General features: G+C 40.8%; 48 protein-coding genes, 1 tRNA gene and 1 pseudogene (2 of these 50 cut by a window edge). 23 read left to right on the top strand and 27 right to left on the bottom strand.

Annotation, left to right across the window (positions count from 1 at the left end; all coding sequences use genetic code 11):
* On the top strand, positions 1–796 hold the 3' portion of the coding sequence (locus tag H5180_RS02985; RefSeq protein ID WP_145233266.1) for a LysR family transcriptional regulator. 83 nt of this gene lie to the left of the window's left edge; only the last 796 of its 879 coding nucleotides appear in the window; the start codon falls outside the window, past its left edge; the stop codon is at positions 794–796.
* Positions 797–913: 117 nt separating this feature from the next.
* Here the strand turns inward: H5180_RS02985 and msrA are convergent, their stop codons facing one another.
* Complete coding sequence (gene msrA / locus H5180_RS02980; protein ID WP_182757632.1) at positions 914–2,242, bottom strand: peptide-methionine (S)-S-oxide reductase MsrA; 1,329 nt, start codon at positions 2,240–2,242, stop codon at positions 914–916.
* A gap of 167 nt (positions 2,243–2,409) precedes the next feature.
* Between msrA and H5180_RS02975 the strand changes: the two genes are divergently transcribed.
* The 8 genes from H5180_RS02975 (at position 2,410) to H5180_RS02940 (ending at position 10,941) form a co-directional block, all read left to right on the top strand.
* Positions 2,410–3,927: a leucyl aminopeptidase gene (locus tag H5180_RS02975; protein ID WP_182757631.1), complete on the top strand. Its 1,518-nt coding sequence runs from the start codon at positions 2,410–2,412 to the stop codon at positions 3,925–3,927.
* Positions 3,928–4,224: 297 nt separating this feature from the next.
* Complete coding sequence (gene pxpB, locus H5180_RS02970; protein ID WP_145233263.1) at positions 4,225–4,893, top strand: 5-oxoprolinase subunit PxpB; 669 nt, start codon at positions 4,225–4,227, stop codon at positions 4,891–4,893.
* Positions 4,890–5,825: a biotin-dependent carboxyltransferase family protein gene (locus H5180_RS02965; RefSeq protein WP_182757630.1), complete on the top strand. Its 936-nt coding sequence runs from the start codon at positions 4,890–4,892 to the stop codon at positions 5,823–5,825. The genes pxpB and H5180_RS02965 overlap by 4 nt, the downstream gene beginning before the upstream one ends.
* A 65-nt stretch (positions 5,826–5,890) precedes the next feature.
* Positions 5,891–6,595: a DUF969 domain-containing protein gene (locus tag H5180_RS02960; RefSeq protein WP_145233413.1), complete on the top strand. Its 705-nt coding sequence runs from the start codon at positions 5,891–5,893 to the stop codon at positions 6,593–6,595.
* Positions 6,595–7,620 (top strand): DUF979 domain-containing protein, encoded by a 1,026-nt coding sequence (locus tag H5180_RS02955; protein ID WP_145233259.1) that lies wholly within the window; start codon positions 6,595–6,597, stop codon positions 7,618–7,620. The genes H5180_RS02960 and H5180_RS02955 overlap by 1 nt, the downstream gene beginning before the upstream one ends.
* A complete protein-coding gene (gene pcp / locus H5180_RS02950; protein ID WP_220493022.1) occupies positions 7,613–8,281 on the top strand; it encodes a pyroglutamyl-peptidase I in 669 nt (222 codons plus the stop codon). Before H5180_RS02955 ends, pcp begins: the two co-directional genes overlap by 8 nt.
* A 154-nt stretch (positions 8,282–8,435) precedes the next feature.
* Positions 8,436–10,109: an asparagine synthase B gene (gene asnB, locus H5180_RS02945; RefSeq protein ID WP_145233255.1), complete on the top strand. Its 1,674-nt coding sequence runs from the start codon at positions 8,436–8,438 to the stop codon at positions 10,107–10,109.
* Positions 10,093–10,941 (top strand): PhzF family phenazine biosynthesis protein, encoded by an 849-nt coding sequence (locus H5180_RS02940; protein WP_182757629.1) that lies wholly within the window; start codon positions 10,093–10,095, stop codon positions 10,939–10,941. Before asnB ends, H5180_RS02940 begins: the two co-directional genes overlap by 17 nt.
* Here H5180_RS02940 and H5180_RS02935 read toward each other — a convergent pair.
* The 3 genes from H5180_RS02935 to egtB form a co-directional block, all read right to left on the bottom strand.
* Positions 10,912–11,700, bottom strand: coding sequence for a 2-keto-4-pentenoate hydratase (locus H5180_RS02935; protein WP_220493021.1), 789 nt, complete (start codon positions 11,698–11,700; stop codon positions 10,912–10,914). The two genes, H5180_RS02940 and H5180_RS02935, sit on opposite strands and share 30 nt — an antisense overlap.
* 142 nt (positions 11,701–11,842) lie before the next feature.
* Complete coding sequence (gene egtD / locus H5180_RS02930; RefSeq protein ID WP_182757628.1) at positions 11,843–12,814, bottom strand: L-histidine N(alpha)-methyltransferase; 972 nt, start codon at positions 12,812–12,814, stop codon at positions 11,843–11,845.
* A 2-nt stretch (positions 12,815–12,816) separates the two neighbouring features.
* A complete protein-coding gene (egtB, locus tag H5180_RS02925) occupies positions 12,817–14,046 on the bottom strand; it encodes an ergothioneine biosynthesis protein EgtB (protein WP_182757627.1) in 1,230 nt (409 codons plus the stop codon).
* 505 nt (positions 14,047–14,551) lie between these two features.
* On the opposite strand from egtB, the gene H5180_RS02920 reads away from it, so the two are divergent.
* Positions 14,552–16,132, top strand: coding sequence for a BCCT family transporter (locus tag H5180_RS02920; protein ID WP_182757626.1), 1,581 nt, complete (start codon positions 14,552–14,554; stop codon positions 16,130–16,132).
* Positions 16,133–16,214: 82 nt separating this feature from the next.
* On the opposite strand, the gene H5180_RS02915 is transcribed toward H5180_RS02920, so the two are convergent.
* The 4 genes from H5180_RS02915 to H5180_RS02900 all read right to left on the bottom strand — a co-directional run bounded on the left by H5180_RS02915 (position 16,215) and on the right by H5180_RS02900 (position 23,018).
* Positions 16,215–16,925: a 3'-5' exonuclease gene (locus H5180_RS02915; RefSeq protein ID WP_145233243.1), complete on the bottom strand. Its 711-nt coding sequence runs from the start codon at positions 16,923–16,925 to the stop codon at positions 16,215–16,217.
* A gap of 3 nt (positions 16,926–16,928) precedes the next feature.
* A complete protein-coding gene (locus H5180_RS02910) occupies positions 16,929–18,824 on the bottom strand; it encodes a DUF294 nucleotidyltransferase-like domain-containing protein (protein ID WP_182757625.1) in 1,896 nt (631 codons plus the stop codon).
* A gap of 94 nt (positions 18,825–18,918) precedes the next feature.
* Positions 18,919–21,999 (bottom strand): efflux RND transporter permease subunit, encoded by a 3,081-nt coding sequence (locus H5180_RS02905; RefSeq protein ID WP_145233239.1) that lies wholly within the window; start codon positions 21,997–21,999, stop codon positions 18,919–18,921.
* A gap of 2 nt (positions 22,000–22,001) precedes the next feature.
* On the bottom strand, positions 22,002–23,018 hold the full coding sequence (locus tag H5180_RS02900) for an efflux RND transporter periplasmic adaptor subunit (RefSeq protein ID WP_182730593.1): 1,017 nt from the start codon (positions 23,016–23,018) through the stop codon (positions 22,002–22,004).
* Between the two features lie 410 nt (positions 23,019–23,428).
* Between H5180_RS02900 and H5180_RS02895 the strand changes: the two genes are divergently transcribed.
* Positions 23,429–23,770, top strand: a complete 342-nt coding sequence (locus H5180_RS02895) for a hypothetical protein (protein ID WP_149982479.1) — start codon at positions 23,429–23,431, stop codon at positions 23,768–23,770.
* A gap of 95 nt (positions 23,771–23,865) precedes the next feature.
* Here the strand turns inward: H5180_RS02895 and H5180_RS23740 are convergent.
* Positions 23,866–23,969: pseudogene (locus tag H5180_RS23740) on the bottom strand (transposase); the annotation flags it as partial.
* Between the two features lie 296 nt (positions 23,970–24,265).
* Here H5180_RS23740 and H5180_RS02890 point away from each other — a divergent pair.
* Positions 24,266–25,333, top strand: coding sequence for a linear amide C-N hydrolase (locus tag H5180_RS02890; RefSeq protein ID WP_182757624.1), 1,068 nt, complete (start codon positions 24,266–24,268; stop codon positions 25,331–25,333).
* Positions 25,334–25,901: 568 nt separating this feature from the next.
* Here H5180_RS02890 and H5180_RS02885 read toward each other — a convergent pair.
* On the bottom strand, positions 25,902–26,909 hold the full coding sequence (locus tag H5180_RS02885) for a rhodanese-related sulfurtransferase (protein ID WP_145233236.1): 1,008 nt from the start codon (positions 26,907–26,909) through the stop codon (positions 25,902–25,904).
* Between the two features lie 215 nt (positions 26,910–27,124).
* On the opposite strand from H5180_RS02885, the gene H5180_RS02880 reads away from it, so the two are divergent.
* The 4 genes from H5180_RS02880 to tyrS all read left to right on the top strand — a co-directional run bounded on the left by H5180_RS02880 (position 27,125) and on the right by tyrS (position 31,784).
* Complete coding sequence (locus tag H5180_RS02880; RefSeq protein WP_145233234.1) at positions 27,125–28,453, top strand: DEAD/DEAH box helicase; 1,329 nt, start codon at positions 27,125–27,127, stop codon at positions 28,451–28,453.
* 2 nt (positions 28,454–28,455) lie between these two features.
* Positions 28,456–29,286 carry a S1 RNA-binding domain-containing protein gene (locus H5180_RS02875; RefSeq protein ID WP_182719011.1) on the top strand — a complete coding sequence of 277 codons (831 nt, stop codon included), beginning with the start codon at positions 28,456–28,458 and terminating at the stop codon, positions 29,284–29,286.
* A gap of 338 nt (positions 29,287–29,624) precedes the next feature.
* The gene (locus H5180_RS02870) at positions 29,625–30,446 is read left to right on the top strand and encodes a LuxR C-terminal-related transcriptional regulator (RefSeq protein WP_182757623.1); all 822 of its coding nucleotides are present in this window, start codon (positions 29,625–29,627) and stop codon (positions 30,444–30,446) included.
* Positions 30,447–30,527: 81 nt separating this feature from the next.
* On the top strand, positions 30,528–31,784 hold the full coding sequence (gene tyrS / locus H5180_RS02865) for a tyrosine--tRNA ligase (protein ID WP_182757622.1): 1,257 nt from the start codon (positions 30,528–30,530) through the stop codon (positions 31,782–31,784).
* A 382-nt stretch (positions 31,785–32,166) separates the two neighbouring features.
* On the opposite strand, the gene pyrF is transcribed toward tyrS, so the two are convergent.
* The 9 genes from pyrF to gyrA all read right to left on the bottom strand — a co-directional run bounded on the left by pyrF (position 32,167) and on the right by gyrA (position 42,465).
* A complete protein-coding gene (gene pyrF, locus H5180_RS02860) occupies positions 32,167–32,871 on the bottom strand; it encodes an orotidine-5'-phosphate decarboxylase (RefSeq protein ID WP_182757621.1) in 705 nt (234 codons plus the stop codon).
* A gap of 49 nt (positions 32,872–32,920) precedes the next feature.
* Entirely contained in the window at positions 32,921–34,057 is a 1,137-nt protein-coding gene (lapB, locus tag H5180_RS02855) for a lipopolysaccharide assembly protein LapB (RefSeq protein WP_145233226.1), read from the bottom strand.
* A 2-nt stretch (positions 34,058–34,059) separates the two neighbouring features.
* A complete protein-coding gene (locus H5180_RS02850) occupies positions 34,060–34,341 on the bottom strand; it encodes a lipopolysaccharide assembly protein LapA domain-containing protein (protein WP_016707217.1) in 282 nt (93 codons plus the stop codon).
* 21 nt (positions 34,342–34,362) lie between these two features.
* Positions 34,363–34,650, bottom strand: a complete 288-nt coding sequence (ihfB, locus tag H5180_RS02845; protein ID WP_016707218.1) for an integration host factor subunit beta — start codon at positions 34,648–34,650, stop codon at positions 34,363–34,365.
* A 62-nt stretch (positions 34,651–34,712) separates the two neighbouring features.
* Complete coding sequence (rpsA, locus tag H5180_RS02840) at positions 34,713–36,380, bottom strand: 30S ribosomal protein S1 (RefSeq protein WP_029216020.1); 1,668 nt, start codon at positions 36,378–36,380, stop codon at positions 34,713–34,715.
* A 93-nt stretch (positions 36,381–36,473) separates the two neighbouring features.
* Positions 36,474–37,184, bottom strand: coding sequence for a (d)CMP kinase (gene cmk / locus H5180_RS02835; protein WP_145233224.1), 711 nt, complete (start codon positions 37,182–37,184; stop codon positions 36,474–36,476).
* A 107-nt stretch (positions 37,185–37,291) separates the two neighbouring features.
* The gene (aroA, locus tag H5180_RS02830) at positions 37,292–38,569 is read right to left on the bottom strand and encodes a 3-phosphoshikimate 1-carboxyvinyltransferase (RefSeq protein ID WP_182757620.1); all 1,278 of its coding nucleotides are present in this window, start codon (positions 38,567–38,569) and stop codon (positions 37,292–37,294) included.
* Positions 38,569–39,651: a 3-phosphoserine/phosphohydroxythreonine transaminase gene (gene serC / locus H5180_RS02825; RefSeq protein ID WP_182757619.1), complete on the bottom strand. Its 1,083-nt coding sequence runs from the start codon at positions 39,649–39,651 to the stop codon at positions 38,569–38,571. Before serC ends, aroA begins: the two co-directional genes overlap by 1 nt.
* Before the next feature lie 114 nt (positions 39,652–39,765).
* Positions 39,766–42,465 (bottom strand): DNA topoisomerase (ATP-hydrolyzing) subunit A, encoded by a 2,700-nt coding sequence (gyrA, locus tag H5180_RS02820; protein ID WP_145233217.1) that lies wholly within the window; start codon positions 42,463–42,465, stop codon positions 39,766–39,768.
* 179 nt (positions 42,466–42,644) lie between these two features.
* Here gyrA and ubiG point away from each other — a divergent pair, with 179 nt between their 5' ends.
* The 5 genes from ubiG to yfaE all read left to right on the top strand — a co-directional run bounded on the left by ubiG (position 42,645) and on the right by yfaE (position 48,194).
* Positions 42,645–43,355, top strand: coding sequence for a bifunctional 2-polyprenyl-6-hydroxyphenol methylase/3-demethylubiquinol 3-O-methyltransferase UbiG (gene ubiG / locus H5180_RS02815; protein WP_145233215.1), 711 nt, complete (start codon positions 42,645–42,647; stop codon positions 43,353–43,355).
* Positions 43,355–44,038, top strand: a complete 684-nt coding sequence (locus tag H5180_RS02810) for an HAD family hydrolase (protein ID WP_145233213.1) — start codon at positions 43,355–43,357, stop codon at positions 44,036–44,038. The genes ubiG and H5180_RS02810 overlap by 1 nt, the downstream gene beginning before the upstream one ends.
* 401 nt (positions 44,039–44,439) lie before the next feature.
* Positions 44,440–46,722 (top strand): class 1a ribonucleoside-diphosphate reductase subunit alpha, encoded by a 2,283-nt coding sequence (gene nrdA / locus H5180_RS02805; RefSeq protein WP_145233211.1) that lies wholly within the window; start codon positions 44,440–44,442, stop codon positions 46,720–46,722.
* A 69-nt stretch (positions 46,723–46,791) separates the two neighbouring features.
* Positions 46,792–47,922 (top strand): class Ia ribonucleoside-diphosphate reductase subunit beta, encoded by a 1,131-nt coding sequence (gene nrdB / locus H5180_RS02800; RefSeq protein ID WP_145233209.1) that lies wholly within the window; start codon positions 46,792–46,794, stop codon positions 47,920–47,922.
* A complete protein-coding gene (gene yfaE, locus H5180_RS02795; protein WP_145233207.1) occupies positions 47,922–48,194 on the top strand; it encodes a class I ribonucleotide reductase maintenance protein YfaE in 273 nt (90 codons plus the stop codon). The genes nrdB and yfaE overlap by 1 nt, the downstream gene beginning before the upstream one ends.
* A gap of 4 nt (positions 48,195–48,198) precedes the next feature.
* Here yfaE and H5180_RS02790 read toward each other — a convergent pair whose 3' ends face one another.
* Positions 48,199–48,726, bottom strand: a complete 528-nt coding sequence (locus H5180_RS02790) for a YaeQ family protein (RefSeq protein WP_182717449.1) — start codon at positions 48,724–48,726, stop codon at positions 48,199–48,201.
* Between the two features lie 150 nt (positions 48,727–48,876).
* Between H5180_RS02790 and H5180_RS02785 the strand changes: the two genes are divergently transcribed.
* Complete coding sequence (locus H5180_RS02785; RefSeq protein WP_182757618.1) at positions 48,877–51,291, top strand: TonB-dependent receptor domain-containing protein; 2,415 nt, start codon at positions 48,877–48,879, stop codon at positions 51,289–51,291.
* Between the two features lie 70 nt (positions 51,292–51,361).
* Here the strand turns inward: H5180_RS02785 and H5180_RS02780 are convergent, their stop codons facing one another.
* The 7 genes from H5180_RS02780 to H5180_RS02750 form a co-directional block, all read right to left on the bottom strand.
* Positions 51,362–51,979 (bottom strand): FKBP-type peptidyl-prolyl cis-trans isomerase, encoded by a 618-nt coding sequence (locus H5180_RS02780; RefSeq protein ID WP_182717447.1) that lies wholly within the window; start codon positions 51,977–51,979, stop codon positions 51,362–51,364.
* Positions 51,980–52,083: 104 nt separating this feature from the next.
* Positions 52,084–52,470, bottom strand: coding sequence for a hypothetical protein (locus H5180_RS02775; RefSeq protein WP_179959208.1), 387 nt, complete (start codon positions 52,468–52,470; stop codon positions 52,084–52,086).
* A gap of 49 nt (positions 52,471–52,519) precedes the next feature.
* Positions 52,520–52,610, bottom strand: a tRNA-Ser gene (locus H5180_RS02770).
* 101 nt (positions 52,611–52,711) lie between these two features.
* Positions 52,712–53,089, bottom strand: coding sequence for a hypothetical protein (locus H5180_RS02765; RefSeq protein WP_145233198.1), 378 nt, complete (start codon positions 53,087–53,089; stop codon positions 52,712–52,714).
* Positions 53,090–53,291: 202 nt separating this feature from the next.
* Positions 53,292–53,840, bottom strand: coding sequence for an NAD(P)H nitroreductase (locus tag H5180_RS02760; RefSeq protein ID WP_145233196.1), 549 nt, complete (start codon positions 53,838–53,840; stop codon positions 53,292–53,294).
* A 118-nt stretch (positions 53,841–53,958) separates the two neighbouring features.
* Positions 53,959–54,636 carry a DoxX family protein gene (locus H5180_RS02755; RefSeq protein WP_149982495.1) on the bottom strand — a complete coding sequence of 226 codons (678 nt, stop codon included), beginning with the start codon at positions 54,634–54,636 and terminating at the stop codon, positions 53,959–53,961.
* A gap of 64 nt (positions 54,637–54,700) precedes the next feature.
* Positions 54,701–56,662: an FAD-dependent oxidoreductase gene (locus H5180_RS02750; protein WP_182757617.1), complete on the bottom strand. Its 1,962-nt coding sequence runs from the start codon at positions 56,660–56,662 to the stop codon at positions 54,701–54,703.
* Positions 56,663–56,880: 218 nt separating this feature from the next.
* Between H5180_RS02750 and sppA the strand changes: the two genes are divergently transcribed.
* Positions 56,881–57,671, top strand: the 5' end (the start) of a protein-coding gene (gene sppA, locus H5180_RS02745; RefSeq protein ID WP_145233189.1) for a signal peptide peptidase SppA. Its footprint extends 1,075 nt past the window's final position; 791 of the gene's 1,866 nt are visible here — the first part of the coding sequence; the start codon lies at positions 56,881–56,883; its stop codon lies beyond the right edge, outside the window.

The raw sequence follows: 57,671 nt of genomic DNA, 5'->3' as shown, positions 1-57,671 counted from the left end.
TTTGACTCCATCTGCTGTTAGTCATCAAATAAAGCAACTAGAAGAACAGTTAGGGATTGAGCTGTTTGAACGCCAAACACGCTCAATTAGACTCACAGCTGCGGGGAAAAACTTTTATGACTCGGTATCACCACTTATAAAAGCGCTCGAAAAAACCATTAATGAATTCAGTCAGCTGCAAGAAAATATAACCATCAGCATTACGTTGCCAGAGTTTTTTGCCAGTGAGTTATTAATGCCGAAACTGAGTGAGTGGACTGTTGAGCACCCTAAAACCAATTTACAGCTAAACACCATGAAAACGCGTAAAGAGTTAACAAAACAAAGTGATCTATCTATTGTGCTGTCGTCTTCGAAGCCAATTGAAGGTGTTGTTCACGAGCTGTTTTCATTACAATACACACCGGCTTGTAATAAAGAAAATTGGCAACAGTGGCACAAAAAGCCACTCGAAGCATTACAACAAGTGCCGTTAATTTTGCATAAAGCGCGTCCTTGGGCTTGGCATCAATGGGCTGAACATGCAGGCCTTGATGACTTTTCACCCAAGCAAATTATACAAGTAGATAGTATGTTTGGTGTTGCCCGCGCAGCGCAACAAGGTATGGGTATAGCGCTAATTCCTTTGCCTATTAGTCAAACATGGTTTGACGAAGGCTGGTTGTGCAACTTTACTGATGAACCATTAGTAACCAAGGATAAATACTATTTAGTACAGCACTACCCTGGCGAGGCAAATGCACAGCTTGAGCTATTTATAAAATGGCTGCTAGACACATTTAAACACTTAAAATAAAGCCAATAACAGTGATGATCCGACATTAATTGTACTCTTATAATTTGATATACAACTCATTAAATACGATAAACCCAGCTCAATGGGTTTATCGTAAAAATAGTTTATTTTGAAGCCTTACTCTGCACTTTCCTCAGCCATTATTCTAAACTGTTTGGTGTCTTTGCGAGCAACAAAATCTAACACAGTTGCATTGATACAATAACGATCTTCACCTTTTGGGCCTTCACCAGGAAATAAATGCCCTAAATGAATACCCGTAGATTTAGATTTAATTTCAATACGCTGCATACCGTAACTATTGTCATCATGCAAGGTCACGCTGTCTTTGATGGGGTGAGTAAATGACAACCACCCGGTGCCCGATTTAAACCGATCCCGAGTATCAAACAGTGGTACACCACTGAGTTTGTCTATAAAAATACCGTCTGGGGTATTTTTAAAAATATCGTACTGTTTACAAAACGGACTATCTGTACGGGCCTTAAATGCCACTGTATATGCTTCACTATCCCCTAATTTAAATGCGCCAAGTGCTTTATAAAACTCTTCGCTAGACACATAACCTTGGCGACCATAAACCTCTTTACCATCTTCTAAAAATAAGATTGTTGGGGTGGCCCACGTCGCTGATTTAATCGTTAAACCATCAAGTTGATCGGCTTTACGATAAGTGACGGCAATGGTTCCTTGATAATCATTTAACACATCTTTTTTGAGTTTTTCACAATAAGGGCAGTAATCTCGTGAATCAATGATCACTATCTGCTTTCCTGCGAGTAAAGCCGTATTATCAACTTTATCATCACTGCGTTTTTCAAAAACAACGCCTGTTGAATGATCAGGGCAATAGCCATTAGGATTTTTAACTAAGTAGTCTTGGTGATATTCCTCAGCCGGAAAAAATACCGTTAATGGTTTTATAATGGTTTTTATAGAGCCATAACCAGCTTGGGTTAGTTTATCTTGATACTGCTGTTTTAATTCTTCAGCCAGTGCAGCTTGTTGCTCAGTAGTAGTTAAAATAATTGAACGGTACTGCGTGCCAATATCATTTCCTTGGCGATTTTTTTGCGTTGGATCATGACTTTCAAAGTAACTTTTTAATAACGTTGCAGCACTGATTATATTGCTATTGTAAGTAACCTGAACAACTTCAGCGTAATTATTTTCATCGAACTTGCGCGATGATTGGGTAATATTACGATAAGTTGCTTTAAAACCCTTACCATCTGCATAGCCTGACTTTGCATCAATTACACCAGGAAGCGCTTCATAACGTTTTTCTGCCCCCCAAAAGCAACCAGAACCAAGTACCATGGTTTCTAAATGCATTGTTGCTTGAATATCATTATCTTTTTCATTGTTAAGGGAAACACCATAACTTGCCGCACTGAACAAAATTGTTAAAGTGGTTAATTTAAGCCAATTCTTTGCTGCCAACATACTCTACCTCTTTCTATTTGTTGCTTCATTTTAGTAGACCTTGAAGCAGAACATATTATTTCAGGAATGTGGGTTATTTTATCGCTCATTATTGCGGCTTTACCGAATCCGACTTAACCTATGCGAATAAATGAGGTAAAACGTGTTTATTTAATAAAGGTACAAACATGAAAAACCTTATTGCTTTTTCTGCATTATCAATTGCCCTTGCACTTAGTACGCAAAGCCATGCTGCAGAGTTTAATTTTTCTTCCAAGCTTGATAGTAATGCACAAGCATTAGTATTGTTTTACAGTGAGGATGGGAGCAATACCGCATTTAACTCAATCAATAAAAAGTTCAATGCTCAATTACAGCACGCTATTGAAAATGAAAGTTTTAGTGGCAAATACGCCAGTACTGTTGAATTAATTGCACCTTATAATAGTGACTATAAACGCGTGCTAATTGTTGGTACCGGTAAGCAAGATAAGCTTGATAGAGCGTTAATGACCAAACTAGGTGGTAATATTCATGCGCGATTAATGAGCAGTAAAACAACAACTGCTGCGGTTGCATTCGATGACGTTGAAGGCGTAAACAATAACAGTGTACTTAGTGCTCACTTTGCACACGGTGCAAATTTACGCGACCATCGTTTTGAAAAATATAAACAAACTCCGAACACTCACACTGTCAGTTATCATTTTGACGTTAGTAATTCCAAGCAAACAAAACGTAACTATTCTGAACTTGAAAGCATTCAAGCAGGAGTGTTTTTAGCACGTGATTTAACCTCAGAAGTGGCCAGCGAAATGACTCCTGTTGACTTTGCTAGTGCGGCAAAAGAGCTTGAGTCTCTAGGTGTAGAAATCACTATTTTAGAGCCTAAGCAATTAATAGAACTAGGTATGGGGGCACTTGAAGCTGTCGGGCGTGGCAGCGAACAAGGCGCTCGCTTAGTCGTTGCACATTACAAAGGCTCAAACGCGACCCCTATTGCTCTGGTTGGTAAAGGGATCACCTTTGACTCTGGTGGTTATAGTATCAAAACAGGCGCATCAATTGCGCGTATGAAATCTGATATGGCTGGCGCCGCCGCTGTACTTGGGACTATCAAAGCAATGGCGCTTGCAAAAGCTGACAAAAACATTGTTTCCGTTATGGGTATGGCTGCCAATATGGTGTCGCAATACGCTGTTGCCCCTGGTGATGTGGTTCGCACCGCAGAAGGTTTAAGCGTTGAGATTGTTAATACTGATGCAGAAGGACGCTTAGTATTAAGTGATGCAATGTGGTATGCACGTGAATATTTCAAGCCGGAGATCATGATAGACGTTGCCACCCTTACCGGCTCTAAAATCAAAGCCGTAGGTAACGATTATGCGGCGGTGTTTTCTGATGACGATACGCTTGTTACGCAACTCACTTTAGCTGGAATGCAAGTAAACGAAAACCTATGGCGCTTACCGCTGGGATATAAAGAAACCTTAAGTTCAGACATTGCCGATCTTAAAAACCTAGGCTCAAGTGGCCCCGGAGCAACAACGGCCGCCAGCTTTTTGCAACATTTTGCTGGTGAAACTCGTTGGGTACACATAGATATTGCAGGTAATGCACTAGCAACTAAAGGAAAAGATGAAATTTCACCAGGCGGCACAGGTTATGGTGTGCGCTTGCTCAGTGAGTGGCTGTTAAGTAATTAGCAGTAAGCTATTATAACTTAATGCATTCTACTAACATCATTAGTTGTTATAACAACTGTGGCATTATCAAACACCTACTCTAAGCAATAGTGAGTGATATTCCACAGTTTTTTATAGTCTGACTCACATATCTAGTTTACGTGTATTAGTCCAGAACATTCCATAACCAAACTAATGTGTTTGCGCTACACTGGGTAATGTTAATATTGCAAGGTTGTTAACTAGTCGCATCGCTATAAACATTTCATACGTTATATGCTAGTTTGAGGTATTCATGAATAATAAATACATTTGGCTATGGATCAACAAACTATCTCTCCAACTATTAGTGTCCTCAGTAATAACAGCATATTGCTTGATGCCACTGCCCTAAACGATGACAGTCTGAGCATTCAAAAAAAAATCTGGGCACTAGTGCAACAATGCAACACCAGCGACGCCTTTATAGATGTAGTACCCGCAATGAACTCGCTGACAGTTTATTTAATAGACCCTACTTCGCTTGCTCACTGGCAAGCTCAGTTAGCACTTTGGTGGGCAAATATAAATCCGCACGACTATCAGGGTAAGCATCATAAAATTATTACCCAATACGGTGGTGACTATGGCCCAGATCTAGACTATGTAGCTGAGTATCACAATTTATCGCCACAACAAGTAATTGATATACATAGCCAAGGGCATTATCAAGTATTGTTTTTAGGCTTTCAGCCAGGCTTTGCATATTTGCACGGTCTGAATAGTCAATTACATACTCCGCGCAGAGCACAGCCGCGAACTCGAGTGCCCAAAGGTTCGGTTGCCATTGGCGCTAATCAAACCGCGATTTACCCAGCTGATTCGCCCGGTGGTTGGCATATTATCGGCCACAGTGATTTTGCATTATTTGACAGTGAAAATACTCCACCATGCGCAATACAACCGGGCGATACGCTGCAATTTATTACTAAGGAGTCGGTATTATGATCACCGTAATAAAGCCCGGAATGCAAATGACGATTCAAGATCTCGGCCGTCATGGCTATCGTCATTTAGGAATTGCCCAATCTGGTGCGCTTGACCCTTATGCAATGATCATTGCCAATCGTTTAGTGGGCAATGATGATAATCAAAGTGTTATTGAGATCACTTTAGGCTTAGCGCAATTACAGTTTCAATGTGCCACTGTTATTGCGCTGCATGGCGCTGATATGCAAGCAAAGCTTGATGGAGTAAGTATTTATCCCGGCTGGAGTTATCCAGTAGAGCAAGGACAAACACTGACATTTGCCACCGCTCGGCAAGGTTTTCGCAGCTACCTCGCAATTAAAGGCGGCATTGATTGTCATGCAGTGATGAATTCAACAGCCACCGATATTGCAGCAGGTTTTGGTGGCCTAACGGGCGCGCCTTTACAAGCCAATGATCAAGTCCCAATCACGCCATTTGATGGCAATTGGCCGCAACGTGGTGCGATTGCCCCCGCTAAGCGCAGTGTGATCCGCGTCCATTCAGGCCCACATCAACAATTACTATCACAACAATTTAGTGATTTTTTTGCCCAGACGAAATGGCAAGTCAGTCCGCAAAGTAATCGTATGGGAGTAAGGCTCAGTACTGAGCATAATCAATTAATGCATACACATTCATTGCCTTCTTTAGCTGTTAGCCCGGGCTCTATCCAACTAACACCCAGTGGTGAGCCTATCGTATTGCTAAATGATGGCCAAACAACCGGAGGATACCCGCTACTTGGTACTATAATAAGTGCGGATCAACACCAATTTGCACAACTTAAACCTGGTGACTTTGTGCGATTTGAATTCGTCAACCTAGCAGCTGCAAATACTGCGCAGCGAAAACTTGACGCTCACCTACAACAATTGACTATTGCACTAAAAAACTTGAGCATCAGATAACCAATCACTAAATAAAAGCTCAGCTTAATAAATAATAATAAACACAGCACAGTGTAGGAACTATGATGTTTGATCTTAATTATTGGCCATTAATTGGCATTCCAGTGGTTGTGCTAGGATTTGCCTTGCGCTTTAACCCACTGATTGTAGTAACCGTTGCTGGCCTTGCAACTGGTTGGGCGGTAAATTTAGATATCCTCACCCTTTTGCAAACCTTTGGCGAGAAGTTTATGAACTCTCGTCAACTGGCCAGCTTTATTCTTATTTTACCCGTTATCGCACTGCTAGAGCGCTATGGTTTACAACAGCATGCGAAAAACTGGATTGCACAAATTCAAAGTGCCACCAGCGCACGTATATTAGCCCTGTATTTTATCGTTCGAGAATGCTCAGCAGCCCTTGGGTTATTAAGCCTTGGCGGTCAAGCACAAACTGTTCGTCCATTATTAGCCCCCATGGCATTAGGTGCCGCGACCAATAAACACGGTGAGCTGCCAAAACCCATAAAAGACATGATCAGCGCCCATGCAGCTGCCGTTGATAATATTGCGATGTTCTTTGGAGAAGACATTTTCATTGCTTTTGGTGCTGTACTATTGATGGATGCCTTCTTAAAGGAAAACGGCATTGCCGGTATTGAACCGCTGCATATTGGTTTATGGGCTATTCCGACCGCCATTGCCGCACTCATTATTCATTTATTTAGATTATCTCGTTTAGAAGCAAAAATAGCTCTGGCTGTTGCTCACTACAAACAGCAGGAAGTGTGATGAGTAAAGTACTAACAACCGATGTAACTAACTCAAACGCTACAATTATCACCATTGAGAACATTTATTTATTAATTGGTCTCGTTGTGATGTTTTTAGTTGTTCGAACGCTGCAAGACAAAAACCATCCAAAAAGGCTCACCACAGCATTATTTTGGTTGTTATTTGGTAGCAGTTTTTTATTTGGTGATGTATCTATTGCCTTGTTCGGCAAAGCCAACACTTATTTATGGGTTGGTGTGAGCGTAGTATTAATTGCCCTGTTAGCGGGTTTAAACCTAGTAAGCATGGGCAGTTATCAACCACTCACTGAGCAGCAACAAACACAATCGGCCTCTCGCCTAGGCAATAAATTATTTGTTCCCGCATTAATGATACCCGTGATCACGGTATTACTGACTGTTTCTTTTGATGGTATCGCAATTGGTGATTATTACTTACTTGATCAACGTCATTTAACTCTCGCATCGCTCACTATAGCGTGTGTATCTGCGCTACTTATTGGCTGGAAAATTACTGGGGGAAATCCGATTGAAGCTGTCACTGAATCCCGTCGGCTGCTAGATTCTATCGGTTGGGCAGCAATACTGCCACAAATGCTAGCAATGCTTGGTGGCGTGTTTATTGTGGCGCAAACAGGAGACTCAATTAAAGAGTTGGTTACTTTATTTATAGCGCCAGAGAATCGTTTTATGCTGGTGGTGCTGTATTGTGTTGGCATGGCGTTATTTACCATGGTGATGGGAAATGCGTTTGCTGCATTTCCGGTAATGACTGCGGGTATTGCTATGCCTTTTTTAATCGAAGGTCATGGCGCCAGCGCCGCACCACTGGTAGCAATTGGGATGTACAGTGGTTACTGTGGAACGTTAATGACGCCAATGGCAGCAAACTTTAATATCATTCCAGCGGCATTACTCGACCTAAAAGACAAATACCATGTTATAAAGGTGCAAATACCTACTGCGCTGGCCTTATTAACGGTCAATATTATTTTAATGTATATGGTGATTTTTAATGACTAAACTGACATCAAGCATGCCCTGCGTATTGATAACTGGGTTTGCACCATTTGGCGGCGAATCGCTCAATCCGTCGTGGCAAGCGGTAAGCAAACTCGACGAACATTTAATCGCTAAGCACCGAGTAATAGCCCTTGAGCTACCGTGTGAGTTTAATACCTCATTAGAGGTGCTTTATAAAGCCATAGAGAAGCATCATCCGGTTCTAGTATTATGTATCGGCCAAGCCGGTGGCCGCAGTGAAATAAGCATAGAGCGTATCGCGATTAATATTGATGATGCCCGAATTAAAGACAACGCAGGAAAGCAACCCATTGATCACCCCGTAGTCAAAAATGCTCCTGCTGCTTATTTTGCAAAATTACCTATCAAACGCATGTTATTAGCACTGCAACAAAGTGAGATCCCAGCCGCCATTTCTAATACAGCGGGTACATATGTGTGTAATCACGTTATGTATGGTCTATTACATCATATCAATGAGCATGAACCACACATCAAAGGGGGCTTTGTGCATATCCCTTATTTACCAAGCCAAGCTGTGCACCATAATGGCGCACCGAGTATGAGCGAAGAAACCGTGTTAAGCGCGTTAAAAGTAATGATCAACGAAGCTATTGTTGCAAAACAAGATGTAAAAGTCGCGGCTGGCACCACCCACTGACCAACTTGGTGCATCAGCGGCCATGCTGGTGCATAAATTATTCTGAAAATATTGTAAAAGCTATGTGACTTAGTTAATTATTTCTGTTAAAACAAACGTGAATGGTTAGGTATTATGACCTAACTAACACACATGATAGGAATGAGGAGTTACTATGTGTTCAATTTTTGGTGTATTAGATATAAAGTCTGATCCCGCTCCATTGCGTACGCAAGCAATTGAAATGTCAAAATTATTACGTCACCGCGGGCCTGATTGGTCTGGTGTATATTCATCTGAGAAAGCGATTTTAGTGCATGAACGTTTAGCCATTGTTGGTGTATCAAGCGGTGCGCAGCCTTTATACAACCCTGAAAAAACTCATATTCTAGCGGTTAATGGCGAAATTTATAATCACAAAGAACTTGCCGCTAACCTTGAAACCGATTTCACTTTTCAAACTCAATCAGATTGTGAAGTTATCTTAGCGTTATACAAACAGAAAGGGCCTGAATTTTTAGATGATCTGAACGGTATTTTTGCTTTTTGTTTATATGACGAAGAACAAGACGCTTATTTAATTGGCCGTGATCATATTGGTATTATTCCACTTTATACTGGCCACGATGAGCACGGTAACTTTTATGTTGCCTCAGAGCTAAAAGCACTTTCACCAATCTGTAAGCATATTGAAGAATTTCCTCCTGGACATTTTTTATGGAGTAAAGATGGTCAATTGCGCCCATATTATGCCCGTGATTGGCAAAGCTTCGATGCAGTTAAAGATAACAGCGCAAAAGCCGAAGACGTCAAAGATGCACTTGAAGCCGCCGTTAAACGTCAGCTAATGTGTGACGTACCTTATGGCGTGTTGTTGTCAGGCGGTTTAGATTCATCCGTTATTTCAGCTATTACCCAACGTTTTGCAGCAAAACGTATTGAAGATAATGATGAAAGCGATGCATGGTGGCCTAAACTGCACTCTTTCTCGGTTGGCCTTGAGGGCTCCCCAGATCTAGCGGCTGCACAAAAAGTAGCTGATATGATAGGAACTGTTCATCACCCGATTATATTTACGATTCAAGAAGGGATTGATGCCCTGCGTGAAGTTATTTATCACATTGAAACCTACGATGTAACGACGATCCGTGCTTCTACTCCGATGTACTTAATGGCTCGCCAAATCAAAGCGATGGGTATTAAAATGGTGCTCTCTGGTGAAGGCGCTGATGAGCTATTTGGTGGTTACTTGTACTTTCATAAAGCACCAAATGCACAAGAGTTTCATGAAGAATTAAACCGTAAAGTATCTAAACTGCACATGTTTGATTGCTTACGCGCAAATAAATCAATGGCGGCATGGGGTGTAGAAGCCCGCGTTCCCTTCCTTGATAAAGAGTTTGTTGATGTTGCTATGCGTATCAACCCTGAAGCTAAAATGTGTAAAGATGGCAAAATTGAAAAGCATATTTTACGTGAAGGCTTTGACGGCTACTTACCTGATGAAGTGTTATGGCGTCAAAAAGAGCAGTTTTCGGATGGTGTAGGCTACAGCTGGATTGATACATTAAAAGAGTTTGTAAACGAGCAAGTAACCGATCAAGAGCTTGAAAACGCAAAATTTAAATACCCTATTAATACACCTGATTCAAAAGAAGCGTATTACTACCGTACTATTTTTGAATCTCACTTCCCAGGTGATGCAGCCGCTAAATGTGTACCACACGGTAAGTCAGTCGCCTGTTCAACACCTGAAGCGTTATTATGGGATGCATCATTTCAAAATAATGCCGATCCATCAGGTCGTGCCGCAGGTATTCATAACGACGCCTATGCACAAAAGAAATAATAAGCCTAGTCGCTTATTAAATCTGGCATTAACTCACAGACTGCACAAAGCCCCGCGCTTTGTGCAGTCTTTTGCTATTGAGCAAGTTTTTAACGATACAGCGAGACGCTGTAAAGGTTCGTCTGCGTTAATTGTTATTTATAAAACCGGGTTAACAACTCGACTAATGCAGCGCATTGCAAAAAACACCGCTCAGCCTGCCACCGTATTTTTAAATCAAGCCAATATCAAAAAAAATCGATGCCCTATTCGTTGGTTTAATCACAGCCATGAGATCAGCCGCTGTGGTCATGGGACACTCGCCGCTGCACTGTTTTTAAAAAAATGGCAAGGGTTTAGCCCAAACACCTTTTATACAAAAACAGGGGAAGTATTTGAAACCAGAATACATCAACGCGCACTGCAACTACAATTAACCACCATTGATAGCACCGAGGTACAAACAGAGGTTCTGCTGCAACAAGCCATTCCAGCCTCAATAGTGCAAAGCTATAAAACAGCAGAAATTAACGGCTACAGTACTTTGATGATTAACAGTGATCAGCCTTTAAAAACACTCGCGATAAATACAGCACAATTACAATACTACCCAAATGCAGTGATTGTATTGCAACAACGCCAAACAGCTTATCAAAACACACAGTGGCATTTTCGATATTTTGCTCCTTATTATGGCGTTGATGAAGATAGCGCTACAGGTTCAGCCATCTGCATTATTGCCCCCATAATCAAACAATACACTGAACAAACACATGGCCAGCTTTTCCAAGATTCAGTTGCCGGAGCAACCATTAATTACCGTTTAAAAAACAGTAATGTCATTATCAGTTAAGCCACTAAATTTGACGGTGTATTTTCCAAGCCCTGCATAGTCAATTTCAGTATCAACATCAGTGTCTAACTCAATAACACCACAATATGAGCCTGTTATGAGAATTTGGCCAGCAGCGAGCGTGATCCCACACTTAGCCAGATAATTTATTGCCCAATAGATTGGTGTTTGTGCCAGACCACATGGGTGCTTGCCAAGATAGCTATGACACTGATTATTTTGTGTTATCGCGATAGTAATATGTGCCGCATCATAAGCTGCTTGCTTATTAATTTTAGGACCAAGTAACACCCCTTGGTTACTTAAACCATCCGCTAACTTTGCAAAGTGATTTGCTTGATACGCTGTAGAGAAACGGTTTTGGATCAGCTCAAGTGCCATATGCGTGTCACTCACCGCGTGGTCAATTTCAGCTTCGCTATAGCTGGCCTGCTTTGGCATATTTTGCGCAAACACAAAAGCAATTTCAGGCTCTATCCGTGCCTTGTTTTGTTCAGTATATAATGTGCAGATTTGTGCAAATGATTGCGGCGGCTTTAATATTGGAGCCAAAATAATCGCACCGTTATCAAGTGGTAATAGGCATTTCCAACCAAATACTTGGCCCTTGTTTAATGCAATCATCAATTGTTGAACAGCTAAACTATCTTCAGTGCTTGTTAATGCTAATTGTGGCGGTAAATCTGATTGTGGCGCTGCACTTGTGCGTTGTGCAAATAAATGTGCTGCAATCGTTTTTAATTTAGTAGAACGGTCCACACTAACCTCTTCGTAATAAGGTTTTATAATGGCTACACCAGCAGCCGTAGGTTTAATGTAGTATTTATACTATTAAAAAATCAATTTGCGCTGCATTTTTAGCTAAGTACAGTTAAATAATAAATGATGGACTGTGCATTGTTTAAATTGGCCTTAATAAACACAATGCAAAATACCCCTGCTCGTCTTGCCACGTTTGCTCTAAACGTAATCCAGCTTGGGCGCTAAGTTGAGTAAATGCCTGTAGTGCGTATTTATGGGAGTTTTCTGTATGGATACTCTCACCTTGAGAAAAGCTAAATGATTCGCCATTGACGGTGACTGTTTGATCACAGTTACTGATCAAATGCATTTCAATACGGCTTAGTTTTTCATTAAACCGAGATTGGTGATTAAACTGGCTAAGATCGAAATCAGCATTTAACTCAGCGTTAATACGCTGGAGCAAGTTTTTATTAAATGCCGCGGTGACGCCTTGTTTATCGTCATAAGCATCAAGTAATACTTGACGGTCTTTGAGCAAATCAATGCCAATCAATACATAACCGTTAATACCACATAACCGATGAAAATTTTTCATGATCTCAATGGCTTTTAGCGGTGAAAAATTGCCTATAGTTGAGCCTGGAAAATACACGAGGTTCGTTTGGCTATCCAATTGTGTTTCACGGCTTAACTGCTTTACCATTTGGCTATGAGTAAAATCCCCCAACAACGGCGAAATAGCTAACTCAGGAAATAATGGAGATAAATGGGCCAGTGAGTAATTAAGCATTTCATTAGAGATCTCAAATGGCACAAAACTTTTCACATTCACTAAGTGTGCTAACAAATAAGCAATTTTTTTACCTGAGCCACAGCCCGGCTCTATGATTGATAAGTTATCAGGAAGCAACTTGGCAATTGCTTGGCTGTGCTTGGTTAAAATGCTCAGCTCTGTGCGTGTCACGTAGTACTCATCAAGCTCAGTGATCTGCTCAAACAAAGCGGCCCCATTATCATCATAAAAATATTTACAGGGTAGATTTTTTTGTTGCTGTGACAGTCCCGCAATAACATCGTTTAAAAAGCGGTTATCAATGTCGGTTGTCATTAATGTTGTTACTTGGCTCATGCTCAATCCTTAGCGAGTCTAATACCACTGCGCATCCACGCTTGGTGTGGGTAATAGAAATTGCGATAAGTTAGTCTTAAATGATTTTGTGGGGTAAGTTTACAGCCACCGCGCAGTACCATTTGATTCGCCATAAATTTACCATTGTATTCCCCTGCCACGCCTGCTATTGGCTTAAAGCCTTGGTACGGTAAATAGGCACTGTTTGTCCACTGCCAACAGTTGTCGGTCAGCTGGGTGATAGTTTGTGCCGCATTACTGTTAGCCACGCTTTCCCATTCAAATTCGGTTGGGAGGCGAGCTTGTGAGTAATGTGCAAAAGCGTTTGCTTCGTAAAAGGTAACATGGCTTAGCGGCTCATTTAGCGCCAAAGGCTGTAATCCAGCTAATGTAAATTCAAACCACTCATTATTTACTTTATGCCAATAGAGTGGCGCAGTTTGCCGAGCATTATTTATCTGCGCCCAACCGTCATTGAGCCAATGCTCTGGGTTTTGGTAACCACCATCTTGTATAAACGCTAAATACTCAGCATTAGTAGTTAGCCGGTTAGCAAATTTAAATGGCTGAATAAGCACTTGATGAGTTGGGCGTTCATTGTCGTAGCTAAACGTTTGCTCAGTTGCACCAATATGTGCAGTATGCTTTGAGAATGCCACAAAGCTAAGAGGACTGGCTTGCGTAACAGGATTTTCTATACGGTTGTTGTTAGTGTCACAATAAGCAGGAAACAACGGATTAACTGAAAAGTTATATTGAATGTCCATCAGCATTAATTCTTGGTGCTGTTGTTCATGGTTAAGTCCTAATTCAATAACTTGCTTTATTGACTCGCTACACGGTGCACTCAGTAATTCAATCACCGCCCGGTCAACATATTCTCTATAGGTAATCACGTCATCTAAACTAGGCCGCGATAAACTCCCTCTGCAGGCACGCTTAAATTGTTCACCTATACCGTTATAATATGAGTTAAATAAAGTTTTAAAGTTAGGATTAAATACTGTGTAGTGAGAGCTATGTGCAATTAGTAAAAAAGTTTCAAAGAACCACGTTGTGTGCGCAAGGTGCCATTTACTAGGGCTTACATCGGCCATAGCTTGTAATTGGCAATCTTCTGCTGATAACGAGTTTATTAACGTCACGCTTTGGTGTCGAACACGCTGGTAATGATGGACTAATTGATGCTCATCAGCTGTGTTTTTAGTGTTCTCTTTGCCATGGTTACTCATAGTAATGACTAAATTCCTTATCACAACTTAACAATGATATAGCTCACCTAATGTTAAATCATATTCATATTACGCTTTCATTACTGCGACTATAAAACGTCAATCTCGTGCAGCTGCCTTTTACAACTACAAAAAATAATAGTTCAATTAACCACAAAAAACAGCCGCGATTACTTTAACAATCAAACTAATTTTTGACCTTTTGCAAATTATGTAGTTTTATATAAAAACATAAAAATGGTTGCAATGGCCATACAAGCCGCTATTTAACTACAAAATCATTTACATTTGGTATTTAACTCATACACTAGTAGCTGTATGATCATCTTTTAAATTAGTTAGTCTTCAAATAAATTTAAGTATCAATTATTACCTAACCTGAACTTTGCTTTAAAAATTTACTAACGTAGTGATTTATTATCCAAAGCTCAGGTTACTTAGACTAATTAAATTAGGTATGTTGCTGGTAACAAGCAGCTTGTTAGGACAACAAAAGAGGTATTGCATGAGCGAAAATCATGACAAATATAGTATCGACAATACGGATTACACCGTAGGTCAGGATAACGTGCAAAAATGGGGATTTGATATACACAACCCTGTTTTTGGCATCAGCGCGGGCCTGATTGTCATCTTTTTAATCGCCATTCTCGCTACCGATCCACAAACTGCAAAAGCAGCACTTGATGGTGTGAAACTCGATATAATTAATAATTTTGATGCCTTGTTTATGTGGGCTGCAAACTTCTTCGTTATTTTTTGTTTAGCACTGATTGTTTCTCCTTACGGAAAGATCCGTTTAGGAGGCAGTGATGCTAAGCCTTCATATACTCGTGTTTCATGGCTCGCTATGTTATTCGCCGCAGGCATGGGTATTGGCTTAATGTTTTGGGGGGTAGCTGAACCGGTTGCATATTTTACTGGTTGGTATGAAACACCACTGAATGTAACAGCCAACACCCCAGAAGCTGCAAAACTGGCAATGGGGGCAACTATGTTCCATTGGGGCCTGCACCCTTGGGCTATTTATGCTGTAGTTGGCTTATCACTATCATTCTTTACATATAACAAAGGTTTACCACTGTCTATCCGGTCAATTTTTTACCCTATATTGGGCGATAAAGCATGGGGCTGGCCTGGTCATATCATTGATATTTTAGCAGTACTGGCAACTTTATTTGGCTTGGCAACATCATTGGGGTTAGGCGCTCAGCAAGCGTCTGCGGGGATAAACCACGTGTTTGGTCTCAAAGGTGGCATTGGCTCACAAATACTCGTTATTGTTGGCGTTACCCTACTGGCTATTATTTCTGTTGTGCGTGGTATCGATGGCGGTGTAAAACTCCTTAGTAATATCAACATGCTAATTGCTTTTGCCCTTTTGGTATTTGTTTGCTTAGTTGGCTTTGCTGTTGCGATGGGTAATATTCCTACCACCTTTATGGGTTATGTAGAAAATATCATTCCATTAAGTAATCCACATGGCCGTGAAGACGAAACATGGATGCATGGCTGGACTGTATTTTACTGGGCTTGGTGGATTTCGTGGTCACCGTTTGTAGGCATGTTTATCGCTCGCGTATCACGCGGTCGTACTATCCGTGAGTTTTTGATTGCGGTATTACTTATTCCAACATTGGTTACAGTATTATGGATGTCAATTTACGGCGGTATCGCAATTGATCAAGTAGTCAATGGTGTTGGCGCACTTGGCCTAAATGGTTTAACCGATGTCCCTATGGCTATGTTTCAAATGCTAGATGAATTACCTATGTCTAATATTTTGTCTGTAATTGCTGTGCTATTAGTTTTAGTGTTTTTTATCACTTCATCTGATTCAGGGTCATTAGTAATAGACTCTATCACTGCTGGCGGGAAAATTGATGCGCCAGTACCACAACGCATATTTTGGGCATCTATTGAAGGTGCTATCGCAGCCGCGCTACTGTGGATTGGTGGTACACAAGCAATCGAAGCACTGCAAGCAGGTGCGGTCTCTACCGGCTTACCATTTACAATCGTCTTGCTGTTTATGTGTTTAAGCCTTATTTTAGGTCTGAGAACTGAGCCGTTACCGGCTAAATAAACGCTATTTAAAACCACAAACGCCGCAAATTTGCGGCGTTTTTTATTTAAGCTTGTTAGCCAAAGTTCAGGTTAAGAAATTTTTAACTCCATAATTGCGAGATCGGTGTATCTTCTCGGTAATGGTGACTCAATTGTGCTTGTAACAGTTCAGCCGTTGCTAAAGCGTCAGTTAAAGCGTTATGGTTTTTATACACAGGTAATGAATAGCGCTGGCGACAATCACCTAATCTAAGCGATCCTAACTTAGAATTAAATAACCAACCTAGCAAACCCTGCCTGGCTTTTAAGGCTTTTCGTTCAATTTCCATGGTATCAACCAAAGCAAAGTTGATCCCCTCGTTAAGCCTAAGTAACAGTGCAGTATTTAAGAAGTGCCGCTCAATCGCGCCATAGTGTACAACAACCACTTTACCACTGAGTGCTTGCAATAATGGCTCAATAATATGATTAAAATCCGGTGCATCGTCAATTTCTGAATGCGTTATGCCATGTATTACAATGGATCCCTCGTTGAAATTACGCCTAGGGCGCACCACCCAATGGCGACTATCTTTGCAATATATACGCTGTAAATTAAAAGGAATTAAACCAACGCTGACAATATCATCACTGGTGCTATCTAAACCGGTTGTTTCAAAGTCCATTGCAACAAATGGCACATCTTTAATTGCTGCGAATTTATCGCTAAAAGCAGCTCCATAAAAACGTTTGATAGTGTCATTTTGAGCGCCGCTTAATAAATTTTTATAGCGTGTTGCCCAGTCAATCATTGCTTGCTTTTTGAAAGCCATAAATTACTTTACCCCAGAGTTTGCTGAGTAACTAAATTTCAAATAGCTTTGTGCTTTTTCTAAAATTGCAAAAGCTTCTTTTAAGTTACGCTGCTCAAAAGGCGATAATAAATGAGGGTCTAAATCGTTGTCGGGTTCTTCCCCCTGTTCAATTTGCCATGCTTGGTGACGGATCCGCATCATGGCAATATATTCTAGCGCATCTCGCAAATCTTGTGCTTTGCCTTGCGGTAGGAGCTTGGCTTCAATAATATCTTCTAAGCGTTCGAACGAGTTTTGCTTACGTGATCCAACCGCCAATGCGTGAACACGAATAACATCTGAAAGCGGCGCTGTGCCTCTGCGCTTTAAATTCATAGAACGTTTATGCTGACCGTTGTGCTCCATAACAAAGCCTTTAAAAAACCCCAATGGTGGGGTTCTGTTGCGAGCATTTGCAGCCATATTAGCTAAAAATACGCGATTAACTTTGCTTTGTTTGGCAATAAATATTTTAAGCTCATCGGCCCATTTGGTTTTACCCCACACCCCGTCTAAATCAAAAAATATGGAGCTATTTAGTAAGGCTTGCGGTTTAGGCAGCTCTATCCACTGAGTAAATTGCTCAAACCATTGTGCACGTGTTTTTCGCCATTTTTTAAATGACGCCATTATTTCGCCATCACAATAGGTATAACCGCATTGAGCTAAACCATCACAAACAAAATCGGCAATATTTTGAAAATACGTATCATGAAGTTCATCATCATAATCATCATCTAGAATGAGCGCGTTATCTTGATCAGTAACAATGAGTTGCTCATCCCGCGCCATTGAACCTAATGCGATAAAACAGTATGCAACCGGCGGCGGCCCATACTTTTCTTCGGCTAATACCAGTAACCTTTGTTTAAAAGTGCGGCCAATCACAGCCATTGCCGTGCCAATCATATGCGAGTTTGCATCTTCATTTACCATTCGTACAAACACATTCGGCAGCTGGCGTGCATAGTGTGTTAAATCTTCAATTGATTGCTGCGCAAGTATTCCACGTACCAATAGCAAGCTGCTTTGTGATTCATAGCGTAAAATATCAGAAAGAGAAATAACCCCAATTGGACGGCGTTTTTGGACCACCGGTAAGTGATGTAAGTTATCACGTAGCATCGCAAGTACAGCTTCGAAAACATAGGCATTGGCATCTAATAAAACCAAGTTTGTAGACATTATTGTATGCGCGGGTGTGTCAAATGCCAGCCCATGAGCAATGACTTTGGTACGTAAATCTTTGTCTGTGATAATACCAACAACTTGACCATCATCTTCCTCTGGGTCGTCGTTAATAGGTTTGGTACTATCAGTAACTAAAACCGATGACACCGATTCATCAGTCATAAGCTGGGCAACTTGTTGCACCGTTGAATCAGTATTAACTGTTACCACATCACGGTGGATCAGCGATTTTACTTTTGCCGTGGTTAAATCATTACCATCGGCTTGTTCAACAATTGCCTGATGTAAACGAACATTACCATCCGTTTCAAAATAGTCAGCAAATGAATCAAATTCGTCGCAATAGCGGTTAAATAGTTCAACATTAATGCAATACACTAGCGTATCTTCAAGTGCTTTAGCTGGAAAGCGAACCTTGCGATTCATCAGTAAACCCATCTGCCCAAATATACCGGCAGTGGTTAAACGATTATCCAGTTCCCCATTACGTCGATACATTTCAACAGAGCCGCTTCTGATCACATAAAGATCGGCTATATCTTGACCAAATAATAAAATATCGGTGTGCGCTCTAAAGTAGGCGACTTCAACCTGTTGCGCGAGCTCATTGATTGCTTTACTCGGTAGGCTGTCAAAAGGCGGGTGTTGTGCTAAAAACTGCGCGATTTCTACTTGTTCGGCTTGCATAAAAAAAACCTGTTGGGGATAGCTTTCCCAAGTGTGAGCCTAATTAACTTATTTTTCAAAGATAAATAGTTAATTAGGCTATTTTAATTGTGATTTACTCTACCTTATCAAGCTCCTGCGCAAGTTGCTTACTTTCATCACCACGAGGGGTAGTAAAGCGTGCTAAGCCCAAGTAAATTACCGGTGTTAAGTACAACGTAAATAGCACCGCTAAAGACAAGCCACCAAACACGACCCAGCCAATGGCATTACGTGCCTCAGCCCCCGCCCCGGTTGATAATATCAGCGGCAGTGCACCTAATAAGGTTGATATCAAGGTCATAGTAATTGGTCTTAAACGTACCAGTGCTGCTTGCTCTACAGCTTTACGAACAGTTAAACCTTGGTCGCGCAATTGGTCAGCAAATTCAACTAACAAAATCGCGTTTTTCGCGATTAAACCAATTAACATCACCAAACCTATTTGCGAGTAAATATTTAACGAAGTACCAGTTAAGTACAGTGCTAAAATTGCTGATGTAATACCAAACGGTACCGTTACCATCACCACCACGGCACTATTAACATTTTCAAACTGTGCGGCTAATACTAAAAATACGATTAAAAATGCCAGTATGTAAGTGATAAATACTTCATTAGAAGTTTCTTCAAAGGTTAATGCTTCACCTTTAAATGCCAAGCTAATGCCACTTGGTAGCGTTTGCTCTGAAATATCACGTAATTGCGATACCAGCTGTGCAATACTCATGTCCGCCGGCAGTTCCATATCAAGCTCGATAGCACGACGCTGTGCGTGGCGTTCAAGCTCGGCGGCAACACCTTCTTCTGTTATGGTTGCAACGCTACTCAGTGGTACTAACTGACCGTTATTTGCACTGATATATAAATTAGCGAGATCACTGGGATCTTTAATGGTTTGATTTTGTGCTTGCAGAATAATCGGTACCGATTGGTCACCAATATTTAAATCTGCAATATCATCGCCATTTATCGCAGCACGTAAGGTGATTGATATATCACTCAGTGACACCCCTAATTCCTCTGCACGGCGTCTATCAATATTAACGCGCAATTGCGGCTGTGATGGCTGATATGAAATACGCACGTTGTCAATCGACGGGATAGTCTGCTCAACCTGTGCAGCAAAATCTTGTGCGGCCTTATAAATCTGCAGGTAATCTTGCCCTAATAGTGCCAGCTCAATACCGCCACCTTGACCGCGTAAATTTAAACTATTTGACCCAGACGGATAACCTGCCGCCCCAGGAATATTACCCAGCGGACCGCGAATTTTATTAATGATCTCTTGCTGTGAAAAATGACGCTCATCCCAGTGTTTTAAAGGCACGGTAATAAACACAATATTTGGATCCCACTGCCCTACAACAGTATAAATAGATTCAATTTCGCCGCTTTGCACATACGGCAGCAAAATATCTTCCATTTGCATTGCTTGACGGTCCATAAAATTCAAACCAACACCGTCAGGGCCCCGAGCAAAGATACGTATTTTTCCGCGATCTTCTGAAGGCAGTAATTCATTATCTAAATTGAGATACAAAGCACCCGAACCCGCAGCGACTAATATACTAGCTATAAACGTAAGCCACGCATGATCAAGCACCCAATGAATGGTTTTAGTATAAATATTAGCAAGCCAATGACCTATTTTAGCAAATGGGTGTTTACCACCTTGTTTGAGTTTTAGCTTTGAGGTGAGCGCTGGCACTAATGAAAGCGCTACAAAGCTTGAAATGATCACCGCTCCCGCAAGTACCCCACCAAACTCCCTAAATAATCGCCCTGCGGTTGAGGGTAAAAAAGCGATAGGAACAAATACCGCCGCTAACACCGCTGTCGTTGCGACAACAGCAAAAAACACTTCTCGCGTGCCAATTACCGCAGCAGCACGGCGGCCAAGGCCTAAACCGCGTTGACGTTGAATGTTTTCGCTGACCACAATCGCATCATCAACAATCAACCCCGTTGCTAACACTAATGCCAGCAAAGTAAGTATATTGATTGAAAAACCCAGTGCCCATATCAACGCTAATGAACCAACCAAGGCAACAGGAATTGCAAATGCAGGCACTAAAGTCGCGCGCCAAGAGCCGATAAATACCCATAATGTAATGATCACCAGCAGCACAGTTAGCACCAGTGAGTAAATCACCTCATCAACTGAGCTCCTGATAAATTGTGCATCATCAGAAGTTAAAGTAAATTTCAGCTCCGGAAAACGCGTTTGCATTTTTGCTAATAAACTTAATACTTCGTCAGATATTTCAATGGTATTTGACTGTGCTTGACGTATAACTTCCATGCCAATCACTGGCTGGCCGTTTAAGCGCACCATAGAGCGAGGATCCGCAGGACCAAAATACACAGCCGCAATATCACCAATACGCGTACCATCACGAATAATAATATCGGCCACTTGCTCAGCGGTAACTGAGGTTGCATCTGCGCGCACTATAATTTGTTGATCCGTCGATTTCAAACTACCTGCCGGTACATCAAATGGCGCTTGGCGCAGTACTTGGGCTACATCAGGAACGGTTAAATTAAAACTGGTTAATTTAAGTGGATCAAGACGCACCCGTAAAACACGTTTTCGGTCACCATTTAAACGTACATCGGCCACACCTGGAATGGTTAAAAACTGCGGTGCTAAATCAACCTCAACCAGTTCAGTCAACGCTTCAAGGGCTATGGTATCGCTTGATACGGTTAGCGATACAACCGCCTCAGCATCATTATCAGCCTTGATAATAGAAACGCGCTCAACTTCTTCAGGCAACTCACGTTGTACACGTGCTACCGACTCACGGGTTTCATTCGCAGCATCATCAAGGTCAACACCAGCACGAAACTCAACAACAATCCGTGCGTTACCTTCTTCACTTTGTGCGCGAATAGTTTTTACACCACTTACGCGGGCTACCGCCCCTTCAAGTTTACTGGTTACTTCGGTATCAACAGTCTCTGGGGAGCCACCAGGAAATGAAGCCGACACCGTGATCCTTGGCGTATCAACATCAGGCAGTTCACGAACTTCAACCCCGGCAATGGCCGCAATACCCGCAATAATGATCAGTAAATTAAGTACTACAATAAGCACTGGGCGGCGAATGGCCATTGAAGGGAGATCTTGCATCATAGGTTGTTGTTTCATACCTACTCCTGCGCTGCTGCAAGCGGCTTGATATAATTAAGCTCTTGCGCTGGGCGTAAACGTTGTACGCCTTCAACTACCAAAATATCGCCTTCGTTTAAAGGCCCAGATACGAGCAAACGACCCGCTAAACGTTGCTGGATTTTAACATCAACGCGAGTTGCCTTTTGCTCAACACTTTTCCATACATAGGGGCCAGTTGCCCCCCATAAAAGCGCAGCTTCAGGCACTGCAGCTAAACTCTGCCCTAATACCTCAATATGTACTCTAAAACTCATACCCGGTAAAAATTGTGCTTGTGCATTATCCAGTTTTGCTTTGACACGCAGCGTACGTGTTTGTGGATCAATGCGTGAGTCAAGATAAGCGACTTGCGCATTTATCGCATCGCTTCCTTGCCACGGCATCACAGTCACATTACCGCTAGTTCTAAGCATTGTAATAGCCGACTCTGGTGCATTAAAATTTATGTATAACGAACGAGTATCATCAATACTGGCGATGGCTGTTTGAGTGGTAATTCGATCGCCAACTTCGACATCCGTTAACCCCATGGTGCCACTAAAAGGTGCTCGTACTTGGCGATCTTCTAATTCGGTTTCGGCTTTAGTCACCGCAACCATAGCTAACTCATACACGGTTTTTGCATCATCTAGATCGCTTTTTGGCACCGCGCCTTTAGCATGACTTTGCTGTAAACGTGTTTGTATTCGTTCACTATCTGCAAGTTTTATTTTCGCTTCATTAAGCGCCGCTTTTTGTCTGCGCGAATCGAGCTCTAATAAAATAGCTCCTGCGGTTACCTGATCACCGGGTTTAAAATGCACAGCCGTGACTTTATCCCCCACTGCAGGATAGAGGATAACAGAGCGAATCGCTTCGGCATTACCAACCGCTTGAACTTGCTCTTTTGCACGTTCCATCGCAACAGGTTCAACAATTACGTTAGCAGCAAATGCCGATGGCATTACCGCTGAACAAGTAATAAAAACACTGACTAAAAGAACTCGTAATTTCAAAAAGATCACCTAATTAATTATTATTTCCATTATGGTACGCAGTGTAACAGTGTTTTGATCAATAAAAAGTCTAGTTCGATTAACTGTCAAAACAATACGTTGAAATACCTTTATAGGGGAAAGTAACTAGGGCAGTGTATTTAATGCTAAGAGGCTAACTAGCTATAAATACCCTATATATAAACAGCCTAATTGGTCAGAATAAGGTATTGTCTTAAATTTACTCATAATGGTAGTTTGAGCTTTTAGAACTAAAAATTGTTGAATTTACGGGTTAATAAACCCTGAAAGTGGTCAAAAATATCTAGTTTATTGCTAAGTACTTTTGAGTAAGTGGGCAAACAGGTATAGTGTGCAACAATAGTTTTTATTAGGGTCCACTCTGCTAGTTTATATTTAAAAGGACAATTATGTTTAAGCAAAAATTTACCGATATACATGGTATTACACACCAAGAAGCCGTATTTTTGGTCAACCTTATTAACATTAGTGAACAGCTTTCTAAACAACTACAATTCGATCACAGCGGAGAAGTTAGCGTTGAGTCTTACGAACATGGCAATGTTGAATTTTCAGCCGTTTATTGGACATCAGCAAAAGCTAAAGAGGACGGTTGTGAGCCGCTGATTTTTATGTATAAAAAAGATGTGTACACACTAGAGCAATGCACTATTGCTGTAGATAACGCTAAAGACATGACACCTGAACAGCTCACCAATGCCGCCGAAGCGCATTTAAAAACATTAATCTAAAGTTAGCATGTATACATGGTGATTTAATAAAAACATCACCGTGTTAACACGCTTATTTAGAACTTAAGATGACACCTATCACAATTGTTTACCTAAAAAAGATACTCACCACATAAAAATGCACGACGCACGCCACGGGATACGCAATGGTAATAACCGTATCCACACAATTTATTTGACGTTTCCTTGCAATTGCCATGTATCAACCAGTTTGTATTTTGGACTAATTAAAAATTAATAATATGGAAAATACATACTTTAGAGTGCGTGTTTACTTTTTCCTTTTAAAAATATAAATAAATTCTAATCTCACTAATAACATAGAAAAAATGAGCTAAAATTTAAAGTTTGTATTGGTTATCAAATGATGTGGTTTTATCTTTTGTGATCTGATGTCTTATTTCAGGTACAGTCTAGGTGCAAGAAAGGTTTATTTGCATAACATTTGCGGTACTTTGTGCAGACTGAGACATAATTTAAAAAAGGGTCCTAGATATGAAAAAATTTATTGCAACGACTACTAAAATTTTTCTGATTTCTACTATGCTACTAAACGCAAAAGTTAATGCGTGTACTCGCCTTGTTTATCATGGCCCAGATAACACGGTGTTGACCGGTAGAAGTATGGATTTTTCTATTAATATCCCTGCAAATTTATGGATTTTCCCCAAGGGGATTGAGCGTAATGGTGAGGTTGGGCCTAACTCAATTAGATGGCGTTCAAAGTATGGAAGCGTAGTCGCTAGCTCATGGGATATTGCAGCACCTGACGGAATGAATGAAAAAGGACTAGTTGCAAACCTATTATGGTTGGTAGCATCTGAATATCCCAAATTTGATTATGATGGTGAGCGTCCAGGTCTTACTATTGCAGCTTGGGCACAGTACGCGCTTGATAATTTCGCAACTGTTGATGAGGCGGTAAAGTTTTTCGAACAAGAAAAGTTTGCAGTTGTATCAGACTTTATTCCTGACACCGATAAGTTCACGACAGTTCACTTATCATTATCTGATGCAAGCGGAGATAGTGCTATTTTTGAGTACATAGCTGGCAAATTAAAAATACATCATGATCGTTCATATAAAGTGATGACTAATGACCCTGTATATGAACAACAACTTGCTATAAAGAGCTATTGGGATACGGTCTCTGGTCAAGACTTTCTCCCAGGTACTGGTAAAGCCGCCGATCGTTTTGTTCGAGCATCTTATTACTTGAGCGTATTACCACAGACTAGTGACCCTAAAATCGCAGCCGCAAGTGTGTTTAGCGTAGTCCGTAATGTTTCAGTTCCTTATGGAATTGCAATCGAGGGGCAACCTCACTTATCTAATACTCGCTGGAGAGTTGTTGCTGATCAGGGGAATTTAATTTACTACTTTGAAAATGCGCTTACTCCAAATGTTGTTTGGGTAGACTTTAATAAAGTGAACTTTGAAAAAAATGCAGATGTCATGAAGTTGCCATTAGATAAAAACCAGACTTATGCTGGGGAATCCAGTTCTTATTTTATTAAATCAAAACCTTTTAAATTTAAAGGGTTAGATAGTAATCCATATTAAAAATTAGTTTACAGTGTAAGTCCGCAATGATCGATATTAGTTGTGGACTTAATATAGCAAGTTTAAAACCTAGTAAATAGCGAACTAAAGTTTATAACTATTCAGAAATTCTGTGTTGCTCATATATCGTTTAGATCTTAAACGTATCCAATTACTTATATATCCCCCACTGTTGCTGAAAAACTCTAAAAGCTAGGTCAATGCCGCTTTTGGCAACAGTGATGAAATTTTATCAGCGCAGGTCCGATAACTGTATCTAAATTTCTAGGCTCTTTATCTTTAATAGCTTGGTTATTATTATTACTCTTATAAGACGCAACATCCTCCATGTAACTCAAGCGCAAGTTTATTGTTGAAAAAAGCTCTTGTGCTGTACTTGCAGCAAAAAAATTAGATGAGAGCAGCAAAGGTCAAGATGATTCGAAACATAATATCTTACCTTGTGAATTAGGGGGCTGTTATTGTGCAATAAAACCCTAAGGATTAAATTTATTCAATCTTGATTACCATCAAAAAAGCCCCAGACAATGCTGAGGCTTTATAAAACGGTAGTAATAGCTCTACTAAATTACTTTTTACGCTGTGCGTCTTTTTGCGCTTTTTTAGCTTCTTTACGCTTTTGTAAAACGGCTTGTGCTTCGTTGCCAATATGGCCTTCGCCACGAGCTTGCGCTAATTCAATTTGCTTTTGACGCTCAGCAAATCGTTCACGTTGTTCATCGGTAACATCATCAATACAATGATGACACGAAACACCTTCCATGTACTCTGGTTTGAGTTTTTCGTCTTCAGTGATTGGCATACGACACGCATGACATTGATCATATGAGCCTTTTTGTAGGTCGTGATCGACTGCTACGCGATTATCAAATACAAAGCACTCACCTTCCCACATGGTTTCTTCTTTTGGTACTTCTTCTAGGTATTTTAAAATACCGCCTTCAAGATGGTACACATCTTCAAAACCTTGCTCTTTCATGTAAGCAGTTGATTTTTCACAGCGAATACCACCAGTACAAAACATAGCTACTTTTTTATGTTTGCTCGGATCGAGGTTTTCTTTCGCCCACTGCGGAAACTCGCGGAATGTTTTAGTATTTGGGTCTACTGCGTTTTGAAAAGTACCAATTTCGATTTCATAATCGTTACGGGTATCAACTAAAATAACCTCAGGATCTGAGATCAATGCATTCCAATCTTGTGGTTTTACATAACTGCCAACCACTTTCAGCGGATCAATCCCTTCAACACCCATTGTGACGATTTCTTTTTTTAGTTTTACCTTAGTACGGTAAAACGGGCATTCATCATCAAATGATTCTTTGCTAACAATGTTATCAAGGTTTGGTTGGCTGTCTAACCAGCTTAAAAGGTTGTCAATGCCTTCACGCTTGGCAGAAACTGTGCCGTTGATACCTTCTGCGGCAATTAATAAAGTACCACGTACTTCATTGGCTTCCATCACATCTAACAATGGTTGGCGTAGGGCTTCGTATTCAGGTAAAGAAACAAACTTATAAAGTGCACATACAACAAAGTGCTCGCTGGTTACATTGTCTTTATGGACAGCAGTCATGGTGATTCCTATTTTGCTTTAGCCGTTATTGGCGGTAACCGAATCGTAAATCCGGCGCATAATACATATTGAGGGCGCGTATTTTACGCTTTTTCTAATTAAATGCAAAAAAAGCAGTGATAATTGGCTTTTTACTGTTAGCCGCACTCGGGACTGCGCTATAATAGCGAAATTATTTATACCCAAACAAATTGCTCATTTTGGAGAAACACACTTTGCATTTTACTGATCTTGGGATTGATACTCGCCTTGAAACACAATTAGCGCATCAAGGGATCACCCAGCCCACTGATATTCAGGCCCATGCAGTGCCCACCGCACTTGCAGGCCATGACATTTTCGCCCAGTCTAAAACTGGGTCGGGCAAAACCTTGGCATTTTTATTACCTGCTGTTCAACGGGTTATGAAACAAAAGGCGCTCAGTAAACGTGATCCTCGTGTGCTTATTGTGGCGCCTACTCGTGAACTGGCGACCCAAGTATTTACCCAACTTCGCCTGTTAATTGCAGGTACTAATATTAAAGCGGTGAAAATATTAGGCGGTGAAAACTTTAATGATCAAATTAAAGCACTGCGTAACGACCCGCAATTTGTTATTGCTACACCGGGTCGTTTAGCCGATCACTTAACTCAGCGTTCATTACAGCTAAGTGGCCTTGAGTTACTTATTTTTGATGAAGCTGACCGTATTTTAGATTTAGGTTTTACTGCACAGTTAAAGATGATCAACGAGCAAGCAGATCATCGCCTGCGCCAAACATTATTGTTTTCAGCGACACTGGATCATGCACAAGTCGATGCGTTATCACGTAATTTACTGAAAAAGCCAAAACAAATTACCCTTAGTGCGGCTAACGAACAACATTCAGATATTAAACAAAGCTTATATTTAGCAGATCACCTTGATCATAAAGAAGCGCTGCTTGAGCATTTTTTAAAGCAAGACGAGGTCGGGCAATGCATTATATTTACAGCGACTCGTACAGATACCAGCCGTTTAAGCGAATCACTTAATGCTAAAGGTTTTAAAGCCCAAGCATTAGCAGGTGATTTAGCCCAAAATAAACGTTTAGATATCATGGACGGCTTTAGCCGTGAAAACTTTAAAATTTTAATAACCACCGATGTTGCCTCTCGTGGTCTTGATTTACTGAGCGTAACTCATGTAATCAATTTTGATTTACCTAAACACGCTGAAGAGTATGTGCATCGTATTGGTAGAACTGGTCGAGCTGGCTTTAAAGGTACCGCTATTTCACTGGTCGGTCCTAAAGATTGGTTAAGCTATAAAGCAATTAAATCATTCTTAAATGATGAACTTGAGTTTCATACCGTTGCAGGGTTAAAAGGTAAGTTTAAAGGTTTACGCGAACCAAAACCTGATGCAACATGGGCTAAAGCACAAGAAAATGTAAAGCCTAAAGTAAAAGCTGTGACTAAACGCAAAGCAAAACCTAAAAAGCCACAAGCGCCAATCAAAGCCCCTCTTAATATTGATGGTGATGCACCAATGCGCCGTCGTAAAAAGCCAGAACAGGAATAATTATGAGTTACCTTGGAACCACCCAAACCCTATTCGTTAACGAAGTAAGTAACGAAGGCGCGTACCTTGATGGTCATGATCTGGGTGAAGTTTTTTTACCAAGCAGTGAAATTAAACATGAGCTAGAAGCTGGCGACAGTGTCAGCGTATTTATCTTTTTAGATAATGCTAATCTCGCCACTGCAACAACTAAAAAGCCGTTAGCTCAAGTAGGTGAATACGCCCTACTTCGTGTTAAAGAAATCAATAGCATTGGCGCTTTTTTAGATTGGGGGCTTGATAAAGATGTACTGGCACCGTTCAACGAACAAAAGCCAAGAATGCAAGAAGGCTATTCTTATTTAGTACGTTTGTATTTAGATAACGCCAGTGGCCGTATTTGTGCATCGAATAACTTTAATCGTTTTATCAATAAAACGGAGCCTGAGTACGCGCCGCTGCAAGAAGTACAATTAATTGTCGCTGGCAAAACCGATATTGGCTATAAAGTATTAATAGAAGAAGCACATTACGGCGTTATTTTTTACAACATGGTGTTTAAAAACATGTTTGTTGGCCAACGCTTAACTGGATTTATTCAAAAAGTACGCGAAGACGGAAAAATTGACGTTATTCTTGAAAAACCAGGTATGGCTAAAGTAAGTGACTTGGGTGAGAAAATAATGGATAGATTAAAATCCGAAGGCGGTGTTATTGCTTTAGGTGATAAATCGGATCCTGAGACAATTAAAAAAGTTTTCTCAACCAGTAAAGCAAATTATAAAAAAGCCATTGGCGGTTTGTTTAAGCAAGGCTTAATTGATATTGAAGCTAAGGCTATTAGGTTGAAATAAGCTACGGGCTACGGGCTACGGGCTACGGGCTACGGGCTACGGGCTACGGGCTAACAAAATATTGTTATATCATGAAAAGAGTAAAGTGAAAGCTTTACTCTTTTTTATTTCATAAGCACCAATGGCAACAATGAGCGTGAAGCTGACGGTCGGGCAAACTCATTTTTGGACAGAAATACGTTACGAACTACAACACACTCTAACTTTTCGGATTGCCTCAAGTATTGCAGCCATGCACTCAGCATAGGAACCAAACTCAATTATCCAATATAGATAACTTTGGGGAAACCGCCTGTTGCGTTATGCTTATCTCAATCTTTATTGACTCGCGAATTCCCATGCCTAACGACGCATTCAACACTCAACTTGCAGAGACAATTTCTGCTCTTAACTCACCAAGCTTTACGCCTAAACTCATGCGCGTGATTGCTTCCATATTGAGTTTTGATTGCGCGGTTATCCTCGGCTACCGCGAAGGTAAACACCCTATCTACCTATATGATTCGATTGAAAGTGAACGCGATCTTCTGTTCCAGCGTTATCTCACCACCTCTTTTCAAAACGACCCCTTTTATAAAAAGCTGAACGCTAACAAAGAGCAAGGAATTTTTACGTTCAAAGATGTCGTAGATAAAGACGTAACGCGTAACACTTTCGAGTACCAAGCCTACTGTCAGCAGTTTTACCATCAAACGGGCTGGAAGGACGAACTCAGCATGCTTATCGAAGTCGAACCCACACGCTGGGTTATGCTCTACTTAGGATTTATGCAAGATGAAAAACGCTTCAACAAACCTCAAGTAACCAAACTCAAATCTTACTTCACCATTATTCAATCTTTGTGCCAACAGCACTGGAAACAGACTGAGTTTACACTCGCTGAGCCAGTATTCAGCCCTGACGCTTATTCAGGAAAAATGCGTGCAGCAATTGAATCCGCAGTGGCATCTTTTGGCGAAACTGTCCTCACCAAACGAGAACATGAAATCGCCGCATTAATCGCGCAAGGCTATGACAACAAAGAGATTGCAACGCAGCTTGATGTCACAGTAGGCACAGTTAAGAATCACCGTAAACGCATCTACGCTCAGTTGAATGTGGCGTCATTAAGCGAGTTCTTTCAATTGTTTCTCAACCACCTAATCACTCAATCAAGGTAACAAACTGTCCCTTTAGGGATATATCTCAATTCCGCATCGCCTTTTAATCTGAATACAACCAAACCAGACAAAGATAAGACAATGACACTAATTGAAGATTTACAAGCTCGCGGTTTGATTGCCCAAGCGAGCGATTTAGACCAAGTTCAACAATTGCTATGTGAGCCACAAACCTTGTACTGCGGTTTTGATCCAACCGCAGGTAGCTTGCACATCGGCCACCTAGTGCCACTGATTATGCTTAAGCGTTTTCAAGACGCAGGACACCAAGCCATCGCTCTTATTGGTGGTGCGACAGGTATGATTGGTGACCCAAGCTTTAAAGCCACAGAACGAAGCTTAAACTCAGAAGAGACCGTATCGGGTTGGGTGCAAGATCTGTCGAGCCAAATTCAACAGTTGATGGATAAGCAAATCAGCAAGCCAATGATCATGGTAAACAATGCTGATTGGGTGAAGCAGATTAACGTGATCGATTTCTTCCGCGATATAGGTAAGCATTTTTCCGTGAATACCATGATCAGCCGAGAGTCCGTTAAACAACGCTTAAAACGTCCTGAACAAGGGATTTCATTCACCGAGTTCAGTTACGCTCTGCTGCAATCTTACGACTTCGCAGAATTGAACCGCCAGTACAACTGTCGCCTACAAATCGGTGGTAATGATCAATGGGGCAACATTGTTAGTGGCATTGACCTTTCTCGCCGTCAAAATAGTGAGCAGGTCTTTGGTCTAACCCTACCTTTGATCACCAAATCTGACGGCACTAAGTTTGGTAAAACCGAAGGCGGTGCAGTGTGGTTAGATCCAAGTAAGACGTCGCCTTACGCTTTCTACCAATTCTGGTTATCCGTGGAAGATACCGATGTTTACAACTTCCTACGCTACTACACCTTCTTGAGCTGCAATGAAATTTCTGCGATTGAAACACAAGACAAAGAGAACAAAGGTAAACCACGGGCACAGCTTATCCTAGCAGAGCAAATGACGCGGTTTGTCCATGGTGAAGAAGGATTAGCTAGTGCAGAGCGAATCACCCAAGCGCTATTTAGCGGCAATGTTCAACTATTGAGTTTAAACGAACTAAAACAGTTAGAACTCGATGGCTTACCTAGCATGCAAAGTGCTGAGCAAGACTTGGTAAAACTACTAGTTGAATCAAGCTTAACCAACTCAAAGCGCATTGCACGAGAACTGATTGGCAGCAACGCAATCAGTGTGAATGGCGATAAAGTCGATGCAGAAAACCCAAACTTGAACTACCCACTGTTCGACCAGTACTGGTTGCTTCAACGCGGTAAAAAGCATTTTTGCTTGGTGAGACGTATAGTGGATTAACACACTTCTATTTTGGGTCACACTCTACCTCAGATGATTATTTGCCATTGAACATTGCAATGGCAAATAATGACGCCAAAAATTCCTGATATTTGCAGGTCTAATCTTGCACCGTAGTTTGTAGTGGATTAACAAATTTCGCCATAGAGTTAGAGATCTAAACATAAGGAAGAGTACATCAAATTACGCTTTAGGGAACCGAGTAGCTGAACGTTCGCAACTCAGAATGGGGCATAAGCGAGTTAGTACCATAGCCCGCTTTTAAAACATTGTGGACTATTCTTCGCCAAGTTATTAAGTTTGTATACCTACAAACAAAAAGAGCAAAGTAAAAACTTTGCTCTTTGTTCTTAGTATTAGCACTAATTAAAATAACGCTTGTTTATTTTATCGAGTCATTAATTTCTTTAATAACCGCAACTGGGTCTGCGGCTTGTGTGATCGGACGGCCAACAACTAAATAATCGCTGCCATCTTCAATTGCTTGCTTTGGTGTCATGATACGTTTTTGATCTCCTGCATCACTTCCCGCAGGGCGAATACCTGGCGTCACCAATTTAAAATCGTTACCGAGTAGCGATTTTAATTGCTTGGCTTCTTGCGCTGAGCACACTACCCCGTCAAGGCCTGACTCTTTTGCAAGTTTTGCTAAATAGATAACTTGCTCAGCAGGCGTTTTTTCAACACCTAAACGCTTTAGTTCGTTTTCATCCATACTGGTTAAAACAGTAACCGCAATTAACAGTGGCGCTTTATCACCAAATTGCTCAAGCGCTTGTTTGGCTTTAGTCATCATTTCAACACCGCCACTGGCGTGAACATTAACCATCCAAACACCCATTTTGGCAGCTGCGGTAACCGCTTTGGCAACCGTATTTGGAATATCATGAAACTTTAAATCTAAGAATACGTCAAAGCCAAGGTCAATTAATTCTTTTACAAAAGCAGGTCCAAAATAGGTAAACATTTCTTTGCCTACTTTTAAACGACATGTATCAGGCGATAATTGCTTTACAAAGTTTAAAGCGGTTTGCTGATCATCGTAATCGAGGGCGATAAGAACTTTTTTTGAATGTTCGAGAGACATAACTTTCCTAAAACTGATTGTAGAAGTAAGTGAATATTTTTATAGAAAACTAAAAACCGTCTAAACCACGGCTCGGTACTATGGTTTCCCAATGTTTGCACGAAGGACAAACCCAATAAATTGTATGACTGGTAAAGCCACAGTGTTGGCACTGAAAATCTGGCTTGGTCGCAATATAAGATGTGACCAGTTTATCTATTTGATCTAGTACATCTTTAATATCATTATTTTGTTTTGCTAATAGCTGTAATAAAAAACTAAAGCCACGAATTGTCGGCTGACGTTTTAAACTATCAGTTAAAAATTTAATTGCTTGTTCGGTATGCCCTTGCTCAAGTAATGCTTGGCAATGTTTTATTTTTATTAGCACCCCACCCTTATCAAGTAGCTGCTGTAATAATTCATGAAATTGGTGGGTTAGGTTTAATTGCTCATAACTGTGAGCTAAATCATCTATAAACAAGGGCGCAAAAAAAGTGAAACTACAGATCAGCTCACGCCAATAATAAATTGCTTTTACGTAATCTTCTTTTGCAAATGCTGATTTACCTAATTCATATAATGGGCGGATCGCTTTATGATTTAGGCTAATGGCTTTGCGCATAATTTGCGGATCATTGCTAAGCAACGCAGCTTCACAATAAAAGTTAGCAATGGCTTTGAAATGTTGCGGCTTTGAAAATAAATCACTGTGTGCTTCGAACATATTGATACCCTTTTCCCATTCGCGTGTTTGCGAATATAAATTAAGTATCGGCTCTAATGCATCACTGTGGTTGGCTTTTACTAACCACACTAAATGTTCTTCGGCGCCATCAAGCAAACCCGCCATAATATAATCTTCAGCAAGTTCAAGGCGACTAGCCGCAGCTTGTTGTTCATTAAGGCTTGGGTGTTTGAGCAGTAATTCGTGGATTTTTATTGCACGATCTAATTCACCTCGGCGGCGAAACATCGTTGCTAATGTAGAATAATGTTCAACAGAGTCAGCGGCGACTTCAAGCAAGTTGATTAAGTGCTCAAGGCCTTGATCTTCCTCTCTGTCGAGTAAAAACTTTAAGCCTTTACTGTATTCAGATGTGATCTGACGATTAAGTTGATGAGCTTGGTTTTTAGCGCTATTTTTACCCATGATCCAGCCATAACCAGCCGCAACAGGTAAAAGTAAAAACAAAAGCTCAATCATAGTTAGGTGTCTTTATTAGCAACAAGCTTATTATTATCTTTTTCAGGCGCTAATTTTTTTTTCAAACGATAGTTTTGCCACTTTAATTGCGAAAACAATTTAAAGCTAATAAAACAACCAATTGCGACACCTAAAGCAAAGCAGATACTTATTATCATTGCGAGGGGTAAAGTATTGCTGGCAATAATATAATTTATTTGCACTAACTGTGGATTTTGCGAACCAAGTACAAATGCAAAAATTAAGCATATTGCTACCAGGATAATTTTTAATACCCTAAACAAGTAACTACTCCAACTAAGTAACTAGGCAATGCTCGCGTTTACGCGATCTCTTAACTCTTTGCCTGGTTTAAAATGTGGTACGTGCTTACCTTCTAACTCAACCGTGTCGCCAGTCTTTGGATTACGACCTGTACGAGGTGAACGAAAGTGTAATGAGAAACTACCAAAGCCACGGATTTCAATACGATCTGAGCTTGATAATGAGCCGGCCATTTGTTCAAGAATTTCTTTAACAGCATTCTCAACATCTTTCACAGGTACATGCGCGTGTTGCTCGGCTAATTGTTCTATCAATTCTGACTTAGTCATAACGTTTCCTTAAAAAGAGATAAAGGAAGGGCAACACTGCCCTTCCAATTAAGACTGATTAATTAGTCTTTTTGTGCATTTGCGAATGCAGCTGCCATTGCGTTTTCGAACACTGGCTCTTCTTTCTTAAGCTTTTCTAGTACTTCTTTCTCTTCTGCTTCGAAAAGAGCTTTAACTGAAAGGCTTAAAGTGCGGTTCTTACGATCAACACCAACATATTTCACTTCAATTTCGTCGCCTACAGAAACAACAGTAGTTGCATCTTCAACGCGCTCTTGAGCGATATCAGCTACACGGATGTAACCTTCAACGCCTTCGATAAGTTCAACAGTTGCGCCTTTCGCATCAACTTCTGTCACTTTACCTTTAACAATAGCACCTTTTTTGTTTGCATCAAGGTAGTTATTGAATGGGTCAGCTTCGATTTGCTTAACACCTAGAGAGATACGTTCACGCTCTGGGTCAACTTGCAATACGATAGCAGTGATTTCGTCGCCTTTCTTGAATTCACGTACAGCGTCTTCGCCAGGTGTATTCCAAGAAATGTCTGAAAGGTGTACAAGACCGTCAATACCACCGTCAAGACCGATAAAGATACCGAAGTCAGTGATTGATTTGATCTTACCAGTAACTTGATCGCCTTTGTTTTGTAGACGAGCAAATTCTTGCCAAGGATTAGCAATACATTGCTTAAGACCAAGTGAAATACGACGACGTTCTTCGTCGATTTCAAGAACCATAACTTCAACAGTGTCGCCTAAGCTAACAACTTTAGAAGGATGGATGTTCTTGTTAGTCCAATCCATTTCAGAAACGTGTACTAGACCTTCAACGCCTTCTTCGATTTCTACGAAGCAACCGTAATCTGTAAGGTTAGTTACACGACCAGAAAGTTTAGAACCTTCTGGGTAACGACCAGCGATAGCTGCCCATGGATCTTCACCAAGCTGTTTAAGGCCTAGAGATACACGAGTTTTATCTTTGTCGAATTTAAGAACTTTAACTGCGATTTCGTCGCCAACATTAACGATTTCTGAAGGGTGCTTAACACGCTTCCACGCCATATCAGTAATGTGTAGTAGACCATCAACACCACCAAGATCAACGAATGCACCGTAGTCAGTAAGGTTCTTAACGATACCTTTAACTTCTTGACCTTCAACAAGGTTAGCAAGAAGCTCTTCACGTTCTTGTGAGTTTTCAGATTCGATAACTGCACGACGTGAAACAACAACGTTGTTACGTTTTTGATCAAGCTTGATTACTTTAAATTCAAGCTCTTTGCCTTCAAGGTGAGTTGTGTCACGTACTGGACGAACATCAACAAGTGAACCAGGTAGGAAAGCACGGATTGAATCAACTTCAACAGTGAAACCGCCTTTAACTTTACCGTTGATAACACCAGTAACAGTCTCTTGCTCTTCACATGCTTTCTCAAGACGGATCCACGCTTCGTGACGCTTCGCTTTCTCACGAGAAAGGATAGTTTCACCGAAACCGTCTTCAATTGCATCTAGTGCAACATCTACTTCGTCGCCAACAGCAACTTCTAGTTCACCAGCAGCATTTTTGAACTGCTCTGCAGGGATAGCACTTTCTGATTTAAGACCAGCATCTACAAGTACAATGTTGTTCTCGATAGAGATAACTGTACCTTTAACGATAGAGCCTTGCTCTGCTTCAAAACCCTTTAAGCTTTCTTCAAATAACTGCGCAAAATTTTCTGACATACGAATATACGTCTCATATATTATTACCAATAAGCAACCATGCTGCATGGGGTTGTTAAAATAGCACTGGCATCCTGCTGGCGCATAAATAGTTTATCGTCGCTTTGGAAGTTTACCTTCGACGATCGCTGCATCTAATAAAATCATAACCTTATCAAACACTTGCTGTGCATTAAGCTCGCTAGTATCGAGTTCAATAGCATCGTCAGCTGGTACAAGCGGCGCAACAGCACGATTCATATCGCGGTCATCACGTGCTTGAATATCTTCTAATAGACCACTTAGTGTAACATCAAGACCGCGTTCATTCAACTCAACAAAACGTCGGCGCGCGCGTTCTTCTGCACTAGCGGTTAAATAAATTTTTAATGGAGCATCTTGGAACACCACAGTGCCCATATCGCGGCCATCGGCTATTAGCCCATTTTCAGTTCGAAATGCGCGTTGGCGCCGTAATAATGCTTCTCTAACGCGCGGTAAGGCTGCTACTTTTGAAGCGGCAGCTCCTACTTCTTCATTTCGAATTGTTGTTGATACATCTTCACCTTCCAGAATAACCTTTCCAGCGTTAGTTTGACTATCAACTAAAAACTGCACATCTAAGTTAGCAGCTAAAGGCACCAATGCCTCTTCGTTGTCTAGTGCAATTTGGTGATGAAGTGCTGCTAGTGCTAATACGCGATAAATCGCGCCACTATCCAGTACATCCCACCCTAATTTATCGGCTAACAAGCGACAAACAGTTCCTTTACCTGAACCACTTGGGCCATCAACGGTGATCACGGGCATTAATAACGCCTGCATTTAAACCTCCTGCAATGCACACCAAAATAAAACTGCGACATTATACGTTACTTAATTAAATATATCCGCTTTTTGTATGTAACTCTTTATATTTCAACTTTAGTCATTTATTGACTAACCGATGCTAGTACATTGAAAAATGTTGGAAATGTCTTGTATGTACACTTAGGATCATTGATAGTTATTGGCTTGCCGCCTACCGCTACCAAGGCAAAACACATCGCAATACGGTGGTCGTCATAGGTATCAATCGCCACATCGTTAAAGTGTTTTGGCGGTGTTATTTCGATGAAATCTTCACCTTCAACTACCTCAGCGCCCACTTTACGCAGCTCCGTCGCCATTGCATGTAAGCGATCAGTTTCTTTTACGCGCCAGTTATAGATATTACGAATAGCGGTTGGACCATCTGCAAATAACGCCACTGTCGCAAGGGTCATCGCCGCATCAGGAATAGCATTGGCATCGATATCAACACCTTTTAATTCGCCTTTACGTACCACTAAGCGCTCGTCATACCAATCTATTTTAGCACCGACCTGCTCCATCACTTTTGCAAAGCCAATATCGCCTTGCACAGATTTTGCACCTACACCTTTGATCTCGATTTCACCACCGGCAATTGCCGCCGCAGCGACAAAGTAAGATGCACTTGATGCATCCCCTTCAACCATAATACGCTCAACAGCTTGGTATTGCTGCGCACCTTTTACAGTAAAGGTTTTATAGTTATCGTGAGTTACCGATATGCCAAAGCGAGCCATTACATCTAAGGTAATATCAATATACGGTTTAGATACCAACGTCCCCTTAATTGTAATGCACGTATCGCCATTAAATAACGGCGCAGCCATTAATAATGCAGTGAGAAATTGGCTCGAAATACTGCCATCAATTGCAACGTTGCCGCCATTAATTTGCCCACCAACAATTTTAAGTGGCGGATAGTCTTTATTTTTTAAATAACTAACATCCCCACCGAGCGCTTGCAGAGCATCCACTAGATGACCAATTGGACGTTCCTCCATACGTGGCTCGCCAATTAGTTCATAGTTTCCCTTCACCGCTGCTAAAACCGCAGTCAGTGGGCGATACGCGGTGCCTGCATTACCTAAAAACAGTGGCTCAGCTGGAGTTAAAAACTGCCCGCCAACACCTTTTACAGTGGCTACAGTTTTATCATCATTAAGACTTACATCAACGCCCAATAATTTTAATGCGCCAAGCATATGGCGAATATCATCACTGTCTAATAAATTTTCTACAACCGTTGTGCCTTGCGCAAGTGCCGCTAACAGTAAAATACGATTTGATAAACTTTTTGAGCCAGGTAAGATAACACTGCCATTTACTAGATTGATTGGCTCTAACCGTAACTGCTCCATTAACTGTGCTCCTTGGCAAATTTCGCCATAAAGTCAACTAACGCTTGTACACCGGCAAGTGGCATGGCGTTGTAAATACTCGCACGCATACCGCCAACAATACGGTGACCTTCAAGTGCAAGTAAGCCAGCTTCTTTTGCTTGGGCTAAAAACTGTGCATTTAAGCTTTCATCATTGAGCCAAAAAGGCACATTCATACGTGAACGACAATGCTTAGCAACCTTATTACTATAAAACGGTGATTCATCAATAAAGCCATACAGCAGTTCGGCTTTTGCTATATTTTGCTGTTCCATGGCTTTAACACCACCATTTTTCTCAAGCCAGTCAAATACTTCTGCCGCTAAATACCAAGCAAACGTAGGTGGCGTGTTATACATGCTGCCTTGTTTTACTTCGAGTGCGTAATCAAATATACCTGGCTTTGCAACCCCTTCACGCTCAAGCAACGTTTTACGAATGATCACAATGGCAAGGCCTGATGGACCAATATTCTTTTGCGCACCAGCGTAAATTAAATCAAACTGCTCAACATCAAATTCACGCGATAAAATAGTTGATGACATGTCTGCAACGATCGGCGCTGTTGGGTGACTTGGTACATCAAACACTTCAATGCCATCAATGGTTTCATTAGGACAATAGTGGATGTATGAAGGATCGGCTGGAAATTGCCACTCACTAACTGGTTTGATAGAAAATTGCTCATTTGTGTCATTACGGACATCAAGCTCAGTGACGGTAGTAAATTTAACCGCTTCGTCAACCGCACCTTTAGACCACACACCATTTTCACAATATACGGCGTCTTTACCTGCTTGGTGCAGGTTCAGTGGCACTGCAGCAAATTGGCCTCGACCACCGCCATGCATAAACAGCACTTCAAATTCATCGCTGATATTCATTAACCGACGTAAGCTTGCTTCGCATTGTGCCGTTAATGCTAAAAATTCTTTACTACGGTGACTGATCTCCATCACCGATACACCTAAATCTTGCCAATCAAGAAATTCTTTTTGTGCTTTTTCCATCACAGCTGGCGGTAACATTGCAGGCCCAGCACAAAAATTATATATACTCATTACCTTTCCTCATTCCAGTAATTTAACAATTGTTTTTAATTGCTAATTTTAACAATTAATTTTTTTGATTTTTATAGTAAAAAAAAGCGGCCGAAGCCGCTTTAATGATTAATGTTATGCCTCTGGAGGATTATCCCCAGCGTCATCATTAACAGTGTCGACTAGTTCAACGCTTTCACCTTCGATAATAGCGTTAAGCTCATCGATTTCGATCTCTTCGATACGTTGTAAACCAACTACTTGCTCTTCGTCAATAGTTCTTATCAAAATAACACCTTGGGTATTTCGCCCAACGGTAGAAACTTCATTAACGCGAGTTCGCACCAGAGTACCTCGATTAGAGATAATCATGATTTCATCGTTATCGTCAACTTGTACAGCACCAACTACAGCACCATTACGCTCACTTACTTTGATTGATACCACACCTTGAGTCGCACGACTCTTAGCAGGGTAGTCACTGAGCAATGTACGCTTACCGTAGCCGTTTTCTGTCACGGTTAAGATAGCACCATTCGTCTTAGGTACAATTAATGATACAACACGTTGGCCTTCAGCCATCTTAATACCACGAACACCTGTTGCAGTTCGGCCCATCTGACGAACACCCTTGAACTTGATTTCCGGGTTACCGTTTTCATCAAGTACTGGGTTGCCGTTTTCATCTAAAACAGGTGATTCTTCTGCTTCTTTAAAGCGAACAACTTTACCAGCATCAGTAAACAACATGATTTCGTTGCTACCATCAGTGATATCGACACCAATCAAGCTATCACCGTCGTTTAAGTTAACGGCAATAATACCGCTAGCACGTTGACGGCTATACGCAGTCAATGGTGTTTTCTTCACGGTACCAAATGCAGTTGCCATAAAGATGTATTTATTTTCTTCATACTCACGTACTGGCAAGATAGCCGTAATACGTTCGTCGGCTTCAAGCGGCAATAAGTTTACAATTGGCTTACCACGGGCTGCACGACTGGCAAGTGGTAATTGATACACTTTAAGCCAATATAAGCGACCTGCCGTTGAGAAACATAAAATAGTATCGTGAGTATTAGCAACTAGTAGACGTTCAATGAAATCTTCATCTTTCATCTTGGTTGCTGATTTACCTTTACCACCACGGCGCTGTGCTTCGTAATCAGACAATGGCTGATACTTCACATACCCTTCGTGAGATAGGGTTACTACTACGTCTTCTTCTGTGATCAAGTCTTCAAGACTAATATCATGAGCCGCTGCATTAATTTCAGTACGACGTTCGTCGCCGTATTGCTCTTTAATTTCAACTAACTCATCGCGGATAACTTCCATTAAACGCTCAGGATTAGCAAGAATATATAAAAGCTCGGCAATTAAATCTAATAACGTTTGGTATTCGCTTAGAATCTTTTCATGTTCAAGACCAGTAAGCTTGTGTAAACGTAAATCTAGAATTGCTTGGGCTTGTTGCTCAGAAATATAATACTGACCATCACGGATGCCTAAGTCATCCGCTAACCAATCTGGACGGGCAACATTTGCTTCACCGGCTTTTTCAAGCATGGCTTTTACATTACCTAATTCCCACGGACGGCTAGCAAGTGCTACTTTAGCTTCAGCTGGCGTTGGTGAGTTACGAATAAGCTCGATAATTGGGTCAATGTTAGCAAGTGCAATTGCTAAGCCTTCAAGCATGTGTGCACGATCGCGGGCTTTACGTAGGTCAAATACCGTACGACGGGTCACTACTTCACGACGGTGAATGATGAATTCTTCAAGCATTTCTTTTAAGTTGAAACACTTAGGCTGGTTATTGATCAACGCAACCATGTTCATACCAAACACAGTTTGTAACTGAGTTTGTGCATAAAGGTTGTTTAAGATCACTTCGCCTACGTCACCACGTTTGATCTCGATAACGATACGCATACCGTCTTTATCTGATTCATCACGTAATGCACTAATGCCTTCAATCTTCTTATCTTTAACAAGTTCAGCAATCTTTTCAATTAAGCGGGCTTTATTTACTTGATAAGGGATCTCGTGAACGATGATCGTTTCACGATGGGTTTTTTCGTCAACTTCAATTTCCGCACGTGCACGCATGTACACTTTGCCACGGCCAGTTAAATAGGCTTGTTCAATGCCTTTTTTACCGTTGATAATTGCCGCAGTTGGAAAATCTGGGCCCGGAATATAATCCATTAGTTCATGAATGGTTAATTCAGGGTTTTGAATAAGTGCTAAACAGCCATTCACAACTTCAGTTAAGTTATGAGGAGGAATGTTTGTCGCCATACCTACCGCAATACCCGATGAACCGTTCACTAATAAGTTAGGAACTTTGGTCGGTAATACGTCAGGAATTTGCTCTGTACCATCATAGTTAGGTACAAAATCAACAGTCTCTTTTTCAAGATCAGCCAAAAGCTCATGAGACATTTTCGCCATACGGACTTCGGTATAACGCATTGCTGCTGCTGAGTCACCATCAACTGAACCAAAGTTACCTTGGCCGTCAACTAACATATAACGTAAAGAGAATGGCTGGGCCATACGTACGATTGTGTCATACACCGCACTGTCGCCATGGGGATGGTATTTACCAATTACATCACCAACCACACGGGCTGATTTTTTGTAAGGCTTATTCCAATCATTATTAAGCTCGTTCATAGCAAACAAAACGCGGCGGTGAACAGGTTTTAAACCATCACGTACGTCTGGTAGTGCTCGTCCTACTATTACGCTCATTGCGTAATCTAAATAGGAGTTTTTTAACTCGTCTTCAATATTGACTGGCAGAATTTCATTGGCGAAATCAGTCATTTGATATCACATTCCTTCAGTATTGACCCACGAAAGTGCCACATATGGGCGCTTGCGGGGATTTAGTTATTATTACCAAGTCATGCTACCACAATTTATTTAGATTTACAGGCGCTAAATCTTTGCGATTTATTAATTTACCCCTATATAATGGCCTGAGATTGACGAGGAAGTTTTTTATGACCGAACATCAAAATGTAGATAGTGCAGAAATTGCAAAGTTTGAAGCCATCGCTGAGCGTTGGTGGGATCGTGAAGGCGAATTTAAACCCCTTCATGAAATTAATCCATTAAGATTAGATTTTATTGCCGACAAGGCCAAAGGCTTATTCGACAAAGAAACACTCGATGTCGGCTGTGGTGGCGGTATATTGAGTGAAAGTATGGCGCGAATGGGCGCACATGTGACTGGTATTGATATGGGTCAAGAGCCGTTAACCGTTGCGAAACTGCACAGTTTAGAAACCGGTGTAAACGTTGACTATATAAAAATACCTGCCGAACAGTATGCCAGCGAACACCCTGCCCGCTTTGATACTATTACTTGTATGGAAATGTTAGAGCATGTGCCAGACCCTGCATCTATCATTCATGCAGTAGCAGAATTAGCGAAACCTGGTGCTGATGTATTTTTCTCTACATTAAACAAAACCCCAAAAGCATATTTGTACGCAATTATCGGGGCGGAAAAATTATTGAAGATGGTGCCTGATGGAACCCATGATCACAAAAAGTTTATCAAACCAGCACAACTCATTGCATGGGCAGAACAAGCAGGCCTCAAAGTACGTGCTAGTGCGGGATTGAGTTATAACCCTTTATCAAAGCAGTACAGCTTAAATACCGATGTAAGCGTTAATTATATTCTGCATTTTGAGAAACTAGCGTAATGGCTGGTTTTAACACAGCAAGCCCCGCAATTGATTACGACGCCTTTATTTTTGATTTAGACGGTACATTACTCGATACCGCAGATGATTTAGGGGCTGCGCTAAATTACGTACTCGCTGATCATAACCAACCATCAGTAACCGCTGATATATATCGTCCTGCAGCTTCTAACGGTGCAATGGCGCTGCTTGCAGCTGGATTTGGTCAGCAATGGCACGATCACCCAAATCAAGCTGACTTACGCCAGCAGCTATTAACTGCCTACGCAGATAATATTGCCACCCATAGTCAATGCTTTACTGGAATTGCACAATTATTGATCGCGCTTGATCAACAACAGATCAAATGGGGGATCATGACTAATAAACCTGAGTTTTTGACTATTCCATTAGTTGCTGCAATTGCTGAACTAAAAGATGCACAGGCAATTGTCAGTGGTGACACCCTCGATATCGCTAAACCATCACCTTTACCTTTACTGCATACAGCCCAACTGTTAGATGTTGATCCGAATCGTTGTTTGTATATCGGTGATGCGCAGCGTGACATAATTGCAGCCAAGGCTGCAAACATGCACAGCGCTGCTGCGTTGTGGGGCTACATCCCTAGTGAAGCTGAAGCATTGAGTTGGCAAGCCGATTTTAATTGGCAATCACCTATTGATGCATTTAACCATATATAGTGCCATGTTAAATTTTAACCACTACATATTGTGATCGTGTTACTTTTTGCACATTGTTTGTTGATAAAAAAAGCAGCCAAAATTTATTTTTAAAATGCGTAAATTTAATCGATCATCAGTTGATTTTTATAAATTTCATTTTAATCAGATGGTCAAAGGTTAATGGCTACTAACACAATCGTGTTATCCCAACGTTATCCACAATTAGGGGCGTTTATGCCCCTTGCAAATGATCGCATACCACACTATCTTGTGATCTAGAATTTGATGAACACCAGATGTTGTGGCTAAATGTTATTCAATTAAATTCGCGCTAATACAGTTTTATTGCAATAAAAAATTTATTTTAAGAAAAATGTGTCACTAAAAAATATTATATCCCAAGGAATACAGGCAAAACTATGAACCAACAGCTATCTGTAAGCAAACGTGACGGCCGTAAAGAGTCACTTGATTTAGATAAGATCCATCGCGTTATTGCTTGGGCCGCCGAAGGTCTAAATAATGTGTCTGTCTCACAAGTTGAGCTGAAATCGCACATCCAGTTTTATGATGGTATTCGTACTGAAGACATCCATGAAACCATCATCAAAGCGGCCGCTGATCAGATCTCTAAAGAGTCGCCTGATTATCAATATTTATCAGCCCGCTTAGCTGTATTCCATTTGCGTAAAAAAGCCTATGGTCAATTTGAGCCACCGCGCTTGTATGATCATATCGTTAAGTTAGTTGAAGATAAGCGTTACGATGCACACTTACTAGCTGACTACACAGAGCAAGAAATTGATCAACTGGATGAATACCTTGATCATGGACGTGATTTAAACTTCAGCTATGCTGCTGTTAAACAGCTTGAAGGTAAATATTTAGTACAAAACCGTGTTACGGGTGAAATTTATGAAAGCGCACAGTTTTTATATATTTTAGTTGCGGCAAGCTTGTTCTCTGATTACCCAAAAGAAACGCGTTTAGACTACATAAAGCGTTTTTACGATGCAGTGTCATTGTTCAAAATTTCATTACCTACGCCTATTATGGCGGGAGTTCGTACCCCTACGCGTCAATTCAGTTCATGTGTACTGATTGAATGCGGTGACAGCCTAGATTCAATTAATGCAACCTCATCAGCGATTGTAAAATACGTATCGCAACGTGCAGGTATTGGTATTAATGCTGGTCGTATTCGCGCACTAGGTAGCCCTATTCGCAATGGTGAAGCATATCACACTGGTTGTATCCCGTTTTATAAGCACTTTCAAACGGCCGTTAAAAGTTGTTCGCAAGGTGGTGTCCGTGGTGGCGCAGCAACCCTGTTCTATCCACTTTGGCATCTAGAAGTTGAAAACTTATTAGTGCTTAAAAACAACCGTGGTGTTGATGATAACCGCGTTCGTCACTTAGATTACGGTGTACAGTTTAATAAACTAATGTACTCACGTTTGATCAAAGATGATTACATCACATTATTCAGCCCGTCTGATGTGCCTGGTTTATATGATGCATTTTTTGAAGATCAAGATGAATTTGATCGTCTTTACGTACAATATGAACAAGACGAGTCAATTCGTAAAAAACGTATTAAAGCTATTGAGCTGTTTTCAATGTTTGCACAAGAGCGTGCTAGCACTGGCCGCATCTATTTACAAAACGTTGACCACTGTAATACACACAGCCCGTTCATTGCTAAAGTGGCACCAATTCGCCAATCTAACTTATGTTTAGAAATTGCATTGCCAACTAAACCACTTAACAATGTTAATGATGAAGAAGGTGAAATTGCACTGTGTACACTGTCGGCCTTTAACTTAGGTGCGATTGAGTCACTGGATGAACTTGAAGAGCTTGCAGAACTTGCGGTACGTGCACTTGATAACTTACTGGATTTCCAAGACTACCCGGTGCCAGCAGCACATAATGCAACTATGGGCCGTCGTACACTAGGAATAGGCGTAATCAACTATGCATATTACCTTGCTAAAAATGGCAAACGTTATTCTGATGGCAGTGCCAATGCATTGACTCACAAAACATTTGAAGCAATTCAGTATTACCTAATGAAAGCCTCAAATGAACTGGCTAAAGAACGTGGTGCATGTCCTAAATTTAACGAAACAACGTATTCGCAAGGTATTATGCCAACCGATACGTACAAACGTGATTTGGATAAAATTTGTGATGAACCATTGCATTTAGATTGGGATACATTACGTGCCAATATTAAAGAGCATGGTATGCGTAACTCAACGTTATCTGCGTTGATGCCATCTGAGACATCGTCGCAAATTTCAAATGCAACTAATGGTATTGAACCACCACGTGGTCATATCAGTGTTAAAGCCAGTAAAGATGGTATTTTAAAACAAGTTGTACCTGAGTATGAACGCCTTAAAAATAATTATGAATTATTATGGGATATCCCATCAAATAAAGGTTATTTAGAATTAGTGGGTATTATGCAAAAGTTTGTTGACCAAACAATTTCTGCCAATACTAACTACGATCCAAATAAGTTTGAAGGTGGTAAAGTACCAATGAAGGTCTTATTACAAGATTTACTGGGTGCTTACAAACTTGGCGTTAAAACCCTTTACTACCATAACACCCGTGATGGTGCATCTGATATGCAAGAAGATACACCAGAAGTGGAAGATGATGATTGTGCAGGCGGTGCGTGTAAAATCTAATCGGTAATAAATATAAATTGGAAGCGGGCTATACGCCCGCTTTGCCCTGTTCGTTTTTTGAGTGATCTTATGTCTTATACTACTTTTAGCCGAAACCATAATAACCAACTACAAGAACCGATGTTTTTCGGCCAAACCGTTAACGTATCGCGTTATGATCAACAGAAGTACCCTATTTTCGAAAAGCTAATTGAAAAACAACTATCGTTTTTTTGGCGTCCTGAAGAAGTCGATGTAAGTAAAGATCGGTTAGATTTTCAGGCTTTACCTGATCACGAAAAACATATCTTTTTAAGTAACTTAAAATATCAAACATTGCTTGATAGTGTGCAAGGTCGCTCGCCTAATGTTGCGTTACTGCCAATTGTGTCGATCCCAGAACTTGAGACCTGGATTGAAACATGGGCATTTAGTGAAACAATCCATAGCCGTTCATATACACATATTATTCGTAACGTTACCCAAGCCCCTGAGCTTATTTTTGATGATATTGTTAGTAACGAAAAGATCAGTGAACGTGCTGATGCCGTAACTAAATATTACGATGAATTAATTAATAAAGTGGCTGTGTATAACTTATACGGTGAAGGTAAACATGAACTTAATGGCGAAACAGTTCATATCAGTTTATTTGAACTTAAAAAGCTTTTATACCTTGCAATGATGTCAGTGAATATCTTAGAAGCGATCCGTTTTTATGTCAGCTTTGCCTGTTCATTTGCGTTTGCAGAGCGAGAATTAATGGAAGGTAACGCTAAAATTATTAAGCTGATCGCCCGTGATGAAGCGCTTCATCTTTCTGGTACTCAGCATATTTTGAATATTATGCAAGATGGTAAAGACGATCCTGAAATGGCTATCGTAGCAGCCCAGTGTCGTGATGAAGCGATCAAGATGTTTGTTGATGCTGCTGAGCAAGAAAAAGAATGGGCTGAATACCTGTTTAAAGATGGTTCAATGATTGGCTTAAACAAAGATATTTTATGCCAATACGTTGAGTACATTACTAATGCTCGTATGACTGCAGTTGGTTTACCAACACAGTTTAAAACCAGCAGTAACCCTATCCCATGGATCAATTCATGGTTGGTGTCAGACAATGTACAAGTTGCTCCACAAGAAGCGGAGATCAGCTCATACCTTGTAGGCCAAATTGACTCTCAAGTTAATGCCTCTGATTTCGGTGACTTCGATCTCTAATGACCAGCAACAAAACTGCAAAGATCCACTTTGCAGATAATAGCCAGTGTGTAGATTTTGACACTGGCTGTCATTCCCTTTTAGACTGCCTAGAACAACAGCAATATGAAATTCCTTTTCAGTGTAGAGAAGGATATTGTGGTGCCTGTAGAGCAACCCTAGTAGCAGGGCAAGTCACCTATAACGAAGAACCACTCGCCTTTGTACGTGATGGAGAAGTACTGCTGTGCTGCTGTAAACCCGATGGCAATATCACTCTCAATTTGAAGTAATTTGTTAATGCCAGTCAAACTGCTTTGTTTCATAGCAATGTATTTTATCACTGATCATTAAACTACTTTCATCTATGGTTACATCCCAATTTAAACTGCGGGTTAAATCCACCTGAATATCATCAATAAACTGCTGGTCAATCTCAATAATATGGCTATTATCAAATAACTTTAACCGTGACTGAGATTGCGTCAACCATTCACTATTGCCCGTTGTTAAAATTAATAATTCATCCACTTGCTTAGCGATCTTAACTAATTCATCAAGGTCAGGTTTATCAACACTTAACCAGGTTTTATAATGTTCATCCAACGCTTGAATTCCTACATCTGGCTGTAGTTTATCAGCAAGTTTATTAAGCACTGCATGGCTGTCATAAGATAAAATACAATAGCCTAATAGCTTTAAAACAAAATGCTCCAGTGTTTCATTTTTAGTCAACGCTGTGGTAAAAATTTCTTTGTGATTACGCTGATGACGCAGATCAGCTATGCTAAATCGTGCTTTAAAAATACGTGTTTTATCAGACATAATATTCACCAGTCTCGCCGTTACTCCTATTGAGTATAGCCCAATCTGATATAAGCACGTTTATTTTAAAAGTTATGGTATAACATTATTGATCAGCACAAATGATGGTGTTATATTATATCACAACATAATAGCAACAACGTAGTAACCATGATCCGACATTCCTTAATATCAACTGCAATTATCACTGCTTTAAGCTCTTTTTCTGCTCATGCTGCGCTGGTAACTGGGCAAGTTTTTGACAATAACAAGCAACCACTCAGCTATGCCGATGTGCACGTACACGGTAAAGCACAGTCAATTAAAACTGACGAGAATGGCCGATTTAGTATTAATATTGATGCTAATAGCCAATTACATATTAGTAAAAATAATTTTGTTGATGCTAGAGTTCAAGTAACTGAAACCAGTTCTGCTCTAAATATCACGCTTGTACCTACGTCAGTTGAATCTGTCGTTGTGTATGCCTCTGCCCTGCATAAAAATAGCTTAGAGATGATTTCACCAGTGAGTGTACTCAGTGGTGATGAACTGCGCAATAAAGCAAAACCCACGTTAGGCGAAACGCTCAAAGGGCTTCCGGGTGTTAATGCCAGCTATTTTGGCCCTGTTTCATCTAGCCCTATAATCCGTGGCTTAGATGGCCCTCGCGTTAAAATCACCCAAAATGGCTTAGACAGCAGCGATGCGTCACGTATTGGCCCAGATCACGCAACATCGAATGACAGCCTAGCTGCAGAACAGATTGAAGTTTTGCGTGGCCCAGCTACGCTACTTTATGGCTCAGGCGCGATTGGTGGCGTAGTTAACGTAGTAGATAACCGCATTCCAACTGATAATATCGAGCAGTTAACTGGGGCTGTTGAATACAGCCATGACACAGTTTCAAATGCCAACACCTATGCTGCCAAGCTTGAGACGGGCCATAACAACTTTAACTTCCATTTTGACGGTACCAAACGCACTGGTGATGACTACCAAACTCCGCGTTTTAACTTACCTGAAGAAGAGCACGAAGATCATGAGGGTCATGACGAAGAAGAGCATGAAACAGCCACCTCGGTAAAAAATACCTTTATTGATAGCCAAACCGTTAACTTTGGTACTAGCTATGTAGGTGAGCATTTAACGCTAGGTGTTTCTTATGGCCGTATTGAAACCGACTACGGTATTCCAGCACATAGCCATGAACATGGCCATGATCACGAACACGAACACGAACACGACCATGATGAAGGCGAAGAAGAAGCCGTTTATGCGCGTGTAGAACAAGATCGCTGGCAAGGTTTGATGAGCTATGCATTACACAACAACTGGATTGAAACTATTAATTTACGTCTAGGTTATACTGATTATCGCCATGCTGAAATTGAAGATGGCGCGATCGGTACTATCTTTAGTAATGAAACCACTGAAGCACGTTTAAATATCGAGCATAAGTTAGGTAATTGGCATGGTATGGCTGGTTATCATTTTAGTGAATCTGATTATGATGCCGATGGTGAAGAAGCCTTCACACCCGCTAGCAAAACGACTACTCATGCATTATTTATCCTCGAAGAAAAACAGTTTGGCAACGTGACATTAGAATTAGGTGCGCGTATTGAAGATTATAATATTGATAGTAATGTCGGTGCTGCTGCGCATGACCATGACCATGACCATGACCATGACCATGAAGATGATCATACTGATGAACACGCCAATGAAATAACGCCTTACAGTAAAAGCTTTACTAATCTGAGCGCTTCAGCAGGCGCTATTTGGCAATATACACCCGGACAAAGTATTGCGCTGAGCGTGTCACACTCTGAACGCGCACCGTTATCAGCCGAGCTATTATCAAATGGTGTCCATATTGCAACTGGCACCTATGAGCTTGGTTTAGGCTACGCGATAGAAGACGGTGAAATTCACTTCGAACCTGAAAATATCAAACAAGAAACATCAACCAATATTGATTTTGGCTTTAGACGCTTTAGTGGCGATTTTGGTTATACGGTTAACTTTTTCTATAACGACATTGCCAATTTTTACTATCAGCAAAACACGGGGTTAATGTTTGATGAAGAGCACGGCCTTGAAGCTGCAGAGCCTGGCCACGATGATGGTATGGCTGTTTATCAATTTGTCAGTAAAAATGCGAAATTATACGGCATTGAATTTGATGCACATTATCAATTAAATTCAAATGCGATGGTAAAAGTATTTGGTGACTCAACCACTGCAAAACTTGCTGATGATGAAGGGTATTTACCGCGTATTCCGGCAAATAAGTTAGGTTCAGAATTTCAGTATAATATCAGTGATTGGCAGTTCAGCTTAACTGGCACACACTACTTTGAACAACGTGATATTACGGCTTATGAAACCGCAACTGATGGCTATACACTGTTTGATGCGCAAGCAAATTATCAATTAAGTGTCGGTCCGGTAGATACACAGTTTTATATCAACGTTGATAATATTACGGATGAACTGGGTTTTGTACATAGTTCATTTATTAAAGATGAAGCGCCACTTCCTGGGCGTAACTTTAGAATTGGTCTACGTGGTTATTTCTGATCTCAGTAAATAACCATAAAAAAGCCGCGCTAATAGTTATTAGCGCGGCTTTTTATTACTCAATTTCTAATTAAAGAATTTCGTGTAGCTCAACGTCAAATACCAGTGTTGAGAATGGTGCAATTGCAGCACCGGCACCACGTTCTCCATAAGCAAGCTCATGAGGAACATAGATACGCCATTTGGTGCCTTCAGGCATCATTTGTAATGCTTCAGTCCAGCCTTTGATCACGCCACCAACTGGAAACTCAGCAGGTTGACCACGCTCATAAGAGCTGTCAAATACAGTACCGTTGATAAGTGTACCGTGATAATCAACACGCACTGTTGACTCAGCAGTTGGCTTGTTGCCTTCACCTGTTGCTAGTACTTCATATTGAAGACCAGACTCAGTCACTGTGATTTCAGCACGTTTTGCATTTTCTTCTAAGAATGCAATGCCTTCAGCTGCAAGTACTTTCGCTTCTTCTTCACGACGTGCTTGGATTTCAGTGTTGATTTTTTCGAATGCAGCTTGGATCTCAGGGATCTCAACTTGGAAATCGCCGCCCACATACGCATCTTTCATGCCTGCAAATACTGAATTTAAGTTTAAACCTTCGAAAGGGTTAGCTTTAAGTTGCTCACCCATCTGTAGGCCAATACCGTAACTTGCTTTTTCAGCATCTGTAGTAAAATTATCTGACATAATATGTTTCACGTTTTGTTTATACCAAGCTTAATAACGCTGGTATCAGTTAAAAGACGCGCCTATGCTATCATAAAAAAAAGCCCTTTTGGGCTTCTTTAGAGCTAGTTTTTAGTGAGTTTTCGCTTTATTAAGCGCACAGCAAAAGTCAAGATTGGCAAGCTGATTAAAATACCAGCAAGTAATGGACGACTCAGTAATGCCTGCGTACCAACTAATAACACCGGCACAACTAATAAACCGATACAACCAATAAATATTGCCGCAATTTCTGGCCAGTATTTATCATATTTAGTAATTAAATGCCCAGCTAATAGATTAAAGCCTAGGCAGTAAAGCATAGCTGTGAGCAATACATGCTCTGGTTGTGCATCCATCGCCATTTTAACGAGTAAGTTAATAGCACTGTGATAACAGTAGCCAAACACCGACCATAACAGTACGTGTTTTAGCACCCGTTGTGTGGTGTTTAATTGATTTTGCTGTGACATCTTAAACTCCAGATAGCAAAAAGCCGCCCATAAGGCGGCTTTTTAAATATGGTGGAGAGATAGGGATTTGAACCCTAGAGGGGCTATAAACCCCTGCCGGTTTTCAAGACCGGTGCATTCGACCACTCTGCCATCTCTCCGTACGGCGCGGATAATAGGGGTTAGCCGCCTTGTTGTAAAGCCCTAAAAGTAAAAAAGTTCAAATTAATCGTTACAATTACTCAAAGCGCTTAAAAATACATCAATAATACTGTTTTGGACGTTTCGCGACCCACGAACACAGTAAGCAGACTAATAAGCTAAAAGTTACAAAACTTAAGCTCTGAAAGATTAAATCAAAACGGTTTAGATCATCACTTGGTACAAGCACCAATACAAAAGCGGGTAAAATACTCACAAACAACACGTAACAACACACTTTAAACGCTCTACCAAAATCAAATCGTCTTGTGCGTTGCATCCACCACGCTAAGATAACCACAATAGCAGTTGATGAGATCGCTATTAAATGAGGAGTCTGTGTACTAAATGCTGTGTAAAGAGTGATAGCCGCACCAACAAAACCCCATAAGGACCACGTTAACCATTTTTCTTTTTCACGTAAAAATAAATTTCCCATTATCCTCGTCTTCTTGTTGTTATTCTAATTAAGACACTCCATACATTAACAAACTGCAGAAAAATAACAAACCATTGTATTGAGGGTTATTGCATCCAAGCGCTTCAGACAGCCAAGCTACCTAAAGATAATAACAAAGGTAGCCTTAATGCACTCTGACTGAAATAACACGACAAAGTTCCAGTTAATTACGTTTTGGCAACTATAAGTTTGTGAAAAAGTGTTCTGGGCTATGACGAACAGCCTTTTTACAGTCCACTTCTGGAGTGCCTAAATACAGGTAACCGACAATCTCATCTTCATTATCAAGCTTTAACGCCGCTTTTACCGCCTCACTTTGCGCAAAGTAACCAGTACGCCAGACACCACCCAGTCCCTGCGCAAAAGCTGCTTGTTGCATAGCTAACACAGCACAACCAGCACTTTGTACTTGTTCTATACGCGGTACTTTTGGGTGCGCTTGATATTTGGCAATGGCAATGATTATCATCGGTGCACGCAGCGGTAACTCTTTGGCACGATTAATGACTTTTTCATCTTGTTGTTCTGCAACTGCACTTTGATAATAAATTTCGCCGAGTCGTTCTCGCGCATCTTCTGCAACAACAATAAATTGCCAAGGCGCAAGGCAACCATGATCAGGCACACGAAGCGCTGCTTGTTTAATAATATCAAGTTGACTGTTGTTTGGGGCAGGTGCAATCAGTCGAGGATCTGACTGACGAGTCAATAAAAGCTCAATAGCGTCCATAGCGATTCTCTATCTAATTAAAAAAGAAACTAGCATAGCATTGATAGGGATTGCTGAGAAAGTTTGAAAGTTAGAAAGTTTGCGACGGGCGTCGCAAACTGACAGGTAGAGATTTAGATTATTCGAATCTTTTCCGTAACCAGTGATCAAGGCTAACAAAACGCCCACCGCCGGTAAAAAATAAACTCAATAACATCGCAAAATAAATTGCTGAAAACTCAATGCCATTATTCAAAATCGACGGTTTACCCTTTTCATAAAGGTAATCTGGGAAACCATGTTCTTGTACAAGTCCTCGAATTTTCTCAATACGTTCTTTTACTTCTCGGGAATTATCTAAACTTTCTTTTGCACCGGGGATCGCCAACCAATCAAGTACTTGTGCAGCACTGGTATCTGGATCTGTGGGCGCAATCGCAAACCAGCCATTGTGCCAATGTACAGAGGTTGCGGCAACGACCATAGTAAACATCAGCGGTATGCTAACCAGACGGGTTAATAAACCAACTAAGAGTAGCCAGCCACCGAGAAATTCACTCCAGCCAGCTAAAAAAGCCAGTAAATCAGGAAAAGGTAAGCCTAATCCCCAGTCTGGGTTACCAAACCAAGCAACAACATCTGGAGAAGCTAAAAAGAATTCAAAAAACCCATTACCATTACCACTGATATTTAGCTTGTTATAACCTGCGATGATCATAACTGGCGCCAGTATCAGTCTAAATAGTAAAGCAGGGATACCATCAAAAATGGCTATTTTTTGTAGGGAAGTTTTATATAGTGTGATCAATGTATTCATCGTAGCAGTCTAGTCTTTTGAAATGTATTAAACAAAGACCGCTACGATTAAAAGTTTATTTCAGTTAAATTTTACGCGCGACCTGAAGCGCTTCATAAATAGCTCGTTTTGCATCAATTGCTGATGCTAATTTGGCCCCGCCAATTACATGTACTTTAGGATTATCGATTAACCCCGACATTAATTCGTTATTAGAGACTTGCCCGATACAAGCGATCACTGTATCAACAGGTAGCACCTGCTCCTCTCCTGCCACAGTAATTTTTAGACCTTGCTGATCAAAATGATGATACTGACAATCAGCGATCTGTTTTACACCATGTTGCTTTGCAACTTGACGATGTATCCAGCCCGTTGTTTTACCAAGCTCACTGCCAAAACGCCCAGCGCTGCGTTTTAGCATAAACAATTGACGATTATCTTTATCTGGACTTGGCTGACACTCAATTCCCCACTGCGATTTAAAATCAGCAATACTTTGGTCTTTATGTTCACTTAAAAAAGCAACCATATCAAAGCCAATGCCGCCGGCACCTAAAATTGCAATCGATTGCCCTAATTCAACTTCACCACGAATAACTTCATCGTATGAAAAAACACGTTTATTATCCGCGCAGGTAAAGTTTGCCTCACGCGGGCGCACCCCCGTTGCAAACACCACGTCATCGTATTGCTCAAGCATTTTATCGGTAAAAGGAGTATTGAGTTTTACCGTGACCTTTAGACGTTCAAGTTCATTAATAAAATAACGCAAGGTATGATTGAAATCTTCTTTACCAGGAATTCGCATCGCTAAATTAAATTGGCCGCCCATATCTGTATTTTTATCAATCAGCGTTACCGTATGACCTTTTTGCGCTAAGTAACAACTGGCAGATAAGCCCGCAGGCCCAGCACCTACAACCAACACATTTTTAGCCTTGTTGGTCAGCTCAAGAGGATAATCTAGCTCAAACCCCGCTTGAGGATTCACTAAGCATGTTGCTCGTTTACCTTTAAATACATGATCTAAACAGCCCTGATTACAGCCGATACAAATATTAATGTGTTTACTTTGTTGTGCTTGATATTTATTAAAAAACTCTGGATCGGCTAATAGTGGTCGTGCCATCGAAATCAGATCGGCATCCCCTGCAGTTAATATTTCATTGGCAATCTCAGGAGTATTAATACGATTTACAGCAATCACAGGAACCGATACCACTTCTTTTAAACGTTTTGAAGCTTCTTTAAATGCACCTGCTGGCACCATACTCGCAATAGTAGGTACTCGTGCTTCATGCCAGCCTATGCCAGTATTTAAAATATCAACTCCAGCCTGCTCTAATGCTTTGGCCTGGATCGTAACCTCTTCAGGTGTTGACCCATTCGGAATTAAATCCATCACCGATAATCGAAAGATAATTAAAAATTCTTTATTTACTTTGGCACGTACAGCTTTGACTATCTCTAACGCTAAACGCATACGGTTTTCTAAACTTCCACCGTATTCATCTGAGCGTTTATTGGTATGCGGTGCCATAAACTCATTAATCAAATAACCTTCTGAGCCCATCACTTCAACGCCATCGTAGCCTGCCTTTTGTGCTAAATAGGCGGAATGAGCAAAGTCTTTGATGGTTTTTTTTATTGCACTGAGCGACATTGCTTTGGGTTGATATGGGTTAATAGGTGCTTTAATTGCACTTGGTGCTTGATTAAATGGATGATACGCATAACGTCCAGCATGTAATAATTGTAAGCAAATCTTACCGCCGTGTTGATGGACAACATCAGTGTATGCACGGTGCTTAAACACATCATAATAGCTATTAAAAGACGATGAGATTGGGGTTAATTTGCCACGCAAATTAGGACTGTAGCCCCCCGTAATGAGCATCGCAGTACCACCTTTAGCGCGCGCTTCATAAAAAGCACGCAGTCGTTTTCGGTTATGCCATCCCTCTTCAAGCCCCGTGTGCATTGAGCCCATTACCAAACGGTTACGTAGCTGTGTGTGTTTCAATTGTAATTGTTGTTCTAACATCCTCTGCCCCAATGAACTGGTCTAACCTCTATACATTAGCCAATTTTGCTCGATTGGCAAGCAATAAGCAACAAAAGCGATAAATTAGTTAATATGTTCACATTCTCACGGTTAAAACCTCGCTCATAAATACTTAGTTACGATTTAACAGTTAAATTAATTTTTATTCTGGGCTAAGATGGTGACAGATATAAGTTGTACCAGACTAAGGATTTATTTTGATTGCAAAGCTATTTAAAGGACTGTGGGCAGGAATTAACTTTTCTCGTCGTTTAGTCCTCAATTTTTTATTTGTGTTACTTGTCATTCTTTTCATTGTTTCAATCACAAGTGATGACAATGAAATTAATGTTGCTGACACATCTGTGCTCAGGTTAAACCTCAATGGTCCAATCGTAGAGGAAAAAGTTTACGTTGATCCAATTGAATCTGCCATCAATGACGCAACACAGAGCAACGATGAGCCCGCTGAAATTTTACTTGATGATATTATCAATGTAATTGATCAAGCCACTGAAGATAAACGCATTAGTGTGATCTTGCTGGATTTACAAAAAATGCCTAGCGCGCATTTAAATAAATTAAAACAAATCACTCTAGCGTTAGAGCGGTTTAAAGCGAGCGGCAAAAAAGTAATTGCCTCTGGTTATTATTACTCACAAGCACAATATTACATTGCTGCGCACGCTGATGAAATATCTATGCACCCTTATGGTGGTGTAGAGATCCAAGGCTTTGGCATGTACCCGTTATATTTTAAAGATGCGCTTGAAAAACTCGGTATCACTCAGCATATTTTCCGTGTTGGTACATTTAAATCGGCTGTTGAACCGTTTATTCGTAACGATATGTCAGATGCAGCAAAAGAAGCTAATAATGTATGGCTAGGTGCATTGTGGAAAGAATACAAACAAGACGTTGCCGCTGTGCGCCCATTTGATGAAGCAAACTTTGATGAAACAATGGACGTGTTTCTGGCAAAAATGCAAGCAGTTAATGGCGATTCAGG

Origin of the sequence: Pseudoalteromonas sp. SR41-4 (assembly GCF_014163985.1) — a bacterium.
GTDB classification, from domain to species: Bacteria; Pseudomonadota; Gammaproteobacteria; order Enterobacterales; family Alteromonadaceae; genus Pseudoalteromonas; species Pseudoalteromonas rhizosphaerae.
This window is presented reverse-complemented; position numbering and strand designations above follow the sequence as displayed.

Coding starts and splice junctions, on each gene's coding strand:
- msrA (WP_182757632.1), bottom strand. CDS start 2,242: ATGTTGGCAGCAAAGAATTGGCTTAAATTAACCACTTTAACAATTTTG.
- H5180_RS02975 (WP_182757631.1), top strand. CDS start 2,410: ATGAAAAACCTTATTGCTTTTTCTGCATTATCAATTGCCCTTGCACTT.
- pxpB (WP_145233263.1), top strand. CDS start 4,225: ATGGATCAACAAACTATCTCTCCAACTATTAGTGTCCTCAGTAATAAC.
- H5180_RS02965 (WP_182757630.1), top strand. CDS start 4,890: ATGATCACCGTAATAAAGCCCGGAATGCAAATGACGATTCAAGATCTC.
- H5180_RS02960 (WP_145233413.1), top strand. CDS start 5,891: ATGTTTGATCTTAATTATTGGCCATTAATTGGCATTCCAGTGGTTGTG.
- H5180_RS02955 (WP_145233259.1), top strand. CDS start 6,595: ATGAGTAAAGTACTAACAACCGATGTAACTAACTCAAACGCTACAATT.
- pcp (WP_220493022.1), top strand. CDS start 7,613: ATGACTAAACTGACATCAAGCATGCCCTGCGTATTGATAACTGGGTTT.
- asnB (WP_145233255.1), top strand. CDS start 8,436: ATGTGTTCAATTTTTGGTGTATTAGATATAAAGTCTGATCCCGCTCCA.
- H5180_RS02940 (WP_182757629.1), top strand. CDS start 10,093: ATGCACAAAAGAAATAATAAGCCTAGTCGCTTATTAAATCTGGCATTA.
- egtD (WP_182757628.1), bottom strand. CDS start 12,814: ATGAGCCAAGTAACAACATTAATGACAACCGACATTGATAACCGCTTT.
- egtB (WP_182757627.1), bottom strand. CDS start 14,046: ATGAGTAACCATGGCAAAGAGAACACTAAAAACACAGCTGATGAGCAT.
- H5180_RS02920 (WP_182757626.1), top strand. CDS start 14,552: ATGAGCGAAAATCATGACAAATATAGTATCGACAATACGGATTACACC.
- H5180_RS02915 (WP_145233243.1), bottom strand. CDS start 16,925: ATGGCTTTCAAAAAGCAAGCAATGATTGACTGGGCAACACGCTATAAA.
- H5180_RS02910 (WP_182757625.1), bottom strand. CDS start 18,824: ATGCAAGCCGAACAAGTAGAAATCGCGCAGTTTTTAGCACAACACCCG.
- H5180_RS02905 (WP_145233239.1), bottom strand. CDS start 21,999: ATGAAACAACAACCTATGATGCAAGATCTCCCTTCAATGGCCATTCGC.
- H5180_RS02895 (WP_149982479.1), top strand. CDS start 23,429: ATGTTTAAGCAAAAATTTACCGATATACATGGTATTACACACCAAGAA.
- H5180_RS02890 (WP_182757624.1), top strand. CDS start 24,266: ATGAAAAAATTTATTGCAACGACTACTAAAATTTTTCTGATTTCTACT.
- H5180_RS02885 (WP_145233236.1), bottom strand. CDS start 26,909: ATGACTGCTGTCCATAAAGACAATGTAACCAGCGAGCACTTTGTTGTA.
- H5180_RS02875 (WP_182719011.1), top strand. CDS start 28,456: ATGAGTTACCTTGGAACCACCCAAACCCTATTCGTTAACGAAGTAAGT.
- H5180_RS02870 (WP_182757623.1), top strand. CDS start 29,625: ATGCCTAACGACGCATTCAACACTCAACTTGCAGAGACAATTTCTGCT.
- tyrS (WP_182757622.1), top strand. CDS start 30,528: ATGACACTAATTGAAGATTTACAAGCTCGCGGTTTGATTGCCCAAGCG.
- pyrF (WP_182757621.1), bottom strand. CDS start 32,871: ATGTCTCTCGAACATTCAAAAAAAGTTCTTATCGCCCTCGATTACGAT.
- lapB (WP_145233226.1), bottom strand. CDS start 34,057: ATGATTGAGCTTTTGTTTTTACTTTTACCTGTTGCGGCTGGTTATGGC.
- ihfB (WP_016707218.1), bottom strand. CDS start 34,650: ATGACTAAGTCAGAATTGATAGAACAATTAGCCGAGCAACACGCGCAT.
- rpsA (WP_029216020.1), bottom strand. CDS start 36,380: ATGTCAGAAAATTTTGCGCAGTTATTTGAAGAAAGCTTAAAGGGTTTT.
- cmk (WP_145233224.1), bottom strand. CDS start 37,184: ATGCAGGCGTTATTAATGCCCGTGATCACCGTTGATGGCCCAAGTGGT.
- aroA (WP_182757620.1), bottom strand. CDS start 38,569: ATGGAGCAGTTACGGTTAGAGCCAATCAATCTAGTAAATGGCAGTGTT.
- serC (WP_182757619.1), bottom strand. CDS start 39,651: ATGAGTATATATAATTTTTGTGCTGGGCCTGCAATGTTACCGCCAGCT.
- gyrA (WP_145233217.1), bottom strand. CDS start 42,465: ATGACTGATTTCGCCAATGAAATTCTGCCAGTCAATATTGAAGACGAG.
- ubiG (WP_145233215.1), top strand. CDS start 42,645: ATGACCGAACATCAAAATGTAGATAGTGCAGAAATTGCAAAGTTTGAA.
- H5180_RS02810 (WP_145233213.1), top strand. CDS start 43,355: ATGGCTGGTTTTAACACAGCAAGCCCCGCAATTGATTACGACGCCTTT.
- nrdA (WP_145233211.1), top strand. CDS start 44,440: ATGAACCAACAGCTATCTGTAAGCAAACGTGACGGCCGTAAAGAGTCA.
- nrdB (WP_145233209.1), top strand. CDS start 46,792: ATGTCTTATACTACTTTTAGCCGAAACCATAATAACCAACTACAAGAA.
- yfaE (WP_145233207.1), top strand. CDS start 47,922: ATGACCAGCAACAAAACTGCAAAGATCCACTTTGCAGATAATAGCCAG.
- H5180_RS02790 (WP_182717449.1), bottom strand. CDS start 48,726: ATGTCTGATAAAACACGTATTTTTAAAGCACGATTTAGCATAGCTGAT.
- H5180_RS02785 (WP_182757618.1), top strand. CDS start 48,877: ATGATCCGACATTCCTTAATATCAACTGCAATTATCACTGCTTTAAGC.
- H5180_RS02780 (WP_182717447.1), bottom strand. CDS start 51,979: ATGTCAGATAATTTTACTACAGATGCTGAAAAAGCAAGTTACGGTATT.
- H5180_RS02775 (WP_179959208.1), bottom strand. CDS start 52,470: ATGTCACAGCAAAATCAATTAAACACCACACAACGGGTGCTAAAACAC.
- H5180_RS02765 (WP_145233198.1), bottom strand. CDS start 53,089: ATGGGAAATTTATTTTTACGTGAAAAAGAAAAATGGTTAACGTGGTCC.
- H5180_RS02760 (WP_145233196.1), bottom strand. CDS start 53,840: ATGGACGCTATTGAGCTTTTATTGACTCGTCAGTCAGATCCTCGACTG.
- H5180_RS02755 (WP_149982495.1), bottom strand. CDS start 54,636: ATGAATACATTGATCACACTATATAAAACTTCCCTACAAAAAATAGCC.
- H5180_RS02750 (WP_182757617.1), bottom strand. CDS start 56,662: ATGTTAGAACAACAATTACAATTGAAACACACACAGCTACGTAACCGT.